General features: G+C 73.3%; 30 protein-coding genes. 12 read left to right on the plus strand and 18 right to left on the minus strand.

Annotated features, from left to right (window positions below; genetic code table 11):
* Positions 1 to 90: 90 nt before the first annotated feature.
* From pyk to pta, 3 genes are all read right to left on the minus strand, one after another.
* Positions 91 to 1,521, minus strand: a complete 1,431-nt coding sequence (gene pyk / locus AB0Q96_RS38190) for a pyruvate kinase (protein ID WP_365333812.1) — start codon at positions 1,519 to 1,521, stop codon at positions 91 to 93.
* A gap of 74 nt (positions 1,522 to 1,595) precedes the next feature.
* Positions 1,596 to 2,831: an acetate kinase gene (locus tag AB0Q96_RS38195; RefSeq protein WP_365333814.1), complete on the minus strand. Its 1,236-nt coding sequence runs from the start codon at positions 2,829 to 2,831 to the stop codon at positions 1,596 to 1,598.
* Entirely contained in the window at positions 2,828 to 4,921 is a 2,094-nt protein-coding gene (gene pta / locus AB0Q96_RS38200; RefSeq protein WP_365333816.1) for a phosphate acetyltransferase, read from the minus strand. Before pta ends, AB0Q96_RS38195 begins: the two co-directional genes overlap by 4 nt.
* Positions 4,922 to 5,270: 349 nt before the next feature.
* Here pta and AB0Q96_RS38205 point away from each other — a divergent pair, with 349 nt between their 5' ends.
* On the plus strand, positions 5,271 to 6,296 hold the full coding sequence (locus tag AB0Q96_RS38205) for an ATP-dependent 6-phosphofructokinase (protein WP_365333818.1): 1,026 nt from the start codon (positions 5,271 to 5,273) through the stop codon (positions 6,294 to 6,296).
* Positions 6,297 to 6,517: 221 nt separating this feature from the next.
* Entirely contained in the window at positions 6,518 to 7,543 is a 1,026-nt protein-coding gene (locus AB0Q96_RS38210) for a helix-turn-helix transcriptional regulator (protein ID WP_365333821.1), read from the plus strand.
* 38 nt (positions 7,544 to 7,581) lie between these two features.
* Here the strand turns inward: AB0Q96_RS38210 and AB0Q96_RS38215 are convergent, their stop codons facing one another.
* From AB0Q96_RS38215 to AB0Q96_RS38230, 4 genes are all read right to left on the minus strand, one after another.
* Complete coding sequence (locus AB0Q96_RS38215) at positions 7,582 to 8,358, minus strand: tyrosine-protein phosphatase (RefSeq protein WP_365333823.1); 777 nt, start codon at positions 8,356 to 8,358, stop codon at positions 7,582 to 7,584.
* A 22-nt stretch (positions 8,359 to 8,380) separates the two neighbouring features.
* Complete coding sequence (locus tag AB0Q96_RS38220; RefSeq protein ID WP_365333869.1) at positions 8,381 to 8,989, minus strand: helix-turn-helix transcriptional regulator; 609 nt, start codon at positions 8,987 to 8,989, stop codon at positions 8,381 to 8,383.
* Between the two features lie 234 nt (positions 8,990 to 9,223).
* The gene (locus AB0Q96_RS38225; RefSeq protein WP_365333825.1) at positions 9,224 to 9,943 is read right to left on the minus strand and encodes a response regulator; all 720 of its coding nucleotides are present in this window, start codon (positions 9,941 to 9,943) and stop codon (positions 9,224 to 9,226) included.
* Positions 9,940 to 11,559, minus strand: a complete 1,620-nt coding sequence (locus AB0Q96_RS38230) for an ATP-binding protein (RefSeq protein ID WP_365333827.1) — start codon at positions 11,557 to 11,559, stop codon at positions 9,940 to 9,942. Before AB0Q96_RS38230 ends, AB0Q96_RS38225 begins: the two co-directional genes overlap by 4 nt.
* Before the next feature lie 182 nt (positions 11,560 to 11,741).
* Here AB0Q96_RS38230 and AB0Q96_RS38235 point away from each other — a divergent pair, with 182 nt between their 5' ends.
* The gene (locus tag AB0Q96_RS38235; protein ID WP_365333829.1) at positions 11,742 to 13,097 is read left to right on the plus strand and encodes a cation:dicarboxylase symporter family transporter; all 1,356 of its coding nucleotides are present in this window, start codon (positions 11,742 to 11,744) and stop codon (positions 13,095 to 13,097) included.
* 128 nt (positions 13,098 to 13,225) lie between these two features.
* Here AB0Q96_RS38235 and AB0Q96_RS38240 read toward each other — a convergent pair whose 3' ends face one another.
* Complete coding sequence (locus AB0Q96_RS38240) at positions 13,226 to 14,104, minus strand: aldo/keto reductase (protein ID WP_365333831.1); 879 nt, start codon at positions 14,102 to 14,104, stop codon at positions 13,226 to 13,228.
* Positions 14,104 to 15,006 (minus strand): NAD-dependent epimerase/dehydratase family protein, encoded by a 903-nt coding sequence (locus tag AB0Q96_RS38245; RefSeq protein ID WP_365333833.1) that lies wholly within the window; start codon positions 15,004 to 15,006, stop codon positions 14,104 to 14,106. Before AB0Q96_RS38245 ends, AB0Q96_RS38240 begins: the two co-directional genes overlap by 1 nt.
* Before the next feature lie 44 nt (positions 15,007 to 15,050).
* Here AB0Q96_RS38245 and AB0Q96_RS38250 point away from each other — a divergent pair, with 44 nt between their 5' ends.
* From AB0Q96_RS38250 to AB0Q96_RS38265, 4 genes are all read left to right on the plus strand, one after another.
* Positions 15,051 to 15,572 carry an Lrp/AsnC family transcriptional regulator gene (locus AB0Q96_RS38250; protein ID WP_365333835.1) on the plus strand — a complete coding sequence of 174 codons (522 nt, stop codon included), beginning with the start codon at positions 15,051 to 15,053 and terminating at the stop codon, positions 15,570 to 15,572.
* A gap of 48 nt (positions 15,573 to 15,620) precedes the next feature.
* Entirely contained in the window at positions 15,621 to 16,022 is a 402-nt protein-coding gene (locus AB0Q96_RS38255) for a MerR family transcriptional regulator (protein WP_365333837.1), read from the plus strand.
* Complete coding sequence (locus AB0Q96_RS38260; protein WP_365333839.1) at positions 16,019 to 16,366, plus strand: thioredoxin domain-containing protein; 348 nt, start codon at positions 16,019 to 16,021, stop codon at positions 16,364 to 16,366. The genes AB0Q96_RS38255 and AB0Q96_RS38260 overlap by 4 nt, the downstream gene beginning before the upstream one ends.
* A 211-nt stretch (positions 16,367 to 16,577) precedes the next feature.
* On the plus strand, positions 16,578 to 18,815 hold the full coding sequence (locus AB0Q96_RS38265; protein ID WP_365333841.1) for a UvrD-helicase domain-containing protein: 2,238 nt from the start codon (positions 16,578 to 16,580) through the stop codon (positions 18,813 to 18,815).
* Here the strand turns inward: AB0Q96_RS38265 and glgB are convergent.
* From glgB to AB0Q96_RS38290, 5 genes are all read right to left on the minus strand, one after another.
* Entirely contained in the window at positions 18,802 to 20,982 is a 2,181-nt protein-coding gene (glgB, locus tag AB0Q96_RS38270) for a 1,4-alpha-glucan branching enzyme (RefSeq protein ID WP_365333871.1), read from the minus strand. The two genes, AB0Q96_RS38265 and glgB, sit on opposite strands and share 14 nt — an antisense overlap.
* A gap of 226 nt (positions 20,983 to 21,208) precedes the next feature.
* Positions 21,209 to 22,558 (minus strand): maltokinase, encoded by a 1,350-nt coding sequence (locus AB0Q96_RS38275; RefSeq protein ID WP_365333843.1) that lies wholly within the window; start codon positions 22,556 to 22,558, stop codon positions 21,209 to 21,211.
* Positions 22,559 to 22,791: 233 nt separating this feature from the next.
* Complete coding sequence (treS, locus tag AB0Q96_RS38280; RefSeq protein WP_365333845.1) at positions 22,792 to 24,504, minus strand: maltose alpha-D-glucosyltransferase; 1,713 nt, start codon at positions 24,502 to 24,504, stop codon at positions 22,792 to 22,794.
* The gene (locus AB0Q96_RS38285) at positions 24,501 to 26,495 is read right to left on the minus strand and encodes an alpha-1,4-glucan--maltose-1-phosphate maltosyltransferase (RefSeq protein WP_365333847.1); all 1,995 of its coding nucleotides are present in this window, start codon (positions 26,493 to 26,495) and stop codon (positions 24,501 to 24,503) included. The genes treS and AB0Q96_RS38285 overlap by 4 nt, the downstream gene beginning before the upstream one ends.
* A gap of 454 nt (positions 26,496 to 26,949) precedes the next feature.
* Positions 26,950 to 27,891, minus strand: a complete 942-nt coding sequence (locus tag AB0Q96_RS38290) for an NmrA family NAD(P)-binding protein (RefSeq protein ID WP_365333849.1) — start codon at positions 27,889 to 27,891, stop codon at positions 26,950 to 26,952.
* A gap of 118 nt (positions 27,892 to 28,009) precedes the next feature.
* On the opposite strand from AB0Q96_RS38290, the gene AB0Q96_RS38295 reads away from it, so the two are divergent.
* The 5 genes from AB0Q96_RS38295 (at position 28,010) to glgP (ending at position 35,719) form a co-directional block, all read left to right on the plus strand.
* A complete protein-coding gene (locus AB0Q96_RS38295; protein ID WP_365333851.1) occupies positions 28,010 to 28,987 on the plus strand; it encodes an AraC family transcriptional regulator in 978 nt (325 codons plus the stop codon).
* A 145-nt stretch (positions 28,988 to 29,132) separates the two neighbouring features.
* Positions 29,133 to 30,569 carry a 4-hydroxyphenylacetate 3-hydroxylase N-terminal domain-containing protein gene (locus tag AB0Q96_RS38300; protein ID WP_365333853.1) on the plus strand — a complete coding sequence of 479 codons (1,437 nt, stop codon included), beginning with the start codon at positions 29,133 to 29,135 and terminating at the stop codon, positions 30,567 to 30,569.
* 84 nt (positions 30,570 to 30,653) lie between these two features.
* On the plus strand, positions 30,654 to 31,751 hold the full coding sequence (locus AB0Q96_RS38305; RefSeq protein WP_365333855.1) for a monodechloroaminopyrrolnitrin synthase PrnB family protein: 1,098 nt from the start codon (positions 30,654 to 30,656) through the stop codon (positions 31,749 to 31,751).
* A 16-nt stretch (positions 31,752 to 31,767) separates the two neighbouring features.
* Positions 31,768 to 33,099, plus strand: a complete 1,332-nt coding sequence (locus tag AB0Q96_RS38310; protein WP_365333857.1) for an FAD-dependent monooxygenase — start codon at positions 31,768 to 31,770, stop codon at positions 33,097 to 33,099.
* Positions 33,100 to 33,175: 76 nt separating this feature from the next.
* Positions 33,176 to 35,719, plus strand: coding sequence for an alpha-glucan family phosphorylase (glgP, locus tag AB0Q96_RS38315; RefSeq protein WP_365333859.1), 2,544 nt, complete (start codon positions 33,176 to 33,178; stop codon positions 35,717 to 35,719).
* A 10-nt stretch (positions 35,720 to 35,729) separates the two neighbouring features.
* On the opposite strand, the gene AB0Q96_RS38320 is transcribed toward glgP, so the two are convergent.
* From AB0Q96_RS38320 to AB0Q96_RS38335, 4 genes are all read right to left on the minus strand, one after another.
* Complete coding sequence (locus AB0Q96_RS38320) at positions 35,730 to 37,388, minus strand: histidine kinase (protein WP_365333861.1); 1,659 nt, start codon at positions 37,386 to 37,388, stop codon at positions 35,730 to 35,732.
* Positions 37,381 to 38,037 (minus strand): response regulator transcription factor, encoded by a 657-nt coding sequence (locus AB0Q96_RS38325; RefSeq protein ID WP_365333863.1) that lies wholly within the window; start codon positions 38,035 to 38,037, stop codon positions 37,381 to 37,383. The genes AB0Q96_RS38320 and AB0Q96_RS38325 overlap by 8 nt, the downstream gene beginning before the upstream one ends.
* A 117-nt stretch (positions 38,038 to 38,154) precedes the next feature.
* Entirely contained in the window at positions 38,155 to 40,176 is a 2,022-nt protein-coding gene (locus AB0Q96_RS38330) for a M4 family metallopeptidase (protein WP_365333865.1), read from the minus strand.
* A 669-nt stretch (positions 40,177 to 40,845) separates the two neighbouring features.
* Entirely contained in the window at positions 40,846 to 42,534 is a 1,689-nt protein-coding gene (locus tag AB0Q96_RS38335) for an ABC transporter ATP-binding protein (RefSeq protein ID WP_365333867.1), read from the minus strand.
* Positions 42,535 to 42,795 lie beyond the last annotated feature (261 nt).

Below are 42,795 nucleotides of genomic sequence, written 5' to 3' on the forward strand. Positions count from 1 at the left end.
ACCCCCGCGCCCCCGCCTCACCCGCCGGCTCTGGACGGAGCCCCCGTCCCTCCGCGGAGGGACGGGGGCTCCGTCATGACCGGGGCCGCGTCAGTCGCGGTCGCCGCCACCGAGGTGGTGCACCCGGACCATGTTGGTGCTGCCGGGGACGCCGGGGGGCGAACCGGCGGTGATGACCATCGTGTCCCCGGCGTTGAAGCGCCGCAGCTTCAGCAGCTCCGCGTCGACCAGTTCGACCATGGCGTCGGTCGTCTCCACGAACGGGGCCAGGTAGGGCTCCACGCCCCAGCTCAGGGTGAGCTGGTTGCGGGTCGACTCCTCGGTCGTGAAGGCGAGGATCGGCTGGGCCGCGCGGTAGCGGGAGAGGCGGCGGGCGGTGTCGCCGGACTGGGTGAAGGCGATCAGCGCCTCGCCGCCCAGGAAGTCGGCGATCTCGCAGGCGGCGCGGGCGACCGAACCGCCCTGCGTGCGCGGCTTCTTGCCCGGGACCAGGGGCTGCAGGCCCTTGGAGAGCAGCTCCTCCTCGGCCGCGACGACGATCTTCGACATCGTCTTCACGGTCTCGATCGGGTACGCGCCGACCGAGGACTCGGCCGACAGCATGACCGCGTCCGCGCCGTCCAGGATCGCGTTGGCGACGTCGCTCGCCTCGGCGCGGGTCGGACGGGAGTTGGTGATCATCGACTCCATCATCTGGGTGGCGACGATGACCGGCTTCGCGTTGCGGCGGCACATCTCCACGAGGCGCTTCTGCACCATCGGGACCCGCTCCAGCGGGTACTCCACCGCGAGGTCGCCGCGGGCGACCATGACCGCGTCGAAGGCGTCGACGACCGCGGCCATGTTCTCCACGGCCTGCGGCTTCTCCACCTTGGCGATGACGGGGACCCGGCGGCCCTCCTCGTCCATCACCTTGTGGACGTCCTTGACGTCGTTGGCGTCGCGGACGAAGGACAGCGCGACCATGTCGCAGCCCATGCGCAGCGCGAAGCGGAGGTCCTCGACGTCCTTCTCGGACAGGGCCGGGACGTTGACCGCCGCGCCGGGCAGGTTGATGCCCTTGTGGTCGGAGATGACACCGCCCTCGATGACGACGGTCTTGACCCGCGGGCCCTCGACCTCGACGACCCGCAGCTCGACGTTGCCGTCGTTGATGAGGACCTGGTCGCCCTTGGACACGTCGCCGGGCAGGCCCTTGTACGTGGTGCCGCAGATGGACTTGTCGCCCTGGACGTCCTCGGTGGTGATGGTGAACTCGTCACCGCGCACCAGCTCGACGGGGCCCTCGGCGAAGGTCTCCAGACGGATCTTGGGGCCCTGGAGGTCGGCGAGCACACCGACGGCGCGGCCGGTGTCCGCCACCGCCCTGCGGAGACGGTCGTACCGCTCCTGGTGCTCTGCCTGGCTCCCGTGGCTCATGTTGAATCGGGCCACGTTCATGCCGGCCTCGATGAGAGCCTTCAGCTGCTCATAGGAGTCGACGGCGGGGCCCAGCGTGCAGACGATTTTGGAACGGCGCATGGAGCGGATCCTATCGGTTTGTTTCACTGCGGAATATTCCGTCTGGTGGAAAGTACAAATGGGCGGGAGTCCGCTCAGGCGTTCACTCCCTCGGGCGACAGTTCGCGCACGAGTGCATAGCTCTGCCGGGCGATCTCCAACTCCTCGTCGGTGGGCACCACGGCGACCGCCACCCGCGCGTACACCGGCGAGATGATCCGGGGCTCGTCGGAACGTACGGCGTTCAGCTCGGCGTCCACCGCCAGGCCCAGTTCCTCCAGGCCCGCGATCGCAGCCTCCCGCACCGGGGCCGCGTTCTCCCCGACCCCCGCCGTGAACACGACCGCGTCCACCCGGCCGAGCACCGCGTAGTACGCCCCGATGTACTTCTTCAGCCGGTGCACGTAGATGTCGAAGGCGAGCGCCGCCCGCTCGTCGCCCTCGTCGATCCGCCGCCGGATCTCGCGCATGTCGTTGTCGCCGCAGAGCCCGACGAGCCCGGACTTCTTGTTCAGGAGGATGTCGATCTCGTCCGCCGACATCCCCGCCACCCGCTTGAGGTGGAAGGTGACCGCCGGGTCGATGTCGCCCGAGCGGGTGCCCATGACCAGGCCCTCCAGCGGGGTCAGCCCCATGGAGGTGTCCACGCAGCGCCCGCCGGCCACCGCCGAGGCGGAGGCCCCGTTGCCCAGGTGCAGCACGATCACGTTCACGTCCTCGGGCGCCTTGCCGAGCAGCTTCGCCGTCTCCCGCGACACGTACGCGTGCGAGGTGCCGTGGAAGCCGTAGCGGCGGATCCGGTGCGCGTCCGCGGTCTCCACGTCGATCGCGTACCGCGCCGCCGCCTCCGGCATCGTCGTGTGGAACGCCGTGTCGAAGACCGCCACCTGCGGCAGGTCCGGGCGCAGCGCCCGCGCCGTACGGATGCCGGTGATGTTCGCCGGGTTGTGCAGCGGCGCCACCGGCACCAGCCGCTCGATCTCGGCGAGCACCTCGTCGTCGACGACGGTCGGCGCGGTGAAGCGCAGCCCGCCGTGCACCACCCGGTGGCCGATCGCGGCCAGCTCGGGCGAGTCCAGGCCCAGCCCGTCCGCCGCCAGCTCCGCGGCCACCGCCTTCAGCGCCGCCGCGTGGTCGCCGATCGGGCCGTTCTGCTCGCGCTTGGCGCCGCCGCCGCCCTGCAGCGGGGTGTGGACGAGGCGCGAGGTCGCCTCGCCGATCCGCTCGACCAGGCCGACCGCGAGCCGGCTGCCGTCCCCCATGTCGAGCAGCTGGTACTTCAGCGACGAGGAGCCGGAGTTGAGGACGAGGATTCGGGTGGGGGTTGTCATGCGGGGAGCTCCTGGCCCTGGACGGGGTTCTGGGACTGGATCGCCGTGATGGCGACGGTGTTGACGATGTCGCTGACGAGCGCGCCGCGCGACAGGTCGTTCACGGGCTTGCGCAGGCCCTGGAGCACCGGACCGACGGCGACCGCGCCGGCCGAACGCTGCACGGCCTTGTAGGTGTTGTTGCCGGTGTTGAGGTCCGGGAAGATCAGCACGCTCGCCTGGCCGGCCACCTCGGAGCCGGGCAGCTTGGTCGCCGCCACGGAGGGCTCGACGGCCGCGTCGTACTGGATCGGGCCCTCGATCCGCAGCTCCGGCCGGCTCGCCCGGACCAGCTTGGTCGCCTCGCGCACCTTGTCGACGTCGGCGCCGGAGCCGGAGGTGCCGGTGGAGTAGGAGAGCATCGCGATCCGCGGCTCGACGCCGAAGCGGGCGGCGGTGGCCGCGGACTGCACCGCGATGTCGGCCAGCTGTTCGGCGTTCGGGTCCGGGTTGACCGCGCAGTCGCCGTAGACGAGGACCTTGTCGGCCAGGCACATGAAGAAGACCGAGGAGACGATCGAGGCGTCCGGCTTGGTCTTGATGATCTCGAAGGCGGGCCGGATGGTGGCGGCGGTGGAGTGCACCGAGCCGGAGACCATGCCGTCGGCGAGGCCCTCCTGCACCATCAGGGTGCCGAAGTAGTTCACGTCCGACACCACGTCGTACGCGAGCTCCACGGTGACGCCCTTGTGGGCGCGCAGCGCCGCGTACTTCTCGGCGAAGGTGTCGCGCAGCTCCGAGGTCTGCGGGTCGATCAGCTGGGTGTCGCCCAGGTTCACGCCGAGGTCGGCGGCCTTCTTGCGGATCGTCTCGACGTCGCCCAGCAGGGTGAGGTCGCAGACGTCGCGGCGCAGCAGCACGTCGGCGGCGCGCAGCACGCGCTCCTCGGTGCCCTCGGGCAGCACCACCCGGCGCCGGTCGGCCCGGGCCTGCTCCAGCAGCTCGTGCTCGAACATCATGGGGGTGACCCGGCCGCTGCGGGCGACCGAGACCCGGCGCAGCAGGTCGGCGGTGTCGACGTGCCGCTCGAACAGGCCGAGGGCGGTCTCCGCCTTGCGGGGCGTGGCCGCGTTCAACTTGCCTTCGAGGGCGAAGAGTTCGGCGGCGGTGGGGAAGCTGTTGCCCGGTACGGAGATCACCGGGGTGCCGGGCGCGAGGCGGGCCGCCAGGGTGAGGATCTCGTCGCTGGGCCGCTCGTTGAGGGTGAGCAGCACGCCCGCGATCGGCGGGGTGCCCGCGGAGTGCGCGGCGAGCGCGCCGACGACCAGGTCGGCGCGGTCCCCGGGGGTGACGACCAGGCAGCCGGGGGTCAGCGCGTTGAGGAAGTTCGGCAGCATGGCGCCGCCGAAGACGAAGTCGAGGGCGTCGCGGGCCAGCCCGGCCTCGTCGCCGAGGACGACGGTGGCGCCGAGCGCGTGGGTGATCTGGGAGACGGTCGGCGCGGCGAGGGCCGGCTCGTCGGGCAGCACGTAGCAGGGCACCGGCAGGCGGGCGGACAGCCGCTCGGCGATCGCGGTCCGGTCGTCGGCCGCCACCCGGTTGACGACCATGGCGAGGACGTCGCAGCCGAGCCCGTCGTAGGCGCGGAAGGCGTTGCGGGCCTCGGCCCGTACGGATTCGGCCGTCTGGCCCTTGCCGCCGACCACCGGTATCACCGAGGCGCCGAACTCGTTGGCGAGCCGCGCGTTGAGGGCGAGCTCGTCGGGGAGCTGGGTGCCGGCGAAGTCGGTGCCGAGGACGAGGACCACCTCGTAGTCGCGGGCGACGGCGTGGAAGCGGTCCACGAGCCGGGAGACCAGCTCGTCGGTGCCGCGCTCGGCCTGGAGGTCACCGGCCTCGTGGTAGTCCATGCCGTAGACGGTCGCCGCGTCCTGGCTGAGCCGGTAGCGGCTCCGCAGCAGGTCGAACAGACGGTCGGGTCCGTCGTGCACGAGCGGCCGGAACACCCCCACCCGGTCCACCTGGCGGGTGAGGAGCTCCATGACTCCCAGCTCGACGACCTGGCGGCCGTCCCCGCGGTCGATCCCGGTCACGTACACGCTGCGCGTCACGCCGTCGTCTCCTGATGTCGGTCGAGGTCCGGTGGGAGCCACCGAGGTTCCGTCGAGTGTCGAGTGTCCAGTGCCGCCGAGCCCCGATCGAGCCCCGATCTGGTGTCGATCGGCTGTCAATCGAGTGTGTTCAAAAAACACCGTTAGGGTGGCATTGCCCTCTTGACAATACCCCCGTGGGTGGATAGGACGCCCGCCGGACGGAGGGCCCGAAGGAGTGGGACCAAAGGCCCCGAAAGGCCCATGGACACCGGGCGCGCGGAGTAGCAGCGAGCGCGCCGGCACACCCGCCCGTGTGAGAATCGACGAGGCTCACACGTACCACTAACCGAGCAGGAGACACAGCACGATGCGCATCGGAGTTCTCACCGCAGGCGGCGACTGTCCCGGCCTGAACGCAGTGATCCGGTCGGTCGTGCACCGGGCGCTGACCGGCCACGACGACGAAGTCATCGGCTTCGAGGACGGGTTCAAGGGCCTCCTCGACGGCCACTACCGCCCCCTCGACCTCAACGCGGTCAGCGGCATCCTGGCGCGTGGCGGCACCATCCTCGGCTCCGCCCGGCTCGAACGGAACCGGCTCCGCGAAGCCGCCGAGTCCGCCCCCGACTTGGCCCGCGCGTACGGCATCGACGTCCTCATCCCGATCGGCGGCGAGGGCACCCTGACCGCCGCCCGGATGCTCTCCGACGCCGGCATGCCCGTCGTCGGCGTCCCGAAGACGATCGACAACGACATCTCCGCCACCGACCGCACCTTCGGCTTCGACACCGCCGTCGGCGTGGCCACCGAGGCCATGGACCGCCTCAAGACCACCGCCGAGTCGCACCAGCGCGTGATGGTCGTCGAGGTCATGGGCCGGCACGCCGGCTGGATCGCCCTGGAGTCCGGCATGGCCGGCGGCGCCCACGGCATCTGCCTGCCCGAACGCCCCTTCCAGGTCGACGACCTCGTGAAGATGGTCGAGGAACGGTTCGCCCGCGGCAAGAAGTTCGCCGTCATCTGCGTCGCCGAGGGCGCGCACCCGGCCGAGGGCTCGATGGCGTACGGGAAGGGCGAGATCGACCAGTTCGGTCACGAGCGCTTCCAGGGCATCGGCAACCAGCTCGCCGTCGAGCTGGAGCGGCGCCTCGGCAAGGAGGCCCGTCCGGTCATCCTCGGTCACGTCCAGCGCGGCGGCACCCCGACCGCGTACGACCGGGTGCTCGCCACCCGCTTCGGCTGGCACGCGGTGGAGGCCGCCCACCGCGGCGAGTTCGGCCGGATGACCGCGCTGCGCGGCACGGACATCGAGATGGTCCCGCTCGCCGAGGCCGTCACCCGGCTGAAGACCGTCCCCGAGGACCGCATGCGCGAGGCCGAGTCCGTCTTCTGACAGGCCTCCGGCCCCCGAGGTCCGGGCCCGCCCGGCCCCCCGCGGCCGGACCCCGGGCCCCCGCGAGGCGGGACCAAAGTCCCGACTTGTCCCGGACGCACCCCCGGCCCCGATCATCCCCCCGTGGACGATCGGGGCCGAATCCATGCTTGAGCCCCGTGCCGCGATCAACAAGGCTTGAGGCTGTCCCGGACATGTCCCGACGAGGGGAGCGGCGCGCCATGACGACGGGGGAGAGGGCTCCCGACCCTCGGGAGGCACGGAACCCGGCCGAGTTCATCGCGCGGCTGCAGGCCCTGAAGGACCGGTCCGGCCTCACCTACCGCGAACTGTCGGCCCGCGCGGAGGCCGCCGGCGACGTCCTGCCCCGCTCGACCGTCGCCAACATGCTGGCCCGCTCCACCCTCCCCCGCGAGGAACTCCTCGCCGCCTTCGTCCGCGCCTGCGGGATCCCTCCGGAGGCGGCGGAGGAGTGGGAGACGGTACGCGCGGAGCTCGCCGTCCGGGCGAGGTACGGGGCCGGAGCGGACGCGCCCCCGCCCGACGCCCCCGACCCGATCCCCGACCCGCTCCCCGAGCCGGCCCCCGACGCCGCCCCCGCCTGGCCCGCCGCCGAGGAGCTGCCCCCGGACGCGTCCGACGACCCGGACCCCGAACCGCCGTCCCGGCTGCGCAGGGCCCTCGTGGGCGCCGTCGCCGTGGCCGGGCTCGTCCTCGCCACGGTCAGCGTCGTCGCCTTCGTACGGGACGACGACCCCCGGCCCGGCGGTGCCCACCGCCCGGTGCTCACCGCGCCCGCCGAGGGCCCCGTGCACATCCGGGTGATCGGCTCGGACCTCTGCCTGAACGAGCGGCGCGGCAGCCGCGACGGCCAGATCTACCAGCGGGCCTGCGCGGGCGCGGACGTCCCCCGCTACGAGCTGAAGCGGCTCGGCGGGGACCGGTGGCGGATCGTCTCGGTCCACCCGGACTTCCCCGTCGGCTGCTCCGGCATCCCGTCCGGCGGCCGGATACCCGACGCCGCGCTCGAGGACTCCGAGTGCGGCGACCCCACCCGCGTCGAACGCTTCGCCCTGGAGCCCCACGGCACCCCCGTCACCGGCTACCGCATCGTCCCGGCCGACTCCGCCACCCCCGGCAGCTGCGTCACCGTCGCGGGCGACCGCACGGCCGAGTGGTCCCGGCTGACCCAGGCGCCCTGCACGACGGACGCCCGGGGCCAGCTCTTCAGCTTCGACCGGCGCTAGGTCGTGTCCGGAAAGTCCCGCCCCTCGCGCGGGCGGCGCTACTTTCCGGACACGGCCCGCACGTCCGCCGGACCCGCCGGCTCGACCAGCCGGGCGCGGAGCGCGGTCACCACGGCCGGGTCGAGACCGACGTGCCCGGTGACGTACGCGTCCACCGAGCCGTACTCCGCGCGCAGGTCCGCGAGGACCAGCCGCATGATCTCCTCGGGCGCCCGGCCGTACCCCGGCCAGCGCAGCTCGCGGCCCGGATGGGCGGCCCTCCAGTCGGCGACCAGCCGCTCGGTGGCCAGCTCGGTCAGGGCGAAGTCCGCCAGGATCTGCTCGTCGGAGACGTCGAGCAGCGCCAGCACGAGCGCCGCGAGGAGCCCCGTACGGTCCTTTCCGGACGCGCAGTGGAAGACCAGCGGCCCCTCGGCCCCGGCGACGAGCTCCAGGGCCTCGCGCAGTTCGGCCGCGCCGTCGGCGGCGACCTCGGCGAAGCGGTCGGCGAGGTAGCGCCAGGGGTCGAGCGCGGGGTCGATCTCGGCCTGGTCGTACGGCCGGTGCTCGATGCTCAGGTTGTGCCAGGTCTGCGGCTCGCCCTCGGGGTGGCGGCCCTTGGCCGCGATCTCCCACGGATAGCGCAGGTCGATCACGGTGGCCACGCCGAGCTCGCGGAAGCGCTCCAGATCGGCCCCGGCGTCGGGGGCCGCGAGCTTGGCGAGGGAATCGGAACGGTAGAGGGTCCCCCACCGTACGGTTCCGCCGTCGGCGGTCCGATAGCCGCCCAGGTCACGGAAGTTGTGCAACCGCTCGAAGGATATGTGTCGTCTCACGACGCCAATCTACGGTCCGGCGCTACCGCTCCACGAGGCCCCAGAAGTGCTCCATGATCTCGTCGAGGTACGCGCGCCCCGCGTCGCCCGTCGCGGCCGAGGCACCCCAGCTGCTGGTGGCCGCCATCTTCGCGTGGTAGTCGGTGTGCAGCCGCTGCAAGGCGTTCTCGACCGTCCGCTTGGGCAGCGGCACCAGCTTGACCACCGGTTTCACATGGGCCTGCCAGCGGGTGGTCGCCGCGTCCCGCAGCAGGCCCGACAGCTTCTCGTCGCCGCCGGTCGCGGTGAGCAGCGCGCGCGGGCCCAGACCGAGGGTCCCGGCGAGGGCGGCGGTCTGGCGTTCGTTGCCGCGCCACTGCCCCGACTCCTCCATCCGCAGGTACGCGGCGGGATCGACCCCCACCCGCCGGGCCAGGTCCTCGGGGGCCAGCCCCCGGGCCATCCGGTGCTCGCGCAGGGTGGTGGCGGCGGCGAGGAGATCGGCGGGGGAGCACCACAGGACACCCGCGAGGGCGGTCAGCTCCTGCGAGCTGGGGGTGGCCCGGCCGCGTTCCCAGTCGGCGACGGTGTCGGGGGCGACCAGGAGGCCGTACTGGGCCCGCAGGCCGTAGGCGACGTGGCCGGGCGTCATGCCGAGGCCCTCGCGCAGACGGCGAGCCGCGAGGGCGTTGAAGGGCGGGGAGGGTTGGTGCACGGTGACACCGTAGAAGCGCGGGGTGAGTCGTGGCTACGGTGCGTTCGCCCAACCCTGACGATCGTAGGAACATCGGAACCGATCGGTAATCGGCCAGTCACCGACCGATATCCGGCCACCGGACACTGGGCACCGGGTATCGGAATCGGCCGCCGGACCCCGCCCGGCGGGTCACCGGCCCCGCCCGCCGCCACCCGCCCCGCCCGATGCGCTGAGCCACCGGTACTGGAGCTCCGGCCGCCCGATCTGGCCGTACTGCGGGGCCCGGGCCGCCCGGCCCTCGGTCACCAGGTATTCGAGGTAGCGGCGGGCGGTGATGCGGGAGATGCCCACGGCCGCGCCCGCCTCCGCCGCCGTCAGCCCCTCCGCCGCGCCCCGCAGGCTCCGCGTCACCGCCTCCAGGGTCGGTGCGCTCAGCCCCTTCGGCAGCGAGGCGGGCTGCGGGGTGCGCAGGGTCGCGAGCGCCCGGTCCACCTCGTCCTGGCCCGAGGCCTCGCCGGCCGTCGCCCGGAACTCGGCGTAGCGCGCCAGCCGGTCCCGCAGGGTGGCGAAGGTGAACGGCTTGAGGACGTACTGGACGACGCCGAGCGACACGCCCTCGCGGACGACCGCGAGGTCCCGCGCCGAGGTCACCGCGATCACGTCCGCCGCGTGCCCGGCCGCGCGCAGCGCCCGCAGCAGCTGGAGCCCGTGCCCGTCCGGGAGGTAGAGGTCGAGCAGGATGAGGTCCACCGGCACCCGTTCGAGGAGCCGGACGGCCGCCGCCCGCGAGTGGGCCACGCCGACCACGGTGAAACCGGCCACCCGCCCCGCGTACAGCGCGTGCGCGTCCGCCGCGACCGGGTCGTCCTCGACGACCAGCACTCTGATGCCCGTACCGGCGCCGCTCACGCGCCCACCTCCACCGCGTCGGTCCGCACGGCGGCGGCCCGCAGCGGCAGCCGGGCGGTGAACTCCGCGCCGCCCAGCGGGGATCCGGACAGCGTCAGGGTGCCGGCCGCGCGCGTGACCGCCTGGTGCACCAGCGCGAGTCCGAGCCCCCGCCCCGGGCCGCGGGTGGACCAGCCGCGGTCCAGGACGGCCGCCCGGTCCTCGGGGCGCACCCCGGGGCCCGAGTCGCCGACCTGGAGCAGCAGTTCGCCCTCCTCGGCGAGCGCCGTCACCGTCACCCGCGCGGACGGGGTCCCGCCGGCCGCCTCGACGGCGTTGTCGACCAGGTTGCCGAGGATCGTCACCAGGTCGCGGGAGGGCAGCGACTCCGGCAGCACCCCGTCGTCGATCCGGCTGGCCTCGGTCAGGACCAGCTCCACGCCCCGCTCGTTGGCCTGCGCCGCCTTGCCGAGCAGCAGCGCCGCGAGGACGGGTTCGCCGACCGCGCTCACCACCCGGTCGGTCAGCGCCTGGGCCAGCTCCAGCTCGGCGGTGGCGAAGCCGACCGCCTCCTCGACCCGGCCCAGCTCGATCAGCGAGACCACGGTGTGCAGCCGGTTCGCGGCCTCGTGGGCCTGCGAACGCAGCGCTTCCGTGAACCCCCGCTCCGAGTCCAACTCGCCCGACAGCGCCTGGAGTTCGGTGCGGTCCCGCAGGGTGACCACGGTGCCCCGGCGCTCTCCGCCCACCACTGGGCGGGTGTTGACGACGAGCACCCGCTCGTCCGTCAGGTGCAGCTCGTCCACCCGCGGCTCCGAGGAGAGCAGCGCCCCGGCGAGCGGTGCCGGGAGGCCGAGTTCGGCCGCCGAGCGCCCGACGGCGTCCGCGCCGAGCCCGAGCAGCTCCCGCGCCCCGTCGTTGATCAGCGCGATCCGGCGCTGCCCGTCCAGCATCACCAGTCCCTCCCGCACGGCGTGCAGCGCGGCCTCGTGGTAGTCGTGCAGCCGGCTCAGCTCGGTCGCGTTCAGGCCCTTGGTGTGCCGCCGCAGCCGGGCGTTGATCACGTACGTGCCGGCGCCGCCGAGCGCGAGGGCCGCGCCGGCCATCCCGAGGAGCGCGACGACCTGCTCGCGGACCTGCTCGCTGATCTTCTCGATGGTGATGCCGGCGCTGACCAGGGCCACCACCCGGCCGTGGTCGAAGACCGGGGCGACCGTGCGCACCGAGGGGCCGAGCACGCCCAGGTGCGTCTCGGAGAAGGTCTCCCCGCGCACGGCCCGGTCGATGTGCCCGAGGTAGGTGCGTCCGATCTGCGCCGGTTCCGGGTGGGTCCAGCGGGTGCCGTCCGGCGCCATGATCACCACGAAGGTGACGCCCGCGTGCCGCCGCAGCGACTCCGCGTACGGCTGGAGCAGCGCGCTCGGGTCCGCCGAGCGGGCCGCCGCCACCACCGAGGGGGAGTCGGCGACGGCCGAGGCGGTCGCCTGGGACTGGCGGCGCGCGGTCTCCTCGGCCTGGCCGCGGTCCGTCACGTACGCGAAGACGGCGCAGCCCGTGACGACGGCGGCCATCAGCACGACCTGCATCGCGAAGAGCTGACCGGCGAGGCTGCGCGGCCGGGGGAGGGGGAGACGCATGCGGCAAGTGTGCCTGGCCGATTCGCGACCCCGAACCGGCGGTCCGAATCGTGCCGCGACCGAGACGTGCGGCCTTGTGGTCGTGAACGAAAGGCACGCAAGCGTGACCCCGGTCACAGGGCTGATGGATAGTCGCGGGGTCCACCGGGACGTGGACGATCCCTGCGTACGAGGAGGAGCCCGTGGCCGCACGACGGGACCGCACCCACTATCTGTATCTGGCCGTCATCGGCGCCGTGCTGCTCGGCATCGGCGTGGGCTTCCTGGCGCCCGGCGTCGCCGTCGAGCTGAAGCCGCTCGGCACGGGCTTCGTCAGCCTGATCAAGATGATGATCTCGCCGATCATCTTCTGCACGATCGTGCTCGGCGTCGGTTCGGTCCGCAAGGCCGCGAAGGTCGGCGCCGTCGGCGGTCTCGCCCTCGGCTACTTCCTGGTGATGTCGACGGTGGCGCTCGCCATCGGCCTGGTCGTCGGCAACTTCCTGGAGCCCGGCTCCGGTCTGCACCTCACCAAGGACCTCGCCGAGGCCGGCGCCAAGCAGGCCGCGGGGGCGAGCGAGGGCACCGCCGACTTCCTCCTCGGGATCATCCCCACCACCATGGTCTCCGCCTTCACCGAGGGCGAGGTGCTGCAGACCCTGCTGGTCGCCCTGCTCGCGGGCTTCGCGCTGCAGGCCTTGGGCGCGGCCGGCGAGCCGGTGCTGCGCGGCATCGGGCACATCCAGCGGCTGGTCTTCCGGATCCTCGGCATGATCATGTGGGCCGCCCCGGTCGGTGCCTTCGGCGCCATCGCCGCCGTGGTCGGCGCGACCGGCATGGACGCGCTGAAGTCGCTCGCCGTCATCATGATCGGCTTCTACGTGACCTGCGCGCTCTTCGTCTTCGTGGTCCTCGGCACGCTGCTGCGGCTGGTCGCCGGCGTCAACGTCTTCGCGCTGCTGAAGTACCTGGGCCGTGAGTTCCTGCTGATCCTGTCCACCTCCTCCTCCGAGTCCGCGCTGCCCCGGCTCATCGCGAAGATGGAGCACCTGGGCGTCAGCAAGCCGGTGGTCGGCATCACCGTCCCGACCGGCTACTCCTTCAACCTCGACGGCACCGCGATCTATCTGACGATGTCCTCGCTCTTCGTCGCCGAGGCGATGGGCAACCCGCTCTCCGTGGGTGAGCAGATCTCCCTCCTCGTCTTCATGATCATCGCCTCGAAGGGCGCGGCGGGCGTCACCGGCGCCGGCCTCGCCACCCTCGCCGGCGGCCTCCAGTCGCACCGCCCCGACCTGGTCGACGGCGTCGGCCTGATCGTCGGCATCGACCGCTTCATGAGCGAGGCCCGCGCCCTCACCAACTTCGCGGGCAACGCCGTCGCCACCGTCCTCGTCGGCACCTGGACCAAGGAGATCGACAAGGCCCGGGTCGCCGAGGTGCTGGCCGGGAAGGTCCCCTTCGACGAGACGACCCTGGTCGACGACGGCCACGGCCCGGCCCCCGTGCCGGACCAGCGGTCCGACGAGGGCGAGGAGCGCGCCCGCGCGGGCGTCTGAGCTCCGGGTCCCGGGCCTTGAGCCGGATCCGGGCACCGGAAGCGGATCGACCCCGGCCGTTCCCCCGGCCGGGGTCGTTCCGTGAGCGGGCGCGGCCCCTCCGCCCCTCACGCCCCCAGCTCCGCCCCTCACGCCCCCAGCTCGTCCAACTCGTCCTCGTCCAGGACCAGTTCCGCGGCGAGAGCCGAGTCGCGGGCGGACTCCGGGCGGCTGGCGCCGGGGATCGGCAGTACGGTGCCGGGGCGGGCCAGCAGCCAGGCGAGGGCCACCCGCTGCGGGCTGACCCCGCGGGCCCGCGCCACGCGGTGGAAGGCCCCGAACTCCGGGTCCTCCCGCTGCGCCGAGGAGCCGTCGAGGGAGCTGCGGGAGATGCCGCCGAGCGGGCTCCACGGCAGGAAGGCCAGGCCCAGTTCGGCGCAGAGCCGCAGCTCGGCCTCGGCATCCCGGACGGCCGGCGAGTAGCGGTTCTGCACCGACACCAGGCGCTCGCCCAGGATCTCCCGGGCCAGCCGGATCTGCCCGCCGTCCACGTTGGAGATCCCGGCCAGCCGGACCGTGCCCGCGTCCAGCAACTCCCGTATCGCACCGAGCGATTCGGCGTAGGGGACGGCCGGGTCCGGCTTGTGCAGCTGGTACAGGCCGATCGGGGTGGTGCCGAGCCGCCGTGCCGAGCTCTCGGCCGCCCGCCGCAGGTGCGCGGGGCGGCCGTCGACCGTCCAGCCGCCGTCGGCGGTCCGGCCCCGGCCGCCCTTGGTGGCCACCAGCACCGCGTCCCGGTCGCCCCCGTACGCGGCGAGCGCGCGGGCCACCAGCCGTTCGCCCGCGCCGGGTTCCCCGCCGGGCGGGTGGTACGAGTCGGCCGTGTCGAGCAGGGTCACCCCCGCGTCCAGGGCCGCGTGGACGGTGGCGAGGGCGCGGGCCTCGTCGGGGTGTCCCTCGATGGACAGGGGCATGGTGCCGAGCCCGACGGCGCCGACGGTCACCCCGCCGAGGGTGCGGTGCCGCATCACGCACCCGCCGGCGCGGTCACCGTCTCGGAGACGGCCCGCGCGAGCCACTCCGAGGAATGCGAGAAGCGATATCCGAGCGCTTCCGCCCGGGAATTGTCCATCCCGTAGGAGCGGGCGAAGGAGAACGGGGACACCTCGCCGACCTCGACCTCCTGGAAGACGGTCCTGCCGCCCACCCGGGATTCGATCGCGGCGCAGATGTCGGCCGTGGTCAGCGGCCCGTGGGAATGCGCGTTGACGGGTCCGGTGAATTCCGCCCCCACGGCCCAGGCGAGAAAGTCGGCGATCTCCTCGACGTACACATAGGTCGCGGGCCGGTTCGCCGGCGGCACGGCGATCGGCTCGCCCGCCCGGATGCGCCTCGCGTAGTGCTCCACCCGCCCGGTGAAGTCGTCGGCGCCGCCCAGCACGTGCGCGACCCGCACCGAGGCCCACGGGAAGGCCGTGCCGCCCGCGAACACCGCCTCGGCCTGCCGCTTCCCCTCCCCGTAGTGCGCGTCGAGGAACTCCGGGTCCTCCCAGGGCAGGTCGGGGTCGACCGTCACGGCGGCCAGGTCGAGGGCGTCCTCGGCGACCGGGACGGGGGAGTCCTCGTACCCGTACACCTCCACCGTCGAGGTCATCAGATAGCGCCCGGTCCGCCCCGCGAAGACCCGCCGGGCGATCTCCGCCTGGCGCGGCGTGTAGCAGACCTGGTCCACGACGACGTCGAAATACCGCCCGCCGAGGGCCTTTTCCAGGGCGGTCCCGTCATTCCGGTCGGCGACCAGCTGAACGGTCCCCTCCGGAGCCGCGGCGGAACCGCGATTCAGCACCGTCACCCGATGTCCCGCCGCCAGCAGGCGCGTTATCAGTCGCTTTCCGAAATAGCGGTTCCCGCCGATGATCAGAATGTCCATGACTCAAGTGTTACGTTGTGCGCTCGTCATCTGAAGGGGGAAACATGGGAGTCCAGGCCGCCGCACCGAAGGAACCCCGGCAGCTGCGGGCCGCCACCGTCGAAACGACGGCGGGCGCCTTCGACCCCATCGACCGGCAGATCCTGGACCTCCTCCAGAGCGACGGGCGGATCAAACTCAGCGAGCTCGGCCGCCGGGTCCGGCTCAGCCCCGCCGCCGTCACCGAGCGGGTCCGCCGCCTGGAGTCCTGCGGCGCGATCACCGGCTACGGCGCCCAGGTCGCCGCCGCCCGCCTCGGCTACGGCATCCAGGCCTTCATCCGGGTGAACCCGCACGGCGGTTACACCCTCAAGCACCCCCGCACCCTGGAGCTCCTCGCCCGGCCCGAGGTCCGCGAGGCGCACCACGTGGTCGGCGAGGACTGCTGGATCCTCAAGGTGGCGGTCACCGACACCGTGCACCTGGAGGACGTCCTGGAACAGGTCTCCGCGCTGGGCCGGACGACCACGTCGATCGTGCTGTCCTCCCCGGTCGAGCGGAAGCCGCTGCTCCCGCCGGGCGCCTGAGCGGCCGGGCTTGCCTTGACGTCGGCGTCAAGGCGTACGTTCGTGGCCATGCGAATCGGCGAGCTTGCCGAGCGGGCGGGCACGACCACGCGGACTCTGCGCTACTACGAGTCCCGGGGCCTCCTGACCGCGCGGCGCACGGACAACGGCTACCGCACCTACGACGAGGACGACCTGCGCCTGCTCCGCCAGATCCGGACCCTGCAGGACTTCGGGTTCGACCTGGAGGAGACCCGGCCGTTCGTGGACTGCCTGCGGGCCGGGCATCCGGCGGGCGACGCGTGTCCCGCGTCGCTCGCCGTCTACCGGCGCAAGCTGTCCGAGCTCGACGGGCTCATCGAGCAGCTGACGGAGGTGCGCGCCCAGGTCGGCGCGCAGCTGCTGCGGGCCGAGGCGGAACTGCCGGGCGGCCCGGAACCACGATGCGAACTGGGAGGAGCGACGGAATGACGCACGCGAGGGGCGTGGCCGAGGTCACGGACGCGGACTTCGACACCGAGGTCCTGGGGGCCGGGGTGCCGGTCCTGGTGAAGTTCACGGCGCAGTGGTGCGGCCCGTGCCGCCAGCTGACGCCGGTGCTCGGCGCGATCGCCGCCGAGGAGGGCGAGCGGCTGCGGATCGTCGAGATCGACGTGGACCACAACCCGCTGACCACGGTGAAGTACGGGGTGATGGCGACCCCGACCCTGCTGCTCTTCGACGGGGGCGAGCCGGTGAAGTCGATGGTGGGCGCCCGCCCCAAGCGCCGCCTCCTGGCGGAGCTGGCCGACGTCCTGGAGCCCTCCGGGGCGTGAGGCGGGGGTAGCGGGAACGGGGGAGGGGGCCGGCGCGGGGCGCCGGCCCCCTCGCCGCGTCGGAAGCCGGAATGCGTGCGGGCACAAAAAAGCCCCGGACTAGAATTGACAGCCGGGGTCGTATCTCGCGTATATTAATGGATTCCGTGTCCGGACATACGAAAGACGCGGAGAAGTTCAATAAACGCACTGTATCGCGCCGGGAGTCGAATTGTCAACCGAGGAATTTCGGAAAGAGCAGCGATTCATCACCGAGCTCTACGCCCGACTCGACGACCTGAGGGACCAGGCCGAGGCCGGGGTCGCGCGGGCGCTCGCCACGTCGGGCGAGGGCAGCGCGCAGGCCCGGCTCGAACGGGACGTGCTCGTCGCCGAGCAGTCCGGGCTGCTCGCCGCCTTCGACGCGGGCGAGACCGGGCTCTGCTTCGGACGGCTCGTCTTCCAGGACGGGCGCGACCACCACATCGGCCGGATCGGCATCCGCGAGGACGACCCGAACCGCACCCCCCTCGTCGTCGACTGGCGCGCCGAGATCGCCCGCCCCTTCTACCTCGCCACCGGATACGAGCCTATGGGCCTCAGCCGCCGGCGGCACATCGCCACCCAGGGCCGCGAGGTCGTCTCGCTCCACGACGAGGTGCTCGACCTCGCCGACGCCACCCGCTCCGGGCACGAGAGCCGCGACGCCGACGAGGTCCTGCTCGCCGCGCTCGACGCCGCCCGCACCGGCCGCATGCACGACATCGTGCAGACCATCCAGGCCGAGCAGGACGCCATCATCCGCTCCCCGCACCGCGGGGTCCTCGTCGTCGAGGGCGGCCCCGGCACCGGCAAGACCGCCGTCGCGCTGCACCGCGCCGCCTACCTGCTCTACGCCCACCGCGAGCAGCTCGCCAAGCGGGCCGTGCTCATCGTCGGCCCCAACCCCGCCTTCCTCGGCTACATCGGCAACGTGCTGCCCTCGCTCGGCGAGACCGGCGTCCTGCTCGCCACCCCCGGCGAGCTCTTCCCCGGCGTCCGCGCCACCGGCACCGACACCCCCGAGGCCGCCACCGTCAAGGGCTCCGCCGCCATGGCCGAGGCCCTCGCCGCCGCCGTGCGCGACCGCCAGCAGGTCCCCGAGCGCGGCGAGCCGCTGATCGTCCCGCACGAGGACGGCGACCTGGTCATCGACTGGGACATGGCCCTCGAAGCCCGCCACAAGGCCCGCGAGACCTTCCTCCCGCACAACCTCGCCCGCCCCTACTTCGTCTTCCGGATCCTCGACGCCCTCGCCGAACAGCTCGCCGACCGGATCGGCGCCGACCCCTACGGCGGGCCCAACTTCCTCGGCCCCGACGACCGCGCCCTGCTCGCCAAGGGCGTCGCCGCCAACCCCGACGTGCACAGCGCCCTCGACAGCCTCTGGCCGGACCTCACCCCGCAGGAGTTCCTCGCCGACTACCTCGCCGAGCCCACCCACCTGGACGAGGCCGCCATCGAGGCGATCCGGCGCACCGGCGACGGCCCCTGGACCCCCGCCGACGTCCCCCTCCTCGACGAGGCCGCCGAACTCCTCGGCGAGGACGACTCCGCCGCCCGCGCCGCCGAGGAGGCCGAGCGGCAGAAGCAGATCCAGTACGCCCAGGGCGTCCTCGACGTCTCCTTCGCCTCCCGCACCTACGAGTTCGAGGACAAGGAGGAGCTCGACAAGGACGCCTCCGAGGTGCTCTCCGCGCACGACATCATCGACGCCGAGCGCTTCGCCGAACGCCAGGAGGAGGCCGACCACCGCAGCGCCGCCGAACGCGCCGCCGCCGACCGCACCTGGGCCTTCGGCCACATCATCGTCGACGAGGCCCAGGAGCTCTCCGCGATGGCCTGGCGGCTCCTGATGCGCCGCAGCCCCACCCGCTCCATGACCCTGGTCGGCGACCCCGCCCAGACCGCCGACCCGGCGGGCGTCGGCTCCTGGGAGCGGATCCTCGCCCCGCACGTGGCGGACCGCTGGGAACTCGTCCGGCTCGGCGTCAACTACCGCACCCCGGCCGAGATCATGGCCGTCGCCGCCGAGGTGCGGCGCACCGCCGACCCGGCCTTCGAGCCGCCCCGCTCGGTCCGCTCCACCGGCGTCGAGCCCTGGGACCGGACCGTCGAGGACCCGGTCAAGGAGACCGCCGACGCCGTCGCCGCCGAACCGGCCGGCGAGGGCAGGCTCGCGGTGATCGCCCCGGTCGCCCTCCACCCGGCGCTGCTCGCGGCCCTCCCGGACGCCTCGTACGGCCCGAAGCCCGACCTCACCCGGCCGGTCGTGCTCCTCGACCCGCGCCAGGCCAAGGGCCTGGAGTTCGACACCGTCCTCGTCGTCGACCCCGACGGCATCCGGGACGGCGCCACGCACGGCATCAACGACCTGTACGTGGCGCTCACCCGGGCCACCCAGCGGATGGGCGTGATCAGGCGGGCCTGAGCCACACCGTCGCCAGCGGCGGCAGCGTCGTGCGCAGGCTCGCGGAACGCCCGTGCCACGGCACCGACTCGGTCTTCACCGGGTCGGTGCCCACCACGTCCCCGCCGCCGTAGCGGGCCGCGTCCGTGTTCAGCACCTCCGCCCAGGCCGCGAAGGTGTCCGGCACCCCGAGCCGGTAGTCGTGCCGCACCACCGGCGAGAAGTTGCACACGGCGAGCAGCGGCGAGCCGTCGGCGTCGAAGCGCAGGAACGCGAAGACGTTGTCCTCGGCCGCGTCGCCCACCACCCACTGGAAGCCCTCGGGCGAGGTGTCCCGCTCCCACAGCGCCGGCGTCGCCGCGTACACCGTGTTCAGGTCGCGCACCAGGTCCCGCACGCCCCGGTGGTCGGCCTCCGCCCCGTACGACGGGTCGAGCAGCCACCAGTCGGGGCCGTGGTCCACCGACCACTCCGCGCCCTGGGCGAACTCCTGCCCCATGAAGAGCAGCTGCTTGCCGGGGTGGGCCCACATGAAGCCCAGGTACGCGCGGTGGTCGGCCCGCTGCTGCCACCAGTCGCCGGGCATCTTCGACACCAGCGCCCGCTTGCCGTGCACCACCTCGTCGTGGGAGATCGGCAGGATGTAGTTCTCGCTGTACGCGTACACCATCGAGAAGGTCATCTCGTGGTGGTGGTACTTGCGGTGCACCGGCTCCTTCCCGACGTAGCCCAGGGAGTCGTGCATCCAGCCCATGTTCCACTTCAGGCCGAAGCCGAGCCCGCCGAAGCCGCCCGGGCCCACCTGGTCCGTCGGCCGGGTCACTCCGTCCCAGGCGGTGGACTCCTCGGCGAAGGTGACGACCCCCGGGCAGCGCCGGTACACGGTCGCGTTCATCTCCTGGAGGAACGCCACCGCGTCCAGGTTCTCCCGCCCGCCGAACTCGTTCGGCAGCCACTCGCCGTCCTCGCGCGAGTAGTCCAGGTAGAGCATCGAGGCGACCGCGTCGACCCGCAGCCCGTCCAGGTGGAAGCGCTCGCACCAGTACACGGCGTTGGCGACCAGGAAGTTGCGCACCTCCTTGCGCCCGTAGTCGAACTCCAGCGTCCCCCAGTCGGGATGGGCCGAGCGGCGCGGGTCCTCGTGCTCGTACAGCGGGCGCCCGTCGAACTCGGCGAGCGCCCAGTCGTCCCGCGGGAAGTGCGCCGGCACCCAGTCCATCAGGACGCCGATGCCCGCCTGGTGCAGCGCGTCCACCAGGTACCGGAAGTCGTCGGGGGTGCCCATGCGGGCCGTCGGCGCGTAGAAGCCGGTGACCTGGTAGCCCCAGGAGCCGTGGAAGGGGTGCTCGGCGACCGCCATGAACTCGACGTGGGTGAAGCCGAGGTCGCGCACATAGGCCGGCAGCTGCTCGGCCAGCTGCCGGTAGCCGAGCCCGGGCCGCCAGGACGGCAGGTGCAGCTCGTACACGGACAGCGGCGCCTCGTGGTGCGGGCGGGCCCCGCGCCGTTCCATCCACTCCGCGTCGCCCCACACGTGGTGGTCGTCGGTCACCATCGACGCGGTGTTCGGCGGGCACTCGGTGCGGCGGGCCATCGGGTCGGCGCGGACCGTGTGCGAGCCGTCCGGGCGGGCGATGTCGAACTTGTACAGCGCGCCCTCGCCGACGCCCGGCACGAACAGCTCCCACACGCCCGTGGACCCGAGCGAGCGCATCGGCAGCGCGCCGCCGTCCCAGTACGTCCAGTCGCCGGTGACCCGCACGCCGCGGGCGTTCGGCGCCCACACGGTGAAGCGGGTGCCGGCCGTGCCCTGGTGGGTCATGACCCGGGCGCCGAGCGCCGTCCACAGCTCCTCGTGCCGGCCCTCGCCGATCAGGTGCAGGTCCAGTTCGCCGAGGGCGGGCAGGAAGCGGTACGGGTCGTCGACGGGCAGGTCGTCCCCGTCGTAGCGCACCCGCAGCTCGTACGCGGGCACCTTCCGCAGCAGCGGGAGCAGCCCGGAGAACAGCCCGTCCCCGTCGGCGTCGAGGACCAGCCGCCGCCCCTTCGGCAGGAGCACGGCCACCTCCTTCGCCCAGGGGCGGAGCACCCGCACCACGACCCCGCCCCTGACCGGGTGGGCGCCGAGCACGCCGTGCGGGTCGTGGTGCTCACCGGCGAGCAGCCGGGCCCGGTCGCCGGGATCCAGCGGCGGGGCCTTCCGTACGCCGACTGCCGTGTTGCCTGGCGTGCTGCCTGCCGTCTTGCCAGCCGTCTTGCCTGCGGGACGGGGGGTCACCGGGATGCCTCCTGGAGGGCGGGGGGAACGGGGGTACGCGGACGCAACGGCGCCGCGCGGCCCGGGGAAACTCGGCCGAACGGTGCGAGTCGTCTCCACCGCAGGCCCGCGCCCCGGCCGGTTCGGCCGAACGGGGTCACGTCGTGCTCGACAGGCGTTCGATGGCGGCCATCGGGACCGGGAGCCAGTCCGGGCGGTGGCGGGCCTCGTAGACGACCTCGTACACCGCCTTGTCCGTCTCGTAGGCCCGCAACAGCGCCGGATCGTCCCGAGGGTCGGTCCCGGCGGCCTCCGCGTATCCGGTGCAGTAGGCGGCCCGGCAGCGGGCCGCCCAGTCGGCGTTCCAGGGGCGGTGGGTGCGGGCCGCGTAGTCGAAGGAGCGGAGCATGCCGGCGATGTCCCGGACGGGCGGCTGCGGGCTGCGCCGCTCGTCCAGCGGCTTCGCGGGCTCGCCCTCGAAGTCGATCACGGCCCAGCCGCCGTCGGCGCCCCGCAGGGTCTGCCCCAGGTGCAGGTCGCCGTGGATGCGCTGGAGCCGCCCCGAGCCCGGGGCGTCCTGCACCGCGGCGAACACGGAACGCAGCCCCGGCACGTACGGCATCAGCGCGGGGACGGCCTGGGCGGCGGCGTGCAGCCGGGCGTCCATGGCCGCGGCGAGGTGCCGCGACCGGGACCGGCGCAGCGGCTCGGTGGGCAGCGCGGCGGCGAGCGCCAGGTGGACCTCCGCGGTGGCCCGGCCGAGCGCGAGCGCCTCGGCGGTGAACTCCCGCCCGTCGGCCAGCGCGTCGAGCGCCAGCCGCCAGCCGTCCCGCGAGTCGCGCAGGTACGGCTGGAGCACGCCCAGGGTGGCCGTGCGCGTCTCGAACCAGGCGACCGGCGCGGGGACCCGGGCGCAGCCCGCGCCGGCCAGGGCCAGCGGCAGCTCCAGATCCGGGTTGGCGCCGGGGCTGACCCGCCGGAAGATCTTCAGGATGAACGAATCTCCAAAGACCAGCGAGGAGTTGGACTGCTCGGCGTCCAGGACGCGCGGGGCCAGGGCGGGCGGGAGCGCCGTCGTGGTGTGGAAGTTCAGCGGGCCGATCCGGCCCGGCGAGCGCAGCCGCTCGTACAGCAGGCCGGCGAGCCGCGGGTCGCGCAGCCCCTCGTACACGGCCCGTCCGGCGAGCGGGCCCTGCCGGATCCGCCCGATCAGGGCGGGGGCGAGGCGCGGCGGCAGCTGGGGCCGGACGCCGAGGAGCAACTGGTAGCAGTCGGCGGGGGTTCCGGCCGGGCGGCCCGGCTGTTCGACCCGTACGAGCAGATGGAGGAGTCCGGGTCCGGTGCCGTCCAGCGGCAGCAGCTCGGTGGCCGCGTCCAGGGTGAATCCGGTGACCCGGCGGCCCTTGCCCGCGAACCAGCGTTGTCGGGGCAGCCAGCCGTGGAGCAGGGGTGTGAGCGACGGGAGGAGGGCGTCCGGGGCCCGGGTGGTGGATGCGGTCTCCGGCATGGCATCGCGTCCTTTCCCCGGGGTGCGCACATGGGGTTCGTATGCGTTCAAATGCGCAGAGTGTCCCGGATGGCGGCTTCGGCTGTCCGGCTGTGCGGGACGTGTCGGAAGGGGAAGATCCGTATGGGCCCGGCAAGAAGGCCCGTATGGACCTGAAGTGTGTGTGGGACACAGTTCCCTGTGCGGGGCGGGGGAAACCGCCCCACACGGGACAGAACTGAATTGACCGTACTTCAGGACCGCTTGAGGCGGAACCAGTAGAACCCGTGCCCGGCGAGGGTGAGCAGATACGGCAGCTGCCCGATCGCGGGGAACTCCACCCCGCCGATCAGCTCCACCGGCCGCACCCCGTCGAATCGGCGCAGGTCCAGCTCGGTCGGCTGGGCGTGACGGGAGAAGTTGTTCACGCACAGCACCAGATCGGCGTCCAGGCCCTCCTCGGGCGCGGTCTCGCGGAGGAAGGCGAGCACCGCCGGGTTGGTCGAGGGGAGTTCCGCGTACGTCCCCGTCCCGAAGGCGCGGTTCTGCTTCCGGATCTCGATCATCCGCTTCGTCCAGTGCAGCAGCGAGGACGGCGAGGCCATCCCCGCCTCCACGTTGGTCACCTGGTAGCCGTGGACCGGGTCCATGATGGTCGGCAGATAGAGCCGCCCCGGGTCGCAGGAGGAGAAGCCCGCGTTGCGGTCCGGGGTCCACTGCATCGGGGTGCGCACCCCGTCCCGGTCGCCCAGCCAGATGTTGTCGCCCATGCCGATCTCGTCGCCGTAGTACAGCACCGGGGAGCCCGGCAGCGAGAAGAGCAGCGCGGTGAACAGCTCCATCTGCTTGCGGTCGTTGTCGAGCAGCGGGGCGAGCCGCCGCCGGATGCCGATGTTGGCCCGCATCCGCGGGTCCTTGGCGTACTCGGCGTACATGTAGTCGCGCTCTTCGTCGGTGACCATCTCGAGCGTGAGCTCGTCGTGGTTGCGCAGGAAGATGCCCCACTGGCAGCCGGACGGGATCTCCGGGGTCTTCGCCAGGATCTCGGAGACCGGGTACCGGGACTCGCGCCGCACCGCCATGAAGATCCGCGGCATCACCGGGAAGTGGAAGGCCATGTGGCACTCGTCGCCGCCGGAGCGGAAGTCGCCGAAGTAGTCGACGACGTCCTCGGGCCACTGGTTCGCCTCGGCGAGCAGCACCGTGTCCGGGTAGTGCTCGTCGATCTCCTTGCGGACCTGCCGCAGGAGGGCGTGGGTGGCGGGCAGGTTCTCGCAGTTGGTGCCCTCCTGCTGGTACAGGTACGGCACCGCGTCGAGCCGGAAGCCGTCGATGCCCAGGTCCAGCCAGAAGCGCAGCGAGGACATGATCTCCTCCCGCACCGCCGGGTTCTCGTAGTTGAGGTCCGGCTGGTGGGAGAAGAAGCGGTGCCAGTAGTACTGCTTGCGCACCGGGTCGAAGGTCCAGTTGGAGGTCTCGGTGTCGACGAAGATGATCCGGGCGTCCGCGTACTGCTTGTCGTCGTCTGCCCAGACGTAGTAGTCGCCGTAGGGGCCCTCGGGATCGCTCCGGGACTCCTGGAACCACGGGTGCTGGTCGCTGGTGTGGTTCATGACGAAGTCGATGATCACGCGCATGCCGCGGGCGTGGGCCGCGTCCACGAACTCCACGAAGTCGGCGAGATCGCCGAACTCGGGCAGCACCGAGGTGTAGTCGGCGACGTCGTAGCCGCCGTCCCGCAACGGGGATTTGAAGAACGGCGGCAGCCAGAGGCAGTCGACGCCCAGCCACTGGAGGTAGTCCAGGCGGGACGTGATGCCCTTCAGGTCGCCTACTCCGTCGCCGTTGCTGTCCTGGAAGGAACGGACCAGGACCTCGTAGAAGACCGCCCGCTTGAACCAGTCGGGATCGCGGTCCTTGACGGGGGTGTCCTCGAAGGTGTCGGGGACGGGTTCGTTGACAGTCATGATGTGGGTGACCCTCCGGTCTGCGGGGACGGTCGCAGGACGAGCACGTGCGCGGGCGTGACGCCCGGCTCTAGGCGCACGTAGTTGTTCCTGCCCCAGTGATAGGTCTCGCCGGTGAGCTCGTCGCGCACCGGTACGGTCTCGTGCCAGTCGAGGCCGAGTTCCGGCATGTCCAACGAGACCGTGGCCTCCTGGGTGTGGTGGGGGTCGAGGTTGGCGACCACCAGAACGGTGTTCGAACCGGAGCGCTTGGCGTACGCGATCACGGCGTCGTTGTCGGTCGTGTGGAAGGTCAGGTTGCGCAGCCGGCGCAGCGCCGGATGCCGGCGCCGGATCCGGTTCAGGGCGGTGATCAGCGGGGCGATCGAGGCGCCCGAACGCTCCGCCGACTCCCAGTCACGCGGCCGCAGTTGGTACTTCTCCGAGTCCAGGTACTCCTCGCTGCCGTCCCGCAGCGGGGTGCCCTCGCACAGCTCGTACCCGGCGTACATGCCCCAGGTGGGCGACAGGGTGGCGGCGAGCACCGCCCGCACCTCGAAGGCCGGCCGGCCGCCGGTCTGGAGGTAGGCGTGCAGGATGTCCGGGGTGTTCACGAAGAAGTTGGGCCGCATGTGCGCGGCGGCCTCCCCGGAGAGTTCGGTCAGGTACTCCGTGAGCTCCTCCTTGGTGTTGCGCCAGGTGAAGTACGTGTACGACTGCTGGAAGCCGACCGCGCCCAGCGTGCGCATCATCGCCGGCCGGGTGAACGCCTCGGCCAGGAAGAGCACGTCCGGGTCGGCCCGGTTGATCTCGCCGATCACCCGCTCCCAGAACACCACCGGCTTGGTGTGCGGGTTGTCGACCCGGAAGATCCGCACCCCGTGGTCCATCCAGTGCCGCAGCACCCGGACGGTCTCGGCGACGATCCCGTCCATGCCGTCGGCGGCCCCGTCGAAGTCGATCGGGTAGATGTCCTGGTACTTCTTCGGCGGGTTCTCGGCGTACGCGATCGAGCCGTCCGGGCGGTGGCTGAACCACTCCGGGTGCTTCTCCACCCACGGGTGGTCGGGGGAGCACTGGAGCGCGAAGTCCAGGGCGACCTCCAGGCGCAGCTCGCGCGCCCGGGCGACGAACGCGTCGAAGTCCTCGATCGTGCCGAGGTCCGGGTGGACGGCGTCGTGGCCGCCCTCCGGCGAGCCGATCGCCCACGGCACGCCGACGTCCTCGGGGCTCGCCGACAGCGCGTTGTTGGGGCCCTTGCGGTGGGTGACGCCGATCGGGTGGATCGGCGGCAGGTACAGCACGTCGAAGCCCATCGCGGCGATCGCCGGCAGCCGCTCGGCGGCCGTGCGGAAGGTACCGGGGACGGTCCGGCCGCGGACCTTCCGCACGCCCTCGGAGCGCGGGAAGAACTCGTACCAGGAGCCGAACAGGGCCCGCTCGCGCTCCACCCGCAGCGGCAACGCGGGGGAGGCGGACAGCAGTTCGCGCAGCGGGTGCCGGGCCAGGGCGTCCAGGACGCGCGGGGCGAGCGAGGCCGCGAGCCGGACCGCGGCCGGCCGGGACTCGTCGCGCAGCGCGTCCGCCACCGCGAGCACCGCCTCCCGCCCGCCGCCCTTCTTCGGCACGCCCTTCGCGGCCCGCTCGTGCAGCAGCGCGCCCTCCACGAGGACCAGCTCGGAGTCGATCCCCGCCGGGATCTTGATCTTCGCGGTGTGCCGCCAGGTCGCCAGCGGATCGCTCCACGCCTCGACCGTGTACGACCAGGCGCCCTCGGCGTCCGGGGTGACCTCGGCGCCCCACCGGTCGGTGCCGGGGGCCAGTTCGCGCATCGGGGTCCAGGGTCCCGGCCGGCCGGAGGGGCCGCGCAGGACCACGTTGGCGGCGACGACGTCATGGCCCTCCCGGAAGACCGTGGCCGTGACCTCGAAGGTCTCGCCCACCACCGCCTTCGCGGGGCGGCGGCCGCAGTCGACCAGCGGGCGGACGTCCAGTACGGGAATGCGTCCCATGAGCGGATTCACAGCATCACCTGACGGTTCGCGAGGATTCGGGTGGTGGTGCGCTCTTTCTAGCTCCGTCGACGGCCGGCGGGTTGCGGGCATGACCGCTCCTGTGCGCGTTCACTCGGATGGCGGGTCTGGAAGGAGTACGGAGGGGTACGGGGAGGAGCCTTCCCATGGATTTCGGGTGGGCAATCCGGCGCTTTGTTAACTACTAGGGCGTAGCCGGACCGGCAAGAACACGTCCCGGACAAGAAACCGGCCCCGTCCTTGTCGGACGGGGCCGGTTCCCTCCGGTCCCGGACCGTGGCTCCGGTCCCTGGAGGTCTTCATGTGCGTGGATTCACGAGGTGTCGGGAGGTGCGATGCGGCGTCGGGAGGTGTCAGGAGGCGCAAGGGGCCGCCACGAGCCGCCGGGAGTCGTCACGAGCCGTCACGAGCCGCCGCGAGTCGTTCCGAGGCGTCACGAGGACGCGGCCTGCTCCTCCGTGTCGCTGTCGCCCGCCCACACCTGCCAGGGCTGCCGGGTCACCCACTCCTCCACCGGCGCCGGCTCCACCGCCAGGGCCTCCGCCGACACCCCGTCGTCGCCCGCGAGCAGCAGCGGATCGCCGCCCGCCGCCAGATGGTGGTAGATGCCGGCCACCCCGGCCGCCGTCTCCGGGCCCAGCAGCCCCGCCAGGCTCCGCTCGAACACCTCCGGCCGCAGCGGCACGTAGCGCACCGCGCGCCCGAGCCCCCGGCCGAAGGCCGCCGCCAGGTCCGGGCCGGTCAGCGACAGCGCGCCGCCGATGTCGAAGGTGCGGCCCTCCAGGCCCTCCCCGGTCAGCGCCGCGTACGCCGCCCGCGCCAGGTCCCGGTGGCTGATCCAGGCCACCGGCGTGGCCGCCGGCAGCGGATAGGCCAGCACGCCCCCGTTCACCAGGTCCGGCCCGTTCCACGGCGAGAACAGGTTGTCCAGATACACCGGGGGCCGGACGACGACCAGCGGCACCCCGCTGCGACGGAGCACGCCCTCCGCGGCCCGCCGCGTCTCGAACGCCGCCACCGACGTCGAGAGCGGCGGCACGCGCGTGTTGGCGTTGAACACCAGCCGCTCGACCCCCGCGTCGAGCGCCGCCCGGGCGATGCTCCGCGCGAAACCGCGTACCCGCTCCGCGTCGAAGACCAGCGGCATCGTCACGAACGCGTGCGTCGCGCCCTCGAACAGGCGCCGTACGTCGGCCGGGCTGCCCAGCTCGCCCGCCACGAACTCGGCCCCCGGCAGCGGCGGCCGGTCCCCGTCCGGGCGGCGCGTCAGCGTCCGCACCCGGTGCTGCCGCTCCGCGAGCAGCCGCGCCACGGCCCCGCCCTGGAAACCGGTCGCCCCCACGACCGCCACCCGCATCGGATTCTGACTGGACATGTGTCGATGAGGCCCTTCGATAGGCTGTGACCCGTTGCCGTGACGGCTCCTTCACAGGCTGTGGCGGCGGCTCCATCCGTTCAATTAACAAACCGGGGCGGAAGTTGAAGGATCGTCCATGGAAACCGTGGGAACCCAGCATGCCGACCAGTGCCAGACGGAGCACGAGGACCTCCTCAGCGAACTGCTGAAACCGCTCCGGCTCACCGGGGTCTTCGACAGCCGCTGGCACGTCAGCGCCCCCTGGGCCATCGAGGGCGACGCCGAGCAGAGCTGCGCCGTCCTCCACTACATCGTCGAGGGCGGCTGCTGGATCACCGGCGCCGGCCAGACCCCGATCGAACTGCGCGCCGGCGACCTCATCGTCTTCCCCACCGGCCTCGCGCACCGGCTCTCCGACCGCCCCGACCGCCAGGGCGTCCCGCTCAAGGCCGTCCTGCCCGAACGCCGGCCCGGCACCTCCGGCGAGATCCGCATCGAGGGCACCGGCGCCGAGAGCCGGCTGCTGTGCGCCGGGCTGCACTACGACGCCAGCGCCGCCACCGGCCTCTACCGCTCGCTGCCCTGGGCCCTCGTCCTCGACGGCGCCCAGGTCGACCGCGAGCCACTGCTCCGCGACACCCTCCGGCTGCTCGCCGCCCCCGACCGTCCCGTCGGCCCCGGCGACCGGCTGATCACCCTGCGCGCCTTCGAGATGGCCCTCGTCCTCGCCCTGCGCCCGCTCCTGCGGGAACTCGCCGGCAACCCCGCCGCCCTGCCCGTCCTCGGCCACCCCGGCATCAGCCGCGCCCTGGTGATGATCGCGACCCGCTTCGCCGAACCCTGGACCATAGACTCGCTCGCCCGCGAGGTCGGCATGTCCCGCTCCGCGTTCACCGCCGCCTTCCGCGACCTCGTCGGCGAGTCCCCGGCCCGCCACCTCACCGCCCGCCGCATGCAGGAAGCCGCCCGCCTCCTCACCGAGACGTCCCTCCCCCAGTCCTCCGTCCCACCCCGCGTCGGCTACCAGAGCGCCGTCGGCTTCCACCTCGCGTTCCGCAAGTGGTTCGCGATGACACCGGGGGAGTACCGGGCGGGGGTCGCGAACGCCGCCTGACCCGCCGTGCACCCCGCCGCGCGGGCTGGCCGGATCTTAAAGACCCCTGGACGGACGTTCATTGCCCGGGGGTCTTTCGGCCGTGGAGGCTCGGGACGGCACGTCGTGGTACCCCGCAGCACCCCCGAGGAGAGGCGAGACACCGGTGACGAGGTCAGGGCAGGAGTATCTGGCGGCGTTACGCGACGGGCGGGAGGTGTGGCTCGACGGGGAGCGGGTCGGGGACGTCACCGCGCATCCGGCCTTCCGCTCGGCCGCGGCCTCCTTCGCCCGGCTCTACGAGCTCGCCGCCGAGCCGGCCCTGCGCCCCGTCCTCACCCAGGGCGGGGTGCACCGCGCGTACGCCGTGCCGCGCTCCTACGAGGACCTGGTCGCCCGCCGGCTCGCCTACAAGGCGGGGGCGGAGGCCGGATACGGCTTCCTCGGGCGGACGCCCGACTACATGGCCTCCGGGGCGGCCGGGTTCGCCGCCCTGCCGGCCGCCTTCGGCGCCGAGGACAGCGACTTCGACGGGGGCGAGAACGCCCTCGCGTTCCACCGGCGGCTCGCCGAGGCCGACCTGCACTGCGCCTTCACCCTCACCGACCCGGCCTCCGGGACCGGCGAGGACGACCTGCGGATCCGGGCCGTCGAGGAGCGCGACGACGGGATCGTCGTACGCGGCGCCAAGAGCGTCGGCACCGGCGCCGTCTTCGCCGACGAGATCCTCGTCGGCACCATCGAACCCCTCGCCGCCGACGACGCCGAGCACGCCCTCAGCTTCTCCGTCCCCGTCGCCACCCCCGGCCTGAAGCTCATCTCCCGGAGCTCCTACGAGCAGCGCGCCCGGTCCGTCTTCGACCAGCCGCTGTCCTCCCGGTACGACGAGAACGACGCGCTGCTGGTCTGCGAGGACGTGTTCGTGCCGTGGGAGCGGGTGCTGACCTACCGGTCGCCGGCCGCCACCGCCGCCATGTGGTGGCGCACCCCCGCCTACCTCCACCTCACCCACCAGTCCGCGACCCGGTTCTGGACCAAGCTGGAGTTCCTCACCGGCCTCGCCATCCTCGTCGTACGCTCCCACGGGACGCAGGACGTGCCGGCCGTCACCCAGGCCGTCGGCCGGCTGCTCGGCGCCGTCGCCCAGGCCAAGGCGTTCGTCCTGGCCGCCGAGGCATCCTGGGAGGAGGTCGACGGCGGGCGGGGCGGTGTGCGGCCCGGGCAGGAGATCTCCTTCGCCCAGCGGATCATGGCCGGCGAGCTGTACCCCCGGGTCGTCCAGGACATCAAGCTGCTCGCCGGCGGGGCGCTGATCCAGCTCCCCGCGAGCGGCCGGGACCTCCTCCACCCGGAACTCGGGACGCTCGTCCACCGCTGGTTCCGCACCCCGGCCGAGCCCGCCGAGGACCGGATCAAGCTGCTCAAACTCGCCTGGGACGCCCTCGGTTCGGAGTTCGCCGGCCGCCACGAGCAGTACGAGCGCTTCTACCAGGGCGCCCCGCACGTCTACCTCACCATGCAGACCCGGGCCGGCGCCGCCGACGCCTGCGAGGCACTGGCCCGGGCCTGCCTCGACGGCTACGACCTGGGCACCAGCCGGTGAAAGCGCCGGGCCGACCGCTCCGCGCGGTCCGCCCGGCCGGGACCACCCCACCACTCACCCACCTCTCCCGAGGGGCCCGCTGTGATGCCGTACGACCTCGTCGTGCCCGGACTCGACGCACCCGCCGACCCGCGCTGCCGCACCGGCGACATCCGCGCCGCCGACCCGCTCGGCGCCGACGCCCTGCTCGCCGCCGTACCCGCGATGAACGCCGACGCCGACGTCGCCGCCCTCACCGTCGCCCTGCGCGCCGTCGTCCCCGACCCCGACCGGGCCGCCGACTGGAGCGTCGTCGCCGCCCTCGCCGCCATGCGCGACCTCGGCATCCTGCTCGGCTCGCTGAAACGGCACGGCGTCCAGCCCGTCACCGCCGTCCCCGAGGTGCTCCCGGTCCTCGAACTGCTCGCCCGGCGCACCGACATGGTGCCCCGCGACACCGTCCACCACTACACCGCCTGGAACCCGACCGGGACCCGCCGCCGCAGCTACACCGGCCACCCCATGGAGGCCCGCCTCCAGGAAGCCGTCCGGGCGACCTACCCCGCGCTCGTCGCCGCGCTCGACGACTGCGCCCTGATCGCCCGCCTCGAACCGTACGACCCCGGCTTCGCCGACGCCCTGGACCGCACCGGCCGGCACCTGCGGACCCTCGTCGACGCCATCGACCTCACCGTCGCCCACGTCTCGCCCGAGTACTTCGCGCGCACCCTGCGCCCCTACTTCGAGGAGATAGACGTCGCCGGACGGGAGTACCTCGGCCCCGCCGCGGCCCAGATCCCGCTCTGGCCGCTCGACCTGACGCTCTGGCAGTGCGACCGCCCGCACCCCGGCTACCAGACCTTCCTCGCCGACTCCCTCCCGTACGCCCTGCCGTCCTGGCGCGCCTTCCACGCCCGGCACCACGGCGGCGTCTCCGCCGTCGGCAAGCTCTCCGCCGCCGTCAGCTGGGAGAACGTCGAGCGGCTGCCCCCGGCCCTGGAGGCGTCCGCCCGTGCGCTCGCCCGGGTGCTGCGCCTGCTCAAGTCCTTCCGGGCCCGGCACCTCACCCTCGCCCGCAAGGCCTACCGCGACGGGCTGCGCCGGTACGACGAGGGCAGCGGCGGCGCCCCGGTCGTCCTGCTCCGCTCGATCCTCGACCTCACCCGCGACAACGAGACGCTGGTGCGCCGCAGCGGCGCCTGACGCAGGAGAACTCCCCATGACCCCCCACTTCGTGATCGCCGGCGGCGGAGTCGCCGGACTCACCACCGCGCTCGCCCTGCACGCCGTCGGCTTCGAGCGGGTCACCGTCGTCGAGGCCGCCCGCGAACTGCGCCCGGCCGGCGCCGGACTCAACCTGATGCCGGGCGCCGTCCGCGAGCTCGACGCGCTCGGACTGCTCGCCGCCCTGGAGTCCGGCGCCGCCCTGCGCACCCGCGAGCTGCGCTACTACCACCGCTCCGGCGCGCTGATCTCCCGCGAGCCGCGCGGCCTGGGCGCCGGCTACCGCTGGCCCCAGCTGTCCGTGCACCGCGCGCACCTCCAGCAGGTGCTCGCCGACGCCGTACGGGACCGGCTCGGGCCTGCCGCCGTCGTCCCGGGCGTCCGGGTGGCGGGCGTGGAACTCCCCGGCGGCGGGCGGCCCCGGCTGCGCCTGGTGCACCGCGACGGCGGGCGCCGGGGGCGGGCCTCGATGGAGCCGGACGTGCTGATCGGCGCCGACGGGATCCGCTCGGCGGTGCGGGCCGCGCTCCACCCGGGCGAGACGGGGCCGGTGTGGAACGGGATGCTGGTGTGGCGCGGGGTCTCCCGGCTGCCCGCGGCGGCCATCGGCTCCTTCATGCTGATCGCCGGGGACGACCGGCAGAAGGCCGTGGTCTACCCGATGACCCGGCCCCCGCGCCCCGGCGGCCAGGTGCTGGTCAACTGGGCGCTGGCCCGCCCGGCGGAGGGCGCGCCCGAGGAGCGGCTGCTGGGCGACTGGCGTCGGGACGTCCCTGTGGAAACGTTCCTGCACCATTTCGAGGGCTGGGAGTTCGACGGCGTCAGCATCCCCCGCGTCCTGCGCGCCGCCGACACCGCCCAGGAGTACCCCATGGTCGACCGCGACCCCCTCGACCGCTGGAGCCACGGCCGCACCACCCTCGTCGGCGACGCCGCCCACGCCATGTACCCCATCGGCTCCAACGGGGCCAGCCAGTCCGTCGTCGACGCCCGCGCCCTCGCCCACGCGCTCGCCTGCCACCCCGACCCGGCCGAGGCCCTGCGCGCCTACGAGGCGGAACGACGCCCCGTCACCACCGCCCTCCAGCAGGCCAACCGACGGCTCGGCCCCGAGGTCGTCATCGACCTCGCCCACCGGCGCGCCCCGCACGGCTTCACCGACGTCCACCAGGTCATCCCCGCCGAGGAGCTCGCCGCCATCGCCGGCCGCTACGCCGCCTCCGGCGCCTTCGACCCGGCCACCGTCAACCAGGGCTCCCCCTACGGGCCACCGTGCCTCCCCGCACGCGCCCCCCGCGCCGTGGCGGGACCCGTCACCTTCGCCTAGCCTCCGCCACGGAACCCGCGGACGCACAGCGTGGTGCTTCCGCTCCGCTCCGTCACACCCTGCGAAGGTGGAACACGTGAAGGCAATCCGTCGATTCACCGTGCGCCCCGTCCTCCCCGACACCCTTCGACCCCTCGCCGACCTGGCGCGCAACCTGCGCTGGTCCTGGCACGAACCCACCCGCGAACTCTTCGACTCCCTCGACCCCCTCGGGCACGCCGACGGCGATCCCGTCCGGGTGCTCGGCGCCATCGACGCCGGACGCCTCGCCGCGCTCGCCGCCGACCAGGACTTCCAGGCCCGGCTGCGGGCCGCCGCCGAGGACCTCGACTCCTACCTCCACCAGCCCCGCTGGTACCAGCGGCAGCCCGGCGAGCCGCCCGCCTCGATCGCGTACTTCTCGCCCGAGTTCGGCATCACCGCCGCCCTGCCCCAGTACTCCGGCGGCCTCGGCATCCTCGCCGGCGACCACCTCAAGGCCGCCAGCGACCTCGGCGTCCCGCTCATCGGCGTCGGACTCCTCTACCGCCACGGCTACTTCCGCCAGTCCCTCTCCCGCGACGGCTGGCAGCAGGAGCACTACCCCGTCCTCGACCCCGGCGAGCTCCCCGTCACCCTGCTCCGCGAGCCCGACGGCACCCCCGCCCGGGTCACCCTCGCCCTGCCCGGCGGCCGCAGCCTCCACGCCCACCTGTGGATCGCCCAGGTCGGCCGGGTCCCGCTGCTCATGCTCGACTCCGACGTCGAGGAGAACGCCCCCGGCGAACGCGAGGTCACCGACCGGCTCTACGGCGGCGGCAGCGAACACCGGCTGCTCCAGGAGATGCTGCTCGGCATCGGCGGCGTCCGCGCCGTCCGCACCTGGTGCCGGCTCACCGGCACCCCCGCACCCGAGGTCTTCCACACCAACGAGGGCCACGCCGGCCTCCTCGGCCTCGAACGCATCCGCGAACTCGGCGGACAGGGCCTCGACTTCGACGCCGCCCTGGAGACCGTCCGGGCCGGCACCGTCTTCACCACCCACACCCCCGTCCCCGCCGGCATCGACCGCTTCGACCGGGCCCTGGTCGCCCGCCACCTCGGCGAGGACGGCGAACTCCCCGGCGTCGACGTCGGCCGCGTCCTCGCCCTCGGCGACGAGACCCCCCTCGGCGGCGAGCCCGGCGTCTTCAACATGGCCGCCATGGGCCTCCGGCTCGCCCAGCGCGCCAACGGCGTCTCCACCCTGCACGGCGCCGTCAGCCGCGCCATGTTCGCCGGCCTCTGGCCCGGCTTCGACGGCGACGAGATCCCCGTCACCTCCGTCACCAACGGCGTCCACGCCCCCACCTGGACCGCCCCCGAGGTCGCCCGGCTCGACCCCGAGGCCGACGACCGCACCCTGTGGGAACTCCGCCGCACCCTGCGCGAACGCCTCGTCACCGACGTACGGCACCGGCTGCGGGCCTCCTGGCGCCAGCGCGGCGCCGCCGCCGCCGAACTCGGCTGGACCGACACCGTCCTCGACCCCGACGTCCTCACCATCGGCTTCGCCCGCCGCGTCCCCTCGTACAAGCGGCTCACCCTGATGCTGCGCGACAAGGACCGGCTCCGCGGCCTGCTGCTGCACCCCGAACGCCCCGTGCAGCTGGTCGTCGCCGGAAAGGCGCACCCCGCCGACGACGGCGGGAAGCGGCTGGTCCAGGAACTCGTCCGGTTCGCCGACGACCCGCGGGTACGCCACCGGATCGTCTTCCTGCCCGACTACGGCATGGGCATGGCCCGCGGCCTCTACCCCGGCTGCGACGTCTGGCTCAACAACCCGCTGCGCCCCCTGGAGGCCTGCGGCACCAGCGGCATGAAGGCCGCGCTCAACGGCTGCCTCAACCTCTCCGTCCTGGACGGCTGGTGGGACGAGTGGTTCGAGCCCGACTTCGGCTGGGCGATCCCCACCGCCGACGGGGCCGCCGCCCGCGACGAGGACCGCCGCGACGACCTGGAGGCCGCCGCCCTCTACGAGCTGATCGAGCGCCGGATCGCCCCCCGCTTCTACGACCGGGGCCCCGACGGGGTGCCGGCCGGCTGGACCACGATGGTCCGGCGCACCCTCGGCGACCTCGGTCCCAAGGTCCTCGCCGACCGGATGGTGCGGGAGTACGTGACCCGGCTGTACGCCCCCGCGGCCGCCGCCCGACGGGAGCTCGACCCGGCCGGGGCCCGCGCGCTCGCCGCCTGGAAGGCCACGGTGCGCGCCGCCTGGCCGAAGGTGTCCGTCGACCACGTGGAGATCGGCGACGGCCTGGAGGACGCCGAACTGGGCGCCACCCCCGCCGTCCGGGTCCGGGTGGCCCTCGGCGAACTCGACCCGGATGACGTCGAGGTGCAGGCCGTCACCGGCCGGGTCGACCCCGACGACCGCCTCGTCGACCCGAGGACGACCGTCCTCAAACCCGCCGGCGGCCCGGACCTCGAAGGCCGGATCCCCTACGGGGGCACCCTCTCCCTGGACCGCACCGGCCCCTTCGGCTGCACCGTCCGCGTCCTGCCGGCCCACCCCCGCCTCGCCCACCCGGCCGAGCTGGGCCTGGTCACCCACCCCACGGAGACGCACGCCGAGAACGGGGGAGTGATCCTGCGCTAGCCGCCCGGCGTCACGGCACCTCCGCCTTGTCCACGAGCCGCCCGCCGGTGAAGCAGAGCCGGTACACCGGGATCGCGGCGAACATCGTCGCCCGGTAGTACAGGCACTCGTCCATCCCGGGCGGCTCCGCCGGCACCCGCTGCGGACGCCCGTCCAGCGCCCGGTCGGGCAGCCACGCGCCGACCTCCGAGCGGGTCTGGCCGAGACGGACGCGGGCGTAGTCCTCCGGCTCCAGATACGACTGGTGCTGGGTGTACAGGGCGACGCCCGCCATCAGCAGGCCCAGCGCCACGAGCAGGGCCAGCGGGATCCAGATCACCCGGGCCAGCCCCCGGCGCACCTCGCGCCGGGCCCGGTCCAGCTCCCGCGCCGACCGGGGCGCGGCGGGGCGCGGCGCTGGCGGACGCGGCGGCAGGGCGGCGGACAGCTCGAAGCCGCCGTCCGCCGTGACCCGGTGGTGCAGCGTGCCGCCCGCGAGCCGCACCCGCTCGTCCAGCCCCACCAGCCCCGACCCGCCCGAGGCGAGCCCGGACCGCCCGGCCCCGGCGGGGCCACTGGTGACCCGGACCCGGACGGAGCGGGATGCGCTGGGGCTGGAGTCGGAGCCGGAGCCGGAGCCGGAGCCGGAGTCGGTGGCGGTGGCCGTGCCGGTGGCGCCGCCCGCCCGGCCTGTTCCGCCCGTCCCGCCTGTCCCGCCCGTCCCGCCCGTCCCCTCCCCGGTGTGCTCGACGGCGACCTCGACCGGTGACCCCGGTGCGTGCTTGGCCGCGTTGGTGAGGCCCTCCTGCACCACCCGGTGGACGGCCCGCGCGGTCATGTCCGCGAGGGGCGCGGCCCCCGCCGCCTGGCTGAAGCGGACCTCCATGCCGGAAGCGCGGGCTCGGGCGACCAGTTCGGCGACGGTCTCGTCGGCCGGGGCGACCGGGGCGGAGCTCGCCTCGTCGTCGCCCTCGCGGAGCACCCCGATGATGTCCCGCAGCCGCCCCGTCGCGTCGGCCGCCGCCCGGCGCAGCTCGCCCGCCGCCCGCTGCTGGTCGGCGCCGAGCGCGGGATCGACCTCCAGGGCGCCCGCGCGGACCGCGATGAGGGTCAGGTCGTGGCCGAGCGAGTCGTGCATGTCCCCGGCGATCCGGGAGCGTTCGCGCAGCCGCTCCCGGTCGGCGACGGCCGCCTGCTCGCGCTCCATCCGGTCGGCGAGCTCCCAGCCGCTGCGCACCAGCCGGTCGTACTGGCGCACGTACCGCCCGATCAGCCAGGGCGCGACGACCGCGAGGGCCAGCGACAGGACCAGCGCGAACCAGATCATCAGCGGCCGGCCGGTCAGCCGGACCAGCCCGAGGCCCACCACGGGCACCGCCGCGAACAGCCACAGCGCCGGCCGGGTCGCCTCCTCCCGCCGCCCGGCGAGGTAGCCGAAGGCCACCAGGGCCAGCGTGTACGAGGGGGTGAACAGCTCCGGACTGGTGGCCAGCGAGGCCGCCACCACGAGCGCCAGCGGCACCGTCGGCCACCGCCGCCCCAGCGCCACGCACACCGCGAGCACGGCCACACCGACGCCGACCCGGGTCCACGAGCCGCCGTCGTTCGGGTCCGACTTCAGCAGCACGGGGACGCAGAGCAGCAGCCACAGCGCGAGGTCGAAGGCCCGCTCGCGGGCCCGCTCACGCATCGGGCACCAGCCCCGCCTCGTACGCGAGGATCGCCAGCTGCACCCGGTTGCGCAGCCCGATCCGTCCCAGCACGGCGCTGACATGGGCCTTGACGGTGCCCTCGACGACGTACAGCCGCCCGGCGATCTCCTGGTTGGACAGGCCGGCCCCGACGAGGGCGACCACCTCGCGCTCCCGCCCGGTCAGCGGTTCGAGCCGGGCGCGGGCCTCGGCCGCCCGGGAGAACCGCCCGCCGCCGAGGGTGTCGAGGACCCGGCGGGCGACGGCGGGGGAGAGGAACGCGGCCCCCTCGGCCACCGCCCGCACGCCCGCGATCAGCTCCCGCGGATCGCCGGACTTGAGCAGGAAGCCGCTCACGCCGCTGCCGAGCGCCCGTTCGATGTACGCGTCCTCGGAGAAGGTGGTGAGCATGACGAGGGCCGCGTCGGGCACCGCGCGCCGCAGCTCCTCGGCCGCGCCGAGCCCGTCGAGCCGGGGCATCCGGATGTCGAGGAGCACGACGTCGGGCCGGTGCACCCGCGCGAGCTCCACGGCCTCGTGCCCGTCCCCGGCCTCGGCGACCACCTCGATGCCGGGGTCGCTGGCGAGGATGGCCCGGACCCCGGCCCTGATCATCGCCTCGTCGTCGGCAAGCAGCACCCTGATCATCCGGCCACCCTACGCAGACGCACGGACGCCCGGAGGGAGTGTTCCCTCCGGGCGTCCGTCAGTCAGTCCTGCCGTTCCGCTTCGGGTGGGTCCTCCCGCTCGGCGGGAGGCCGGTCCTTAGGGGAAGGTGAGCTTGAACTGGTTGATGTAGCCGGTGTCGATGGACGCCTTGTCCTGGACACGGAGCTTCCAGACGCCGTTGGCGACCTCGGAGGAGGCGTTCACGGTGTAGGTCTGGTTGATGTTGTCGGTGCTGCCACCGGCACGGTTGTGCAGGTTGTAGACCGAGCCGTCGGGGGCGATGAGGTCCACGACGAGGTCACCGATGTAGGTGTGGACGATGTTCACGCCGACGGCCAGGTTGGCCGGGGCGTTGCCCGTCACACCCGAGACGGTCACGGACGAGGTCACCGCGGCACCGTTGTCCGGGACGGACACGTCGGTGTCGTTGGTGAAGACCGTGCCGCCGGGGTTGCCGCCACCGGGGCGGGGACCGACGTTGATCGCGGCCCAGGCGTTCTCGACGGCCGTGACCTCGGGGCTGGTGGCGCCGTAGAGGTCGGTGGCCGCCGCGACGGTGCCGGTGCGGGCCGCGGCGTAGTTGGTGTTGGAGCTGAACTTGGTGGTGAGCGCCTTGAACCAGATCAGCGACGCCTTGTCACGGCCGATGCCGGTGACGGGCAGACCGTCCGAGGTGGGCGAGTCGTAGTTCACGCCGTTGATGGTCTTCGCACCACTGCCCTCGGAGAGCAGGTAGTAGAAGTGGTTCGCCGGGCCCGAGGAGTAGTGGACGTCGATGCCGCCGAGGCCCGAGTACCAGGCGTCCTTGGACGCGCCGTCCTTGCTCGGCTTGTCCATGTAGCGCAGCGGGGTGCCGTTGCCGTTGATGTTGATCTTCTCGCCGACGAGGTAGTCACCCTGGTCGGACGAGTTGTTGGCGTAGAACTCGACGGCCGCCGCGAAGATGTCCGAGGTGGCCTCGTTGAGGCCGCCGGACTCGCCGCTGTAGACCAGGCCGGCCGTGTTCGAGGTGACGCCGTGCGTCATCTCGTGCGCGGCCACGTCGATGGAGGTCAGGGGCTTGGTGTTGCCCTGGCCGTCGCCGTAGGTCATGCAGAAGCAGGAGTCGTCCCAGAACGCGTTGACGTACGCGTTGCCGTAGTGGACGCGGGAGTACGCGCCGACGCCGTCACCGCGGATGCCGCTGCGGCCGTAGACGTTCTTGTAGTAGTCCCAGGTGAGCGCCGCACCGTAGTGCGCGTCGGCGCCGGCCGTCTCCTTGTTGGCGGGAAGGCCGTTGCCCCAGGTGTCCGTGGTGTTCGTGAACAGCGTGCCGGTACCCGACGAACCACCGTTGAGGTTGTACGTCTTGTGGTTGCCGCGCGTGGTGTCCGTCAGCGTGTACGACGGGGCGGTGCCCAGGGTGACCTGGCCGCTGTACATCGTGTTGCCGACACCGGTCTCGATGCCCTGCCACTCGAACAGCTTGGCGCCGGACTTGGCGTCCGTGATGACGTGCAGCTGGTTCGGCGTGCCGTCGTGCTGGAGGCCGCCGACGACGGTCTCGTACGCGAGGACGGGGGTGCCGTTGGCGGCCCAGACGACCTTGCGCGGGGCGCGGTCGGCCTTGGCGCTCTTGGAGCCCTCGGCGTTCGCGCGGCCCAGCGCCTGGCGCTCGGCCGCGGCCGGCGCGAGGGTGGCGGCCGTGTCGACCTTGGTGATGTCGGCGCGGGTGGCCTTGGTGACGGACGTGGTGGCGCCCGCCTTGGTCTCCTCGACGATCAGGTCGCCACCGAGGACCGGGAGGCCCGCGAAGGTGCGCTCGTAGCGCGTGTGGGTCGACCCGTCGCGGTCCTGGATGACGTCGCGGACGACCAGCTTCTCCTGGGCACCGAGGCCGAGGCGCTTGGCCGTGGCCGAGGTGTCCGCCTGGGCGGCGCGGATCAGCGCGGCGCGCTGGGCCGGCGAGAGGTCGGCCGGCAGCTTGCCGGGGTTCGCCTTCGAGGCGACCTGCGCCTTGGGGGCGGCGCCGAACTGGTCGGCGGTGGCGGAACCGGACTGGACACCGACGGCGATCATGGCGGCGGCAGCGATCAGGGCGCCGGTCGCGGTGGCGCGACGGCTGGGCGTGGATCTCACGCAGACTCCTTTTGCGAGGGGGGTACCGGGAGGACTGGGTGATGCCGCCCGGGCTGAGCAAACAGAGCTGTGGAGCACGTACGGGTGATGCGCTGAACGTTGGTGCGAAGAGCCGGGGGAAGAGTGGCAGTTGTTGCCGCTGCCTGTCAGGAGCGCGTCAACAAGTTGGCCGGAAATCGTCCGCTGTTTGAAGGGCTCTGTTCGTTAAGCGGACGTTTCACCGATCATGGCCGCGATGCCGTCCGGCGTTCTCCGGCGGCCGAATAGCACCAGCGACTCCCCGCTGGTCGCGGGCCCTCCGGCCGCGGTCGGAGCACGGCGGAGGGGGTGGCGGCGGGTGGACCGGACCAGAGTGGGCGGTGGCTCGTTCTCATCCCTCCCCTCCTCGCCCGGGACCCCCGGAACCCGCCCTGCGGGCACCTCCGACGTGTCGGCCATTCCCACCCCTTGGACCGCCCGGCCCCCCGGCGTGCGGACGGGACCGCGTTCCACGCGAAAGCGCCCGCACGCCGGATCGGATGAACCGGTGTACGGGCGCTCGGAGTCGCCCCGGCGGTCTCGGTGGCCCCTGCCGTCCCGGCGGTCTCGGTGGCCTCGGCAGCCTCGGCAGCCTCGGCGGCCTCGTCAGCCCCGGCCGCCTCGGCAGCCCTGGCGGCCCCGGCGGCCTCGTCAGCCCACCAGGCTGTCGCGCCAGGCCTTGTGCAGGCCCGCGTAGCGGCCCTCGCCGCCCACCAGCTCCGCCGGCGAGCCGTCCTCCACCACCCGGCCCGACTCCATCACCAGGACCCGGTCCGCCACCTCGACCGTCGACAGGCGGTGCGCGATCACCACCGCCGTCCGGCCCGCGAGGACCGTGTCCATCGCCCGCTGCACCGCCCGCTCGCCCGGCACGTCCAGCGAACTCGTCGCCTCGTCCAGGATCAGCACCGCCGGATCCGCCAGCAACGCCCGCGCGAACGCCACCAACTGGCGCTGGCCCGCCGAGATCCGGCCGCCCCGCTTCCGTACGTCGGTGTCGTAGCCGTCCGGCAGCGCCACGATGAACTCGTGCGCGCCGATCGCCTTCGCCGCCCGCTCGATCTCCTCGCGGCTCGCCTCCGGGCGGCCGATCGCGATGTTCTCCGAGACCGTCCCCGAGAACAGGAACGCCTCCTGCGTCACCATCACCACGCCCCGCCGCAGCTCCGGCGTGGCCAGCTCGCGCAGATCCGCCCCGTCCAGGAGGACCCGCCCCTCCGTCGGGTCGTAGAAGCGGGCCAGCAGCTTCGCCAGCGTCGACTTGCCCGCGCCCGTCGAACCCACCACGGCGACCGTCTGGCCCGCCGGGATCGTCAGGTCGAAGCGCGGCAGCACCTCGCCGCCCGTCCGGTACGCGAACCGCACCCCCTCGAACACCACTTCACGGCCCGGCGCACCCGTCCGCACCGGCAGCTCCCGCGGCGCGGTCGCCTCCGGGACGCCCGGCCGCTGGGCCAGCAGACCCGCGATCTTCGCCAGCGAGGCCGCCGCCGACTCGTACGAGTTGAGGAACATGCCGAGCCGGTCGATCGGGTCGTACAGGCGCCGCACGTACAGCACCGCCGCCGCCAGCACACCCAGCTCCAGCGTGCCGCCCGCCACCCGGAACGCGCCCCACAGGCACATCCCGGCCACCGCCGTGTTCGCCACCAGCCGGGAACCCACCACATAGCGGGCCATCTCCAGGAGCGCGTCGCCGTTGCTGCGCTCATGGCGCGCGTTGAGGACCGCGAACTCCGCGTCGTTCGCCCGCTCCCGGCGGAACGCCCGCACCGGGCGGATCCCGTTCATCGTCTCCGCGAACTTCACGATCACCCTGGCGACGGCCGTGGACCGGACCGCGAACACCGCCGCGGAGCGGCGCCGGTAGCTCCGCACCAGCAGGTACAGCGGACCGAACGACGCCACCGCCACCGCGCCCATGCCCAGGTCCAGCCAGAGCAGCATCACCGAGATCGAGAGGAAGGACAGGGCCACCCCGAGGAGTTCCTGGAGGCCCTCGGAGAGCAGCTCGCGCAGCGACTCCACGTCCGTCGTCGAGCGGGAGATCAGCCGGCCCGACGTGTAGCGCTCGTGGAAGTCGACGCTGAGCTCCTGCGCGTGCCGGAAGATGCGGCCGCGCAGGTCCAGCAGGACCGCCTGGTTGACCCGGGCGGCCATCCGCACGAACGCGTACTGGAGCAGGCCGCCGGCCGCCGCGCAGGCCAGGTAGCCGAGGGCCACCGCGACGACGGGGGTGTGGTTCCCGGCGCGGAAGGCCGGGACGCCCTTGTCGATCGCGTACGCCACCAGCAGCGGGCCCGCCTGGAGGGCCAGTTGCTGGACCACGAGGACCAGCATCGCCGCCAGGGTCCTCGCGCGGTGGGCGCGCAGGAGGGAGCGGAGGAGGTGGCCGGTGGCGCCGGGGGGTGTGGGCAGGTCGTCCTGGTCGAAGGGGTCGGTGGGGCCTGTGGGGGGTGCGGGGTCCGTGGGGGGTGCGGGGTCCGTGGGGCCTGGCCGGTCCGTGGGGGGTGCGGGGGCCGGAACCTCCGCGGGGGTGGGGGTGTCCGGACTGCGACCTTCACTTCGCTTCGCTCGTTGCGGGCGCCGCCACGTCCGGAC

It is taken from the genome of Streptomyces sp. NPDC093111 (assembly GCF_040683955.1).
Taxonomy (GTDB): domain Bacteria; phylum Actinomycetota; class Actinomycetes; order Streptomycetales; family Streptomycetaceae; genus Streptomyces.

Bases quoted from the DNA above. Each gene is read 5' to 3' on its own strand.
- AB0Q96_RS38255 (WP_365333837.1), top strand. From the start codon at position 15,621: ATGCGAATCGGCGAGCTTGCCGAGCGGGCGGGCACGACCACGCGGACT.
- AB0Q96_RS38220 (WP_365333869.1), bottom strand. From the start codon at position 8,989: ATGACGCCCGGCCACGTCGCCTACGGCCTGCGGGCCCAGTACGGCCTC.
- AB0Q96_RS38335 (WP_365333867.1), bottom strand. From the start codon at position 42,534: ATGCTGGTCCTCGTGGTCCAGCAACTGGCCCTCCAGGCGGGCCCGCTG.
- AB0Q96_RS38245 (WP_365333833.1), bottom strand. From the start codon at position 15,006: ATGGACATTCTGATCATCGGCGGGAACCGCTATTTCGGAAAGCGACTG.
- AB0Q96_RS38195 (WP_365333814.1), bottom strand. From the start codon at position 2,831: ATGACAACCCCCACCCGAATCCTCGTCCTCAACTCCGGCTCCTCGTCG.
- AB0Q96_RS38310 (WP_365333857.1), top strand. From the start codon at position 31,768: ATGACCCCCCACTTCGTGATCGCCGGCGGCGGAGTCGCCGGACTCACC.
- AB0Q96_RS38230 (WP_365333827.1), bottom strand. From the start codon at position 11,559: ATGCGTCTCCCCCTCCCCCGGCCGCGCAGCCTCGCCGGTCAGCTCTTC.
- AB0Q96_RS38320 (WP_365333861.1), bottom strand. From the start codon at position 37,388: ATGCGTGAGCGGGCCCGCGAGCGGGCCTTCGACCTCGCGCTGTGGCTG.
- AB0Q96_RS38325 (WP_365333863.1), bottom strand. From the start codon at position 38,037: ATGATCAGGGTGCTGCTTGCCGACGACGAGGCGATGATCAGGGCCGGG.
- AB0Q96_RS38285 (WP_365333847.1), bottom strand. From the start codon at position 26,495: ATGGGACGCATTCCCGTACTGGACGTCCGCCCGCTGGTCGACTGCGGC.
- AB0Q96_RS38250 (WP_365333835.1), top strand. From the start codon at position 15,051: ATGGGAGTCCAGGCCGCCGCACCGAAGGAACCCCGGCAGCTGCGGGCC.
- AB0Q96_RS38240 (WP_365333831.1), bottom strand. From the start codon at position 14,104: ATGCGGCACCGCACCCTCGGCGGGGTGACCGTCGGCGCCGTCGGGCTC.
- AB0Q96_RS38295 (WP_365333851.1), top strand. From the start codon at position 28,010: ATGGAAACCGTGGGAACCCAGCATGCCGACCAGTGCCAGACGGAGCAC.
- AB0Q96_RS38210 (WP_365333821.1), top strand. From the start codon at position 6,518: ATGACGACGGGGGAGAGGGCTCCCGACCCTCGGGAGGCACGGAACCCG.
- AB0Q96_RS38275 (WP_365333843.1), bottom strand. From the start codon at position 22,558: ATGCCGGAGACCGCATCCACCACCCGGGCCCCGGACGCCCTCCTCCCG.
- AB0Q96_RS38205 (WP_365333818.1), top strand. From the start codon at position 5,271: ATGCGCATCGGAGTTCTCACCGCAGGCGGCGACTGTCCCGGCCTGAAC.
- AB0Q96_RS38290 (WP_365333849.1), bottom strand. From the start codon at position 27,891: ATGTCCAGTCAGAATCCGATGCGGGTGGCGGTCGTGGGGGCGACCGGT.
- AB0Q96_RS38260 (WP_365333839.1), top strand. From the start codon at position 16,019: ATGACGCACGCGAGGGGCGTGGCCGAGGTCACGGACGCGGACTTCGAC.
- AB0Q96_RS38305 (WP_365333855.1), top strand. From the start codon at position 30,654: ATGCCGTACGACCTCGTCGTGCCCGGACTCGACGCACCCGCCGACCCG.
- treS (WP_365333845.1), bottom strand. From the start codon at position 24,504: ATGACTGTCAACGAACCCGTCCCCGACACCTTCGAGGACACCCCCGTC.
- pyk (WP_365333812.1), bottom strand. From the start codon at position 1,521: ATGCGCCGTTCCAAAATCGTCTGCACGCTGGGCCCCGCCGTCGACTCC.